This is a genomic window from Roseovarius sp. MMSF_3281 (assembly GCF_030733685.1).
In the GTDB taxonomy this organism is placed as follows: Bacteria; Pseudomonadota; Alphaproteobacteria; order Rhodobacterales; family Rhodobacteraceae; genus Roseovarius.
This window is the reverse complement of the sequence record NZ_JASHIM010000005.1, coordinates 115,344-173,014: the sequence shown is the minus strand read 5'-3', so window position 1 is coordinate 173,014 and position 57,671 is coordinate 115,344. Positions and strand designations below refer to the sequence as shown.

Here is a 57,671-nt window from a genome sequence, read left to right as displayed (position 1 = left end):
GCAAACATGGGGCGTGCCGTTCCAGCGGTCGACCATCGTGGCCTATTACAACAAGGATATGTTCCGCGAGGCGGGCCTTGACCCGGAAACCGCGCCGACCACCTGGGGCGAGTTGGTGGAGATGGGCAAAGCCCTGACCAATGACGACCATCACGGCCTGATGATCCCCTCGACCGGCTATCCCTACTGGATGTTCCAGGCCCTGGCGATCCAGAACGGGCAGGAGTTGATGTCGAATGACGGGCTGACCACCTATTTCGACGATCCGGACACCGTCGAGGCGCTTGAATACTGGAAGTCGCTGTCCACCGAGCATGGCATCATGCCCGAGGGCACCGTGGAGTGGGGCACCCTGCGCCAAGCCTTCCTTGAGGGTGAGACCGCGATGATGTGGCATTCCACTGGCAATCTGACGGCGGTCAAGAACAATGCCGAGTTCGATTTCGGCGTTGCCATGCTGCCCGGCAAGGAACGGTTGGGCTCGCCCACCGGGGGCGGCAATTTCTACCTATTCAAGGACTCCACCGAAGAGGAGAAGCAGGCCGCGCTTGAACTCATCAAGTTCATGACCGCGCCCGAGCAAGCAGCGAAGTGGTCTATCGAGACGGGCTACATGGGTGTCTCGCCCGCCGCTTATGAGACCGACGCGCTCAAGGCCTACACGGCTGAATTCCCGCCTGCCCTCGTGGCGCGTGATCAGCTTGAGCACGCGGTTGCCGAATTCTCGACCTTCGAGACAGCGCGCGTGCGTGACGGCCTGAATGCCGCGATCCAATCGGCGCTGACCGGCGACAAGAGCCCGGCTGACGCACTGGCCGAGGCGCAGGCCGCCGCCGAGCGTCAACTGCGTGCCTACAAGTAAGCGCCTGCCATGACCCTGTTCCGGGCCGGTTGTTTCAACCGGCCCGGCCACGGAGACCCGCATGACCGACTCCTTCACATTGGAACGCCGCCGCCGCGCCCTTCACGGTTGGCTATTGTTGTCGCCCGCGCTCATAATGCTGACGGTGTTTGCCTTTTACCCGTCGCTGGCCACTATGGTGACCTCGCTCTGGTCGCGCGGCACTCGGCGCAATCCTGCGGAATTCGTGGGGCTGGAAAACTACAGCTACCTGTTTGACGACCCGACCTTCTGGCAGGTGGCCGGCAACAACCTCCTCTATGCGCTTGTCACTATCCCGGTCTCCATGGCGCTGGCGCTGATCATGGCGCTCTGGGCCAACTCGAAACTGCCAGCGCGCAGTTTTATCCGCACCGCTTATTTCACCCCGACCGTGCTGCCGATGATCGCGGCGGCGAACCTGTGGCTGTTTTTCTACACACCCAGTTTCGGCATCCTCAATCAAATCGGCGCGCTCTTCGGTACGGAATCGGTCAACTGGTTGGGTGAGCCCGAAACCTCGCTTTGGGCGATCTGTGTAGTGACGATCTGGAAAGAGGCCGGGTTCTTCATGATCTTCTACCTCGCCGCGCTGCAAACCATCCCGCCCGACCTGAAAGAAGCTGCCGAGATCGAGGGGGCAAGCCGCTGGACCTATACCCGCCGGATCGTGCTGCCGCTCCTGATGCCGACCACGCTCTTCATCCTCGTCAATGCGATGATCAATTCAGTCAAGCTGATCGACCACCTGTTCATCCTGACCAAGGGCGGGCCGTCGGACAGTTCCAAGCTGATCCTCTACTACATCTGGGAAAACGCCTTTGCCTATTTCGACAGACCCTCCGCCGCGGCAATGACCGTGCTGGTGCTGGCCCTGATGGGGGCACTGGCGGCCTTCCAGTTCCTCGTCCTTGACCGGCGGGTGCATTACCGATGATCCGCTACATCGAACCCGCTGCCGCGATCCTGCTGGCCCTCCTGTGGATCTCGCCGCTGCTGTTCGCGTTCTGGGCGGCGTTTCACGATGTCAGCGACGCGGTGAATTTCCGGCTGACCGCGCCCCTGACGCTTGAGAATTTCCGCACCGCCTGGACCGGCACGCCGTGGCTTGGGTATTTCCTCAACACCTTCATGCTGGTCTCGCTGATCCTTGCGGGGCAGTTCCTGCTGTGCACACTGGCCGGATTTGCCTTTGCCCAGACCGAATTTCGCGGGCGCGATGCGCTGTTCATCCTCGTGCTGATGCAGCTTTTCATCCTGCCCGAGGTGTTGATCGTTGAAAATTACCGGGTCGCGGCCTCCTTGGGATTGCTTGACAGCATCATGGGTGTCGGCGCGCCCTACATGGCGTCTGCCTTTGGCATCTTCCTGATGCGGCAGGCGTTCAAATCCGTCCCCAAGGATCTTGACGACGCTGCCCGCGTCGAAGGTTGCGGCACATTGGGCGTTCTGTGGCGGGTCTATGTACCCGCCGCGCGGCCCACCTATCTGGCCTATGCCCTTGTCTCGGTGGCGACGCACTGGAACAATTTCCTCTGGCCGCTGATCGTGACCAACTCGCCCTCCACCCGGCCGCTCACCGTGGGCCTGTCGCTTTTCGGCGCGCCCGAGAACGGCGTCGATATCTCGGTCATCTCGGCGGCGACGATCATCGTGATCGCACCGCTTTTGATCAGCTTCCTGATATTCCAACGGCAATTCGTGCAGGCCTTCCTGACTGCCGGCGTAAAATGAGGACACCATGACCCGCATCCTGCAAATCTCCGATCTGCACATCATGCCCGAGGGGCAGCTTCTTAACGGCACCATCGACACCGCTGCGGCGCTGCGACAAATGCTGGCCGGGCTGACGGGCCTGTTGCCCGTCATCGGCCCGGTGGAGCGGCTGGTGATTTCGGGCGACCTGACGGAGACGGGATGCAAAGGCGCCTATGACCACCTTTGCCACATCATGGCCGATGCGCCGCTGCCATGGCGCGCCATCCCCGGCAATCATGATAGCCGCGAGGCGATGCGCACCTTCGCGGCTCAGGACGACTGGATGCCCGATGATGGGCCGATCAACTGGCGCGAGGATCTGGAGGATGTCACCATCCTTGGCCTTGATACGCTGGTTGAAGGGTCAGCCCACGGGGCTCTGACCGACGCGACGCTGGATTGGCTAAGCGCGACGCTGCGCGATCTGCGGCACCGTCCCGTACTGATCTTCATGCATCATCCGCCCGTTGAGACGGGCATATCCGGAATGGACACCATCGGCCTCACCCCCAATCCTCGATTCAAAGCCCTGTTGCGTGACCACGACGGCGCGGTGCAGATCGCCTGCGGGCATGTGCACCGCATGATCACGGGGCAGTTTGCCGGACGCCCGGTCACGATTGCGCCGGGCACCTCACATGCTGTTGGCCTTGATCTTCGCATGGATGCCGGGATCACGTTTATACCGGGTCACTCCGGCGCTGTAATGCACGATATCGGGACCGAGTGCCGAACACTGCTGATTTCAAGTGACGATTTCTGTTGATGGACAATGCAGCATCTGAACGCTTCCCAGCCGCGTCCGCGATGTTGCATGATGCCTCGTGACGCGAGGAATGTTCATCACGGGTTTGTAGCGGTCACACGGCGCTGCCGTGAATTCCTCTGATGCTGACACGATCTCAATGTCCGCTCCCAGCACCCAAGCTGGATCAGCCCGCAGCTGCGTCAAATGATCGCTTGCCACCTTTCTTTCAGTTGCGCTCTTAGTGGCGGCGAAGACCGAGAAAGCGTGGTGAACGGCAGGAAAGTCTGCACAGCAGGCTTTGATACGCCACGCAGACGATTGTCTGGTGTCCGCCGCGCCTATCGAACCATCGCGAATTGCCCATTGCGGCCCTCGATGCAATTTGAGGTAAACGTCTGGTAAGGGTACAGCTGCGACCTTCATCGATATTCGCGCTTTGAGCATGATCGCGCAAAGCAGTTCTACTGCTGGGGTTACAATCTCGCATCAGGTGATTGAAAGAAAAGTCGCATCCGGCATCGCCCAGCACCTTGGCGAAAGTTAGCTTAACTAAGCGTATTTGAAAGCGGCATTTCGCATGATTCTCCGTGTTTCCTGCATATGGGCTGTGACGGTGAATATTTAAGCGCGAAATTTATTGTGCTTTTACAGGCCTTTGGGTGACGGGTTGCGTGATTTCATGAAAATTTCGCACACAAAGGTTGAATATTCTTCAGTTGAAAAGTTACGCAATGGGATATTAACGGTCGGCGAAAACTTCTATAGACGAAATTCTCCGGCCGGGCGGTGAGGCGCAAAACGACCCGACCGCCATTGATCACAGGGATCTGCCCACGCAACGACGTGCGGACTGAACAACGACAACCCTGACGGCACCGCCTCTGTATTCCGCGCCGCGGAATCCGGATGCCCGGTTACGGACAAGTGCGGGCTGCCGTCATCAGATAACGGAGAGAGACATGACCAGCGATGTCGCCGGCAACGCCGAACTGACCATGACCCAGCAGGCTTACAGCAAGGATCCGTTGGCAGACCGCGAGACGGGGCATTATCGCAAGGAATACGTCACCAGCTTCGTTGACAAATGGGACGAGCTGATCGACTGGAGCGGCCGCGCCCAGAGCGAAGGGCAGTTTTTCATCGACATCCTGAAGGCGCGCGGCAAGGAACGCGTGCTGGACGTGGCCTGCGGCACCGGCTTTCACTCGGTGCGCCTGACCGAGGCGGGCTTTGACGTGACCGCGGCCGACGGTAACGCGGCAATGGTCGCCAAGGCCTTCGAGAACGGCCAGAGCCGCGGCCTGATCCTCAAGACGGCTCAGGCGGACTGGCGTTGGCTGAACCGGGACATTCACGGCAAGTACGATGCGATCATCTGCCTTGGCAATTCGTTCACCCACCTGCATGAAGAGCAGGACCGTCGCCGCGCCCTGGCCGAGTTCTATGCCGCGCTCAAGCATGACGGCGTGCTGATCCTCGACCAGCGGAACTATGACGCCATGCTCGACCACGGCTTTTCGAGCAAGCACAAGTTCTATTATTGCGGCGACGATGTCACCGCCGAGCCGGACCATATCGACGACGGGCTTTGCCGGATGCGCTACAGCTTCCCCGACGGGGCGTCCTACACGCTGAACATGGCCCCGATCCGCAAGGATTACATGCGCCGCCTGTTCCGCGAGGCCGGGTTCGAGCGCGTGCGCACCTATGGCGACTTTCAGGATACCTATGCCGAGGAAGATCCCGACTTCTTCATTCACGTCGCCGAGAAATCGGCCGAGCACGTGGCCCGCTGGGGCGGCAACGGGGCCGATGGCCAGCAGGATATCCGCGATGTCGCGGAAACCTATTATGACAGCGACGACGCCGACACGTTCTATTCCACCATCTGGGGCGGCGAGGACCTGCATATCGGGCGCTATACGACCACCAAGAACATCCGCGAAGCCAGCGACCTGACGATCGAAAGCATGATCGACGCGCTGCCCGGCCTGAAAGCCGGATCGCGGGTTCTGGACCTTGGTGCGGGCTATGGCGGGGCGATGCGCACCGTCGTGAAGAAGACCGGCTGCGAGGCTGTGTGTCTGAACATTTCCGAAACCCAGAACGAGTATAACCTTGGCAAGGTCCGGGCTGCACGGCTGGCCGACAAGATCAGCATCCGCCACGGCGTGTTCGAGGACGTGCCAGAGGCCGACGAGAGTGTCGACGTGGTCTGGAGCCAGGATGCCTTCCTGCATTCCGATCAGCGCGATCAGGTCTTCGCCGAGGCGTTCCGCGTGCTGAAACCGGGCGGTCACCTGATATTCACCGACCCGATGCAGGCCGATGACGTGCCCGAAGGCGTGCTGCAGCCCGTCTATGACCGGCTGCAACTCAACAGCCTGGGCTCGCCCGGCTTCTACCGCCAGACGGCCGAGGCGCTTGGCTTCGAGACGGTACAGCAGGAAGATGCGGTCAGCGACCTGCGGACGCACTATGCCCGGGTCCGCGAAGAGCTTCTGGCGCATTACGACGAGCTGCGCGAAAAGGGCTGCTCGGCCGAGTATCTCGACAAGATGGCGGTTGGCCTGCAGAACTGGGTGAAGGCCGCGGATGACGGCCACCTCGCCTGGGGCATCCAGCATTTCCGCAAGCCCGTAAAACACTGAACCCCGCGACGGGGGTGCCGTGGCGCGCCCCCGCCTTTTCCCTCCCGATCACCGAGATGGAGACACGCACATGACAGGTACGTCCGATACGCCGTCAATTTCGTTCGAGCTTTTTCCGCCCAAGACGGAGGCCGGTGTGACCCGACTGCGCGATACCGTGGCGCAACTGCGTGCGGCCGACCCGGAGTATTTCTCGGTCACCTACGGCGCCGGGGGCACGACCCGTGACACCACGGCGCGCGTGGTCGATCAGGTCGCCGGCCAAACCGGCCTTCCCGTGGCGCATCACTTCACCTGCGTCGGCGCCAGCCGGGTCGAGATCGACCGGCAGGCCGAAGGGTTCTGGGAAAACGGCATCCACAAGATCGTCGCGCTGCGCGGTGATCTGCCAGAGGGCCAAAGCCTGCCCGAGGATGGATATAACGATGCGGCGGAACTGGTCGCGGCGCTACGGCGCAAGGGCGATTTCGACATTTCGGTCGCGGCCTATCCAGAGGTGCACCCGGAGGCCCGCGATGCTGCCGCCGACATGGACCACCTCAAGCGCAAGATCGACAACGGCGCGGCGCGGGCGATCACGCAATATGCCTTCGACACCGACACCGTGCTGCGGTTCGTCGATCGCGCGCGGGCTGCGGGCATCGACGCGCCGATCGTGGCCGGGATAATGCCGGTCGCCAATTTCGAGGGGCTGAAGCGGTTTTCCGCGGGCTGTGGCGCCTCGGTGCCCGACTGGATGGGCCAGATGTTCGACGGGCTGGACGAGGCGCCCGAAACCCGCGCGATGGTCGCGACGGGCGTTGCCGCCGAGCAATGCCGCCGCCTGATGGAGGCCGGGATCACCGACTTTCACTTCTATACGCTCAACCAGCCGAAAGTGACGCTGGCTGTTTGCAGGACATTGGGGCTGACCCCCAGTATTGTGGCCGAGAACGCCGCTTGAAGGATTGAAGAACGCATGACCAAGACACACGACATAGCCGCAGCCAACGCCGACCGCATTCTGGTGCTGGACGGGGCGATGGGCACGATGATCCAGCAGGAAAAGCCAGACGAGGCCGCCTACCGCGGCGAGCGGTTCAAGGATCATCCCAGCGACGTGGGCGGCAACAACGAGCTGCTGACCCTGACCCAGCCCGACATGATCCGCAAGATCCACGAGGATTTCCTGCATGCGGGCGCCGACATCCTGTGCACCAACACCTTCGGCGCCAACACTATCAGCCAAGCCGATTACGACATGACGGACCTGGTGGTCGAGATGAACACCGAATCCGTCCGCCTTGCGCGGGAGGCCGCCGATGCGGTCGCCACGCCCGACCGGCCGCGCTGGGTTGCGGGGGGCATCGGCCCGACCAACCAGACCGCCAGCATCAGCCCGGACGTGAACGACCCCGGCTTCAGGGCGGTGACGTTCGACGATCTGGCCCGCGCCTACGGCGAGGCGGCGCGCGCGCTGATCGAGGCGGGCGCTGACCTGCTGCTGATCGAGACGATCTTTGACACGCTGAATGCCAAGGCCGCGCTTTTCGCCATCGACAGCCTGTCGGACGAGGGGCTGACCGTTCCGCCGCTGATGATTTCCGGCACCATCACCGACCGTTCGGGGCGCACCCTGACCGGCCAGACGCCCGAGGCGTTCTGGGTCTCGATGAGCCACGCGCGGCCGTTTTCCATCGGTCTCAACTGCGCGCTGGGCGCCGAGGAAATGCGCAAGCATGTGCGCACCCTGTCCGATGTCGCCGACACCCGCATCAGCGCCTATCCCAACGCCGGCCTGCCGAACGAGATGGGCGGCTACGACGAAACGCCCGAGGAAACCGCCGAGCACCTCGCCGAGTGGGCCCAGTCCGGGCTGGTCAACATCGTCGGCGGCTGCTGCGGCACCACGCCCGAACATATCCGCGCCATCGCGGAGGCGGTCGAAGGCAAGTCGCCCCGGAAAATCCGCGAGAAGGTGCGCCGGATGCGCCTGAGCGGTCTGGAGATGTTCGAAGCCCAGGGCACGGACGCGAAGGAGGACGCGGCATGAGCACAGGCGTTTCCAACTTTATCAATATCGGCGAGCGGACCAACGTCACCGGGTCCGCCAAGTTCAAGAAGCTGATCATGGACGGCGACTATGCCACCGCGCTCGACGTGGCGCGCCAGCAGGTCGAAAACGGCGCCCAGATCATCGACGTGAACATGGACGAGGGGCTGCTCGACTCGGAAGAGGCGATGAAGACCTTCCTCAACCTCATCGCCTCGGAGCCCGATATCAGCCGCGTGCCGGTGATGATCGACAGCTCGAAATTCGAGGTGATCGAAGCGGGCCTGAAATGCGTGCAGGGGCGCGCCGTGGTCAACTCCATCTCGCTGAAAGAGGGCGAGGAGGCGTTTCTGGAGCAGGCCCGCACCGTGCGCCGCTATGGCGCCGCCGTGGTGGTCATGGCCTTCGACGAGAACGGCCAGGCCGAAACCGCGCAGCACAAGTTCGAGATCTGCAAGCGTTCGCATGACCTGCTGGTGGAAAAGGCCGGGTTCGAGCCGTGGGACATCATCTTCGATCCCAACATCTTTGCCGTGGCGACGGGGATCGAGGAACACAACGACTATGCCAACGCCTTTTTCGAAGCGACGCGCATGATCAAGGAGGCGATGCCGCATTGCCATGTCTCGGGGGGCCTCTCGAACGTGTCGTTCAGCTTCCGCGGCAATAACGCCGTGCGCGAGGCGATGCACTCGGCCTTCCTGTACCACGCGATCCCGCTGGGTATGAACATGGGGATCGTCAATGCCGGGCAGATCACCGTCTATGACGACATCCCCGACGAGCTGCGCGAGCATGTCGAGGATGTGCTTCTGAACCGGCGCGACGACGCGACAGAGCGGCTGTTGGATATCGCCGACAAGTACAAGGGCTCGGGCGAGGCGTCGAAGAAGGAAGACCCGAAATGGCGCGAGCAGGAAGTCGAAAAGCGGCTTGAACATGCGCTGGTGCATGGCATCACCGACTACGTGATCGACGATACCGAGGAGTGCCGCCAGCGCGCGGAAAAGCCGCTCGACGTGATCGAGGGGCCGCTGATGGATGGCATGAACGTCGTCGGCGACCTCTTTGGCGACGGCAAGATGTTCCTGCCGCAGGTGGTGAAATCCGCCCGCGTGATGAAGGCCGCCGTGGCGCATCTGCTGCCCTACATGGAAGAGGAAAAGCGCCTCTCGGGCGACACCTCGGCGAAGGGCAAGATCATCATGGCCACCGTGAAGGGCGACGTGCACGATATCGGCAAGAACATCGTTGGCGTCGTGCTGCAGTGCAACAACTATGACGTGGTCGACCTTGGCGTGATGGTCCCGGCCGAGGACATTCTCGAGGCGGCGAAAAAGGAGAAAGCCGACATCATCGGGCTGTCCGGTCTGATCACCCCGTCGCTTGACCGGATGGTCGACGTGGCCGCCGAGATGAAACGGCAGGATTTCGACCTGCCGCTACTGATTGGTGGGGCGACCACCTCGAAAAAGCATACCGCGCTGAAGATCGCGCCGGAGTATGAGCATGGCGTGATCCATGTCGATGACGCGTCCAAGGCTGTCGGCGTGGTGTCGCGGCTGCTGTCCAAGACCGCGCGGCCGGACTTTCTGGCCGATGTCGCCACCGAGCAGGACAAGCTGCGCGACGGGATGAAGAGCACGGGCGAGCGCCCCACCGCCGCGCTGACCGAGGCGCGCAAATCGAAGTTCGACGGCGGCTGGGACAGCTACACGCCGCCCGCGCCGCAGACGCCGGGCCTGACGGTGATCGACGACATGGACATCGCCAAGCTGCGGGAGTTCATCGACTGGACGCCGTTTTTCAACACCTGGGAGATGAAGGGCAAGTTTCCCGGCATCCTCGACGATCCCGACAAGGGACCGGCGGCGCGCGAGCTTTACGACAACGCGCAGAAAATGCTGGACCGGATCGAGAAAGAGGACTGGTTCAGTCCGCGCGGCGTGGTTGGCCTCTGGCCCGCCAATGCGCAGGGCGACGATATCGTCGTCTGGGCGGACGAGACCCGCAAGAACGCAGCCGCCCGCATGCCGCAACTGCGCCAGCAGCGCAGCAAGTCGAACGGCAAGCCGCAGATGTGCCTTGCCGATTTCGTGGCGCCCGAAGGCACTGAGGACTGGGTTGGCGGCTTTACTGTCACCGCCGGGCGAGAGGTGCACGACATCGCCGACCGTCTGAAGGCCGAAGGCAACGATTATGACGCCATCATGATGCAGGCGCTGGGCGATCGGATCGCCGAGGCCTTCGCCGAGGCATTGCACGCCCGTGTGCGGCGCAACCTTTGGGGCTATGCCGCGGACGAGACACAGGATAACGAGGCTCTGATCCGCGAGCAGTATCGCGGCATCCGTCCTGCCCCGGGCTATCCGGCCAACCCCGACCACACCGAGAAGCGCACGTTGTTCGACCTTCTGGATGCGCCCGAGCATACCGGTGTCACACTGACCGAAAGCTGCGCGATGTGGCCCGCCTCGGCGGTGTCGGGCCTCTATTTTGCCCATCCTGACTCGGCCTATTTCGGCATTGGCCGGATCGGCCCCGACCAGGTGGCCGACTATGCCGAGCGCAAGGGTATGAAGATTGCCGAGGTGGAGGCGTGGCTGCAACCCAGCCTGTCTTACACACCCGACAAGTCATCGGCCGATCGAAAGATCGCCTGACCCCCGCAAAAATTCGATTTTTGCCAAAAGCGACCCAACCCCACGACAGTGGAGAAAGGACCAATTATGAGCGACAAGTCATGGCTATTCACCAGTGAATCGGTGTCCGAGGGGCACCCCGACAAGGTCTGCGACCGGATTTCGGACGCGGTACTGGATGCCTATCTCGCCGCTGACCCGCAATCGCGCGTGGCCTGCGAGACACTGGCCACCACCGACCACGTCACCATCGCTGGCGAGGTGCGCGGGCCGGAGAGCGTGCTGAAGGATGTCGAGCAGATCGCCCGCGACGCGATCCGCGATATCGGCTATGAGCAGCAAGGCTTTTCCTGGAAGGATGCCGAGATCATCTGCCGCCTGCACGCGCAATCGGCGGATATCGCCATGGGTGTCGACGAGGGCGAAAAAGGCGAGGAAGGTGCCGGCGATCAGGGCATCATGTTCGGCTATGCCTGCAACGAGACCGAAGAGCTGATGCCGGCCCCGATCCAGTTCGCGCACAATATCCTGCGCACGATGGCCGAGGACCGCAAATCGGGAAAGCAGCCGAAATTCGGCCCCGACGCCAAGAGCCAGGTCACGCTGAAATACCAGAACGGCAAACCGGTCGGCCTCGACACAGTGGTCGTCTCGACCCAGCATGCCGAAGGACTGAGCCAGGACGACGTGCGCGCGCTGGTCGAGCCCTACATCACTGACTGCTTCAAGGAAGAGGGCTGGGCCCTGCCGTCGCAGGACAAGATCATCGTCAACCCGACCGGCAATTTCGTCATTGGCGGCCCGGACGGTGACGCGGGCCTTACCGGCCGCAAGATCATCGTCGATACTTATGGTGGCGCGGCCCCGCATGGCGGTGGCGCGTTTTCCGGCAAGGACCCGACCAAGGTGGACCGCTCGGCGGCCTATATCTCGCGCTACATGGCCAAGAACGTCGTCGCTGCCGGACTGGCCGACAAGTGCCAGATCCAGTTGGCCTATGCCATTGGCGTGCCCGAGCCGGTCGCCATCTATGTCGACACGCTGGGCACGGGCCGGGTCGACGAATCCAAGCTGGCCAGCACCCTGCGCGAAATGGTGCGCCTAACCCCGCGCGGCATCCGCGAGCACCTGGGCCTGTTGAAGCCGGTCTATGCCCGCACCGCCGCTTATGGCCACTTCGGGCGCGTCCCGGACGATGAGGGCGGATTCAGCTGGGAACGCACGGATCTGGCCAATGAACTGGCCCGCACCTTCGGCGTATCCGCCGCAGCAGAATGATCCGAAACACCAGAACCAAGAAAGGAAACGCGACATGAACAAGCCAGAGAGTGTCAGTCCCGCGGACAGCGCGATCCGTGACATCGCTCTTGCCGGTTTCGGCCGCAAGGAGCTGGACATCGCCGAGACCGAGATGCCGGGCCTTATGGCCCTGCGCGAGGAATACGGGCAAGACAAGCCGCTCAAGGGCGCGCGCATCGCGGGGTCGTTGCACATGACGATCCAGACCGCCTGCCTGATCGAAACGCTGGTGGCGCTGGGCGCGGAGGTCCGCTGGGCCTCGTGCAACATCTTTTCCACCCAGGACCACGCCGCGGCCGTGATCGCCGAGGGCGGCACGCCGGTCTTCGCGGTCAAGGGCGAGACGCTGGAAGAATACTGGGATTATTGCGACCGCATTTTCCAGTTCGAAGACGGCGGCGCCAACATGATCCTGGACGATGGCGGCGACGCCACGCTCTATATCCTGATCGGCGCACGGGTCGAGGCCGGTGAAACCGGGCTGATCGAGACGCCGACCTCTGAGGAGGAGGAGTGCCTGTTCGCGCAGATCAAGAAGCGCATGGCCGAAAGCCCCGGCTGGTTCACCAAGCAGCGCGACATGATCAAGGGCGTCAGCGAGGAAACGACGACCGGCGTGCATCGCCTTTACAAGATGATGCAGGAAGGGCAACTGCCGTTCCCCGCGATCAACGTGAATGACAGCGTCACCAAGTCGAAGTTCGACAACAAGTACGGCTGCAAGGAAAGCCTTGTCGATGGCATCCGCCGCGCCACCGATACCATGATGGCCGGCAAGGTTGCCGTGGTCATGGGCTATGGCGACGTGGGCAAAGGCTCGGCCGCCTCGCTCAAGGGTGCAGGCGCCCGGGTCTTGGTCACGGAAGTCGATCCGATCTGTGCGCTTCAAGCGGCCATGGATGGCTTTGAGGTGACGACCCTGGAAGACGTGGTCAGCACCGCCGACATCTTCGTGACCACCACCGGCAACAAGGACGTGATCCGCATCGAGCATATGCGCGAGATGAAGGATATGGCGATCGTCGGCAATATCGGCCACTTCGACAATGAAATTCAGGTGGCCAGCCTGAAGAACCACAAGTGGACCAACATCAAGGAACAGGTCGACATGATCGAACTGCCCTCGGGCAACCGGATCATCCTGTTGTCGGAGGGGCGCCTTTTGAACCTTGGTAACGCCACCGGGCACCCGTCCTTCGTGATGTCGGCCAGCTTTACCAACCAGGTTCTGGCGCAGATCGAGCTGTGGCAGCGCGGTGAGCAGTACAAGAACGAGGTTTATATCCTGCCCAAGCACCTGGATGAAAAGGTGGCCCGGCTGCACCTTGACCGGATCGGCGTGAAATTGACCCCGCTTGACCCTGAACAGGCGGCCTATATCGGCGTGCAGCCCGAGGGGCCGTACAAGCCGGAACACTACCGTTATTGAGGAGCGAGACATGACCGAACGAACACCGCATATCGTGGGTTTGGGCAACGCGCTGGTCGATGTCGTCGCCGCGGTCGAGCCCGATGTCGTCACGCGGCACGGGCTGACCCCGGGAGGCATGCACCTGGTGGATGCCGACGCGGCCCACGCCCTTTTCGAGGATGTCGGCCCCGGTATCCGCCAGTCCGGCGGATCGGTGGCCAACTCCATCGCGCATCTGGCCGACACGCCTGTCCGGGGCACCTACCTGGGCAAGGTGGCCAATGATGATCTCGGCGATGCCTTCTGCGAGGAAATGTCGGGCATGGGGCTGGCGGCACCGGTTGCCGTGGCACAGAACGACGATCACGGCACGGGCCGCTGCGTCGTGCTGGTCACGCCGGACGGCGAGCGCACCATGAGCACCTACCTGGGAGCGGCGACCACGCTGATGCCCCCGGAGGCGCTCGCGGCCTTGCCCGAAGAGTTCGATATCCTGTTTATCGAAGGCTATATATGGGACGCCCCGCATGGCGCGGCGGTGATCGAACGCTTGGCCGTAGCGGCGCAGGCCGCCGGGGCGAAGGTGGCGCTGACACCGTCGGATGCTGGCTGCGTCGAGCGCAACATAGACGTCATGCGCAACTTCGTCTCGCGCCATGTCGACATCCTTGTCGGCAATCAGGCCGAGGTGGCCGCGCTGGCGGGGTGCGACGGCGCGGACGCGGCACTTGGCTGGGCAATGACGCGGGTCTCGGTCGCTGCAGTGACCGAGCACGACAAGGGCTCCATTGTCGCCGATGCCGACGGTCGCCACCACATCCCGGCGGCTGACGTGCCTCGCGTCGTAGACAGCACCGGCGCCGGGGATGCCTATGCCAGCGGTTTCCTGTCGGCATTGGCCCGCGGCTTGCCGGTTCAAGAGGCTGGCAAGCTCGGTGCGGAACACGCAGCCCGGGTGTTGGTCCACTACGGTGCGCGCGACGGTGACGCAGCCAAGGCGATCGCCTTGCCGGCGGCCTGAGTAGAACTGCCAGCAGCAGGTCACAGGTCTTGGGTGCCATGAACGTTCATGGCGCCACCGGCCAACGTTGACGCAGAAAATCGCGGTATCGGCCAGACGAATTGGCTGGCCGATACCAAGCGTGGCTTTTGCAGAGAACAACAAGATCGTGCCGCGCTTCTTGTAAAGCTTTCTGTTTCAGTATTCGCCGGAAAGGCCCAATTTCTTTTACCTGTTCAGGTCTTACTTAAAGTCCAGGCAGATATTTCCGCACTCGCGATCTTAACTTTTGTGCGATTAATCATTCTTGAGGCTGGCAATCGCCTCTTCGGGTCTGATTTTCCACGTTCCTCTTTTAAAGAAATTCTCTACGAACACGCTAAGCTGACGATCACCACTGTCTTAAAATCAAGGCCTGCTTGGTGAATCCGAAGGTCCGGAAATTCCGCAATCACGCCATAGGTTGGTCGCGCAGAGAAAGACCGCTTACCGCCGGATCTGCCGACGATGCACTACCCGCCGATGTCTTCAAGATTCAGCCAGTAACGCGTGTATCGGCGTTCGCCTGTGCGCGTCAGGGCTCCAATCTCGACAAGTTCTTTTAGATCCCTCGTAGCAGTCGCGCGGGCATTGCCAACTTGCTGCCGTATCTTGATACGTCTAGCGCTTTATCATGAGAATACCAGCTGAGATGCCGCGCCTAGCACGGCGGACGTCGAGGACCTGTTAGCTGAACGAGGTGTAACCGTCAGCCGGGAAACTGTGTGCAAATGGGTGAACCTATTTGGCCGGCATTTCGCCGATTGCATAAAGCGTGACCGTCCCACCGCTGCAGGCAGATGGCATCTAGACGAAGTCGTCGTCCCGATCAAATCAACACCATGTTCAGACCCCGACGCTACCGCCCCTCCACCGTCTCATACCGCTACGCAAGGTTCGATGCCTTCGACCTGTGGCACGATTATGCGCTTGAAATGACCGCCTGAGAAAATCACCCTTGGGGACCGTCACAGGGCATTGCCGTCAAGTCGGCAATGCCGTTCCAGCGCATCATGCGCTGGTTCCGCAAGGTCGACGGGCGCGTGGTGTTCGGCGGTCGCGGCACGCTGGGGGCCGTCGATTCCCCTGCCGCGTTCCGCTGGCTTGAGCATGCTATGAACAAGATTTTTCCCGATCTGGCAGACATACCCATTGCCTATCGCTGGTCCGGCCAGGTCTCGCTGACCTTCGATGGCCAGCCGCACGACCTAGGCCTGAATGCCCGTGAAGGTATCCCGAAGATACCTTTCTATCCGATGCGCGCCATCGCGGTACGCTCGATGACGTTCTGCTACGAAATGCTCCACACCGTAGGGCTTTAACAGGCGATCGCGCGGCGAGCGATCCACGCCCTCCGCCTGAGTTCCGGTCAGGAACCGGCAAGTCCGCCCACGTGAAACGCCTTGATCTCGAGATATTCTTCGACCCCTTCACGCGCCCCTTCGCGGCCGAGCCCCGATGCCTTGACGCCGCCGAATGGGCTTTCGGCATGGCTGACTACCCCGGTGTTCAGCGCCACGATACCGAATTCCAGCGCCTCGCCCACGCGGAACGCACGCGCCAAGTCGCGCGTGTAGAAATAGGCCGCAAGCCCAAAGGGCGTGCCGTTGGCAGATGCGATCGCCTCGTCCTCGGTGTCAAAGCGGAAGATCGGCGCGACGGGTCCGAAAGTTTCTTCGCTGGCAAGCTGCATGTCCGTCGTGGCGCCGGTCAGGACCATCGGATCGGCGTATTGCGTTTCCAGCTCGCGCACGGCGGTGCTGCGTCGCGCACCCTTGGACAGGGCATCCTCGACATGGGTAGTGATCTTGCCGATTGCGGCCTCGTTGATCATCGGCCCCACGTCGGTGCCGTCGGCATCGCCCGGTCCAACGTTGAGGGCGTCCACACGCTTGGACAGTGCCGCAACGAACGCATCATGTATACCTGCCTGCACGAGTATGCGGTTCGCGCAGACACAGGTCTGCCCGCCGTTGCGAAACTTCGAGAGCATTGCGCCCTCGACCGCCGCATCGAGATCGGCATCGTCGAAAATGATGAACGGGGCGTTCCCGCCCAGCTCCAGTGACAGCTTCTTGAGCGTCGGCGCGCATTGTTCGGCCAGAAGCGCGCCCACCCGGGTTGAGCCGGTAAAGGACAGCTTGCGCACTACGGGCGAGGCAGTCAGCGTCCGGCCGATCTCTTCCGGCCGCCCCGTGAGGACGTTCAGCACACCCTTGGGAATACCGGCGCGCTCGGCGAGGACCGCCACCGCAAGCGCGGAATATGGCGTGAAGTCAGACGGTTTGACCACCATGGTGCATCCCACGGCCAGACCGGGCGCCACCTTGCGGGTGATCATCGCGATGGGGAAATTCCAGGGCGTGATGATCGCGCAGACACCCACCGGTTCCTTCATCGCCAGGATCTTCTTGCCGGGCACCGGCGCAGGTATAATCGACCCGTCGATCCGCCGCGCTTCCTCCGCGAACCAGCGGATGAAAGACGCGCCATAGGCCACCTCGCCACGGGACTCGGCCAGCGGCTTGCCCTGTTCAGCGGTCAGGATACGCGCCAGATCCTCGGTATGTTCCAACACCAGATCGTGCCACCGCATCAAGAGGTCGGCCCGCGCGGCATGGGTTCGCGCGCGCCAGTCCTTCATCGCCGTCTCAGCCGCCAGAATGGCACGCTCGGTCTCCTCGGCGGTCGTGTCGGGCATGGTGCCCATAACCGCACCGGTGGCGGGGTTGGTCACCTGCATGTCATCGCGCACAATCCACTCGCCATCGATCAGCGCGGCCTGGCGGAAAAGATCGGGATCAGTCAGTTTCATCGTTCAACCTTTCATTGCGGCAATCACAGCCGTCGTAATCTCGTCCGTGCCATGGCTGCCGGGGCGGATGCCGATGCCCTGCCCCGTCGTGGCGGCAATCGCCTTCTCCACCCGGTCGGCAGCTGTTTCTTCGCCCAGATGACGCAGCATCATCGCGCCTGACCAAATGGCTGCTATGGGGTTGGCAATCCCCTTGCCCGCGATGTCCGGGGCCGAGCCGTGCACAGGCTCGAACATGGACGGTGCGGACCGGTCGGGGCAGATATTGGCCGAGGCGGCAAAGCCAAGCCCGCCCTGGATGGCCGCGCCCAGATCGGTCAGAATGTCGCCAAAAAGGTTGGACGCCACGATCACATCCAGGTCCTCGGGGTTCATCACCATCTTGGCGGCCATCGCGTCTATGTGTACATGGCTAACCTTGACGTCAGGATACTCGGCGGCAAGCGCACGCGTCATGTCATCCCAGAAGACCATGGAATATTGCTGCGCGTTCGACTTCGTGGCCGAGGTGAGATGACCGCGCCGCGTGCGCGCCTGCTCGAACCCGAAGCGCAAGATGCGCTCCACGCCTTGCCGCGTGAAAACAGATGTTTGTACAGCCACCTCATTCTCGCGTCCCTGATGCACGCGCCCGCCCGCACCGGAATATTCGCCTTCGGTGTTTTCACGGATGCACAGGATATCGAACGCGTCGGATTTCAACGGGCCTTCCACCCCCGGCAACAGGCGGTGCGGGCGGATATTGGCATATTGATCGAATGCCTTGCGTATGGGCAGCAGCAGGCCGTGTAGCGAGACCGCGTCCGGCACCGTCTCCGGCCAGCCGACCGCCCCCAGAAAGATCGCGTCGAAGCCGCGCAACGTCTCGATTCCGTCCTCGGGCATCATCGCGCCCGTCTCGTGGTAATAGGCGCAGGACCACGGGAACGTCCCGGTGTGCAGCGTGAAATTCTCCATCTCGGCGACGGCGTGCATCACCTTCATGGCGGCCTCCGTAACATCAACTCCGATCCCATCGCCGGGGATCAAAGCAATCTGGTGTTCGCTCATGAGAAGTCCTTCTTGTCCGTCATTCAGATCGCTGCCAGCACGGATTTCGTGCGGCGGTTGGCGGTATAGGCTTCGCGCCCGAGGTCCTTGCCCAGGCCGCTGGCCTTCCATCCGCCGGTGGGCAGGATGTGGTCGCGCGAACGGCCATAGCGGTTGATCCAGACAGTGCCCGCCTCGATCTGGCGCGACACACGCAGCGCACGGGCCAGATCGCGGGTGAAGATGCCGGAACACAGCCCATAGGTCGGGTGCGCAGCCATCGCGATAGCCTCCTCTTCGGTCTCGAAGGTCTGGAATGTGGCGACCGGACCAAATATTTCTTCGGTCACGGCAGGGTTGTCCGGCGTCGGGTTTGCCAAGATTGTAGGCTGGTAATAGCTGCCCTCGCGGTCAAACCGCGCGGCGCCGCACAGTGCCTCGGCACCTTGTTCGCATGCGGCGCGAACAAGGCTGTCGATCCGGCCAAGCTGCACCTCAGAGATAATCGGGCAAAAGCCGGATTGCGCATCCCAGGTGGCCGCGGGCTCATGCCGGTTGAAACGTTCCGTCAGGCGTTCGGCCAATGCGTCGGCAACGCCGCGCGCCACGATCATGCGCGAACCGGCGACGCAGAACTGCCCGGCATTGGGCAGGATACCACGCTCCAGACATTCGGCTGCAAGGTCCAGATCGGCATCCTCGAAAACGATCATCGGGCTCTTGCCGCCCAGTTCCAGCGTCATCGGCTTAATCCCGGTACGCGCGACGTTTTCCATGATCGCGGCACCGGCACGGGTCGATCCGGTAAAGGAAATCTTGTCGATGCCGGGATGCCCCGTGATCGCCGTGCCGGTGTCCGGCCCGTCGCCCAGAACCACGTTGATCAGCCCCGCGGGCAGACCCGCGCGCACCGAAAGCTCGGCCATGTAAAGCGCCGAGAAGGGCGTCATCTCGGACGGCTTCAGAACCACCGCGTTGCCCGCGGCCAAGGCGGGTCCCAGTTTCCACCCGGCCATCGAAATCGGGAAGTTCCATGGCGTGATGGCCCCCACCACGCCATGCGGCTCCGACGTGATCATGCCCAGGCTCCCCTCTGCCGTGGGCGCAAGCGCGTCGCATTCCTTGTCTGCGAACTCAGCGAAGAACCGGATTTGCTCGGCGGTCACAGGGATGTCTCCGGCCACCGTATCGGAAACGGGCCTCGACGAACAAACCGCTTCCAGGCGAGCCAGCGCAGGCGCTTCCTCTTCCAACAGGTCCGCCCACCGATGCAGCGCGCGCAAGCGATCCCGCGGCGCGGCGCGTCCCCAACCGGATGTTTGCAGAGCCGTGCGCGCGGCCTCGACCGCGCGGTCCACGACCGACGCATCGGCGCGAGGCACCGCGCCCAGCGTGACACCACTCGACGGGGCTGTCACGGCGATCTCTTCTCGGGCAGGCACATACTGTCCGCCGATGTGATGCCTAACCGGCAATGTCAGCTTCGCAGGATCGAAGGCAAGTGTCATGATAACCTCTCGTCAGTTGTCCACAGTCTGGCGCGACCTCGCTGACAGCATTTGCCGAAAGCGTTCGGGCAACGGCATTTTTCACCGCTTGCGGCGCCCGCGGACGCAGAAGATTGTGTCGTTCACTCGGGCTTGTCCGCAGCGGCAGCGATCACTCCAAGCGGCGCCGGACGCACCGGCGGCTGCGCGCGCAAACGGCCCACGGTGGCAGGGCCACACCCCACCTGCGCCGCCGTCACCTCGGCTCCCGCGATCTGGCAGTACCGCCCTTGGCAGCGCCCCATGCCGACACGGCTCAGGGATTTGGCGCGGTTCACCTCCGGCCCCGACAACGTCAGGGTCCGGCGCAGGTCGCCCGCGGTGATGCCTTCGCACCGGCAGAGGATCGCGTCTTCGGGCAAGGCCCGAACCATCTCGGCAGGCCAAGGAAACGCGGTCGCGATCCCCTTGGCGAAGCGACCCATGCGCCGCTTTCGGCCCAAGTCGCGGTTCTGCGCCGCCACATCTACGTGATGTCCAAGATCGGCAAGACAGGCGCGTGCTGCCAGCCGTCCGGCAATCTCGGCGCCGTCGGCACCCAGAATGCTCATCCCATCCCCGGCCAGATACACCCCGTCTTGGGCGCGGCCCGCCGCGTCGGTTCGGGGCAACCACTGGGCCCATATGTCCGACCACGCGAACTCGGCTCCCGCCAGATCAGCCAGCGCCGTCTCGGCGCGCAAATGCCACCCCAGCGCAACGGTATCGCAGGCCGTCCGATGCGCCCGGCCCCGCGTATCGCGCCAGGTGACTGCCGCAGGGCTGGTGCCGTCACCTTCAATACCCGTCAGCGTGACACCGGCGCGATAGCGCCTGCCCAGGCCGGCGCGCAGCCGTAGACCGCGCAGCGTGACCCCGGGGCGCGCCAACGCCATGTCAAAGCCACCACGGATCTGCGCACCCCACGGCGCCGTGTCCAGCACCGCGGCCACCGTCGCCCCGGCGGAGATCAGCTGTGATGCAACCAGTGTCAGAAGTGGTCCCGAGCCCGCCAGAACAATTTGCCGCCCAAGGGCGACGCCTTGGGACTTCAGCGCAATCTGCGCAGCCCCCAGCGAAAAGACACCCGCCATCTGCCAGCCCGGTACCGGCGCCAGCCGGTCGGTCGCGCCGGGCGCGAGGATCAGGCGATCGTAGGGGACCGCAAAAACGCCGTCCGGGCCGAGCACCTGCGCAACCCCGTCCTGCAGGCCCAGAACGCTGCACCGGGGGTGATAATCGACCTGCCCGTCGCATACGAAACCGTCGAAAGTCTCATGCAACTGCACGGCTTTCCCGGCCTCGGATCCATAGAGCGTGCGCGGGGGCCGCTTGAAGCCGTCGGTCGGACGGCGATAAATCTGCCCGCCCGCGCGGGCGCCCTCGTCCACAACCACCGGGCGTAGCCCGGCGGCGACAAGCACCTCTGCCGCGCGGATGCCCGCAGGCCCCGCCCCCACGATCAGAACACGCGTCATGGCGCGGGCCAGCTGTCGGGAGGGGCTGCGCGCAGCCGCATGCCCTCTTGAAGCAATGTGGAACAGGCGCGCAAGCGCGGCCCGTTCTCTTGCCAGAGCCAGCAATCCTGGCATGCTCCCATGAGGCAAAACCCCGCACGCCGTTCCGGCCCGAATTCCGCATTCCTCAGATGGGTAGCTGCCGCCAGGACGGCGGTTAGAACCGTATCCCCCTCCAGCCCCGCCATCGCGCGTCCCTCAAAAGTGAAGGCCAGCGTGGGGCGGTCGGTCTCGGCCAGCCGTTGCACGCGTCCCTCCTCAGGTGTGACGCTGTGGCTCATTCTGCAGCCTCTGCGGTGGCCTGTGGTTGCGGGATATCTGGAAACCGAGCGCAGGTCTCATCGAACGCGGCGCTGACTCCTTCGGCGCCCACGCGCCCCTCCATCCGGCGGAAAATTTCCGTCTTAACGAAAAAGCGCCACTGCACGGGCAACGCCGTCAGGATATCGGTCAGACGCGTATAAGCCGCTTCACTCCACTGCGCCTCGAACGTGTCGCGCTCGGGCCCGTAATGGAAATGCCCCTCATGCACCCGAGCCTCGGCCCGCAGCTTGGCCGTGGCCGCTTCGTCCACTTCCCCGGCCTTCAGCACCACGCCATATTCAGCCCGTGCCGCCTCTTCGGACACTTGCCCGCGCCGCACGTCGAGCGCCACCCGCCAGGCTTCGCGTTCCATCGGGTTGCCGCGCCCACCGCCGCCTGCCGACCGCAGCGAAAGCACGTCGCCGGGTTGCAATATGGCGGTGTCGGCGCTGCCCATTTGGCGGGCGTCGGGGGTGCCGGGATTGATCACCATCTCGGCCAGTCCCGCCGCGCGCCCGCCCAAAACACCCCAAGGGCGAAAGCGCGAGCGGTCACGGTTTCGCGCGGTGATGCGCGTGTCGGGGGCAAAGACGCGAAACGCCATTTCCGTGGCCAGCCCGCCGCGCCAGCGCCCGGCGCCGCCGGTGTCGCGGGCCAGACCGTATTTGACAAATTCCACCGGCACCTCGGTTTCGGTGATCTCGATCGGCGTGTTGCGCAGATAGGCCGCATCCGCGCCCGACCCGTTGGTGCCGTCGCGATCGGGCATGCCGCCGCCGCCGCCCACCACGGGGTTCACAGCCGCGATGATCTTCTGCCCGCTGCGCTCGTCATGGGTCATGACGTTGACGATGCAGTTGTTGCCTGCAGGTGCCGCCGGCATCCGCTCGGGCACTGCCTGGCTGAACGCGCCGAAGATGACCGAACGCAGCCGCGCGCAGGTCAGCGACCGCATTCCCACAGCCGCGGGCGCGACGGGGTTGAGGACCGTTCCCTCGGGCGCGATGCAGGTGAAGGGCCGCGTGATGCCAGTGTTCAGCAACAGCTGCGGATTGAGTGTGTAGAGCACGTAATAAACGCCCACCATCAGGATGGTGTGGCGCGGATCGCCCCCCGACGGCACGTTCAGCGACGAACCCAGCTGCGGGTCGGATCCGGTGAAATCCAACTCTGCACTGTCGCCGCGAATGCGCAGCGTCAGGTTCAGGCGGCAGGGGTTTGCGAAATCACTGTCCTCGTCTGCGTAATCGGCAAAGCTGTACTCCCCATCGGGGATCGCGCGCAGAATCTCGCGGGCCTGCGCTTCGGCCTGGTCCTTGAGCGCGGCGACGCCCGACAAAAACCCGTCCCGTCCAAAGCGCGCCAGCATCGCCTGAACCTTACGCTCGCCGGTGTTTAGCGCGCCCACCAGCGCCTTGATATCGCCGATATTAAGATTCGGCTTACGCACGTTGGTTTCCATGATCCGCAGAATCTGCGCGTCGAACACGCCTTCGTTCACCAACTTCATCGGTGGGAACCGCAGGCCTTCTTGGTGGATCTCTGTCAGCGAACGCGACAGCGATGCCGGCACGGCACCGCCCATGTCGGTGTTGTGGATATGCCCACCGGTCCAGGCGACGACCTCGCCTTCGTGAAAGACGGGCTTCCACAGATGCGTGTCGGGCGCGTGCGTGGCCACGTGGCCGGAATAGGGATCGTTGGTAAAGGCCACGTCACCGGGGCAGTAATCGTCGATCATCTCGATGGCCCGCCCATAGGTCAGGCCGGGATACCATGTCGCACCGAGTTCCATAGGGACGGCAAAGGTATCGCCCAGGCGGTCCATGACCATTACGGTGAAGTCCTGCGTTTCCTTGACGAAGGCGGAATGGGCCGTGCGGTGCAGCGTGTAAGCCATGTTCTCGGCCGCCGCACGGGCGTGATTGGCCAGAACCTGAAGGGTCATCTTGTCGGACAATGGATCACTCCGCGAATTCGAGATGGATGTTGAGATGCCGGTCCACATGCGCGGCGGCACCGTCGGGGACGGCCAGCGTGGTGTCCTCCTGACAGACCACAGCGGGGCCATGGAACGCCGCCCCCGGAACGAGGTTCGCACGCTCGAAGAGCGGGATGTCCCGCGTACCATTGAGATGCACCCGCACCTGCCGCGCGGGCACTGCGGGAGCCGCCTCTACGGCCGATTCCTGCGCCATATCGGGCTTGGGCGTGAGGCCGATGGCCGACAACCGCAGGTTCACGATCTCGATGGCACCGTTTTGATCCTCAAAATCATAGATCTGTCGATGGGTGCCGTGAAACGCCGCCGCCATGCGAGCGGGATCACTCAACCAATCAGGCTCCAGCGGCGTCTCGATCTCATAGCTCTGCCCGGCATAGCGCATATCGGCCGACAGCCGGATCTGCGCCGCACCGTCGTGACCTTGGGCGACCAGCCACGCCTGCCCTTCGCGCCGCAGCGCATCGAAGGCGGCGCGCAGTTGCGGCACGGCGCTGTCGTCCAGCCCGGCGAACACGGTTTGCAAGAAATCACCCCGCATATCCGCCACCAGGCCACCCAGCGCGGAGACCACGCCCGGCCTACGCGGCGCCAGCACTCGCGACATGCCCAACTCGCGCGCCAGAAACGCGCCCATCATCGGCCCGCCGCCGCCAAAGGGCATCAGCGTGAAGTCCCGCAGATCAACGCCTGCGCGCGAGCCCAGCTTCTCGACCTCTACGAACATTTCCGAAACCGCGATGTTCAGGATAGCCTCCGCTGTCTCTTCCACGCTGCGGCCCATCGGCTCGGCAAGGCTGGCCACCGCGGCACGGGCCAGATCCCGGTCGATCTGCAACTGGCCATAGGCCATTTCGGCCTGCCCCAACCATCCGCAGACAGCCATCGCATCGGTCACTGTGGGCTCCGTACCGCCGCGCCCATAGCACGCGGGCCCCGGTGTCGAGCCAGCCGACTCCGGGCCGACTCGCAGCACACCGTGGCCGTCAACACTGGCAATCGAGCCGCCGCCAATGGCGATGGAACTGACAGACACCGACGGGATGTACAGCGGGAAATCCCCAATACGTTCGTCGGCACCATATTGGACCTCACCATCGACGATCAGCGCGAAATCTGCAGAGGTGCCGCCGATATCCAGCGTCAGGACCTGTGACGCGCCCGCCTGCCGCGCCAGCCAAGCCGCGCCAATCACGCCTGAGGCGGTCCCCGACAAAAGCATCGAGACACAGTCGCGCCGCCCCTCGAAGGCGCTCATCAGCCCACCATTGGACTTGGTCAGCAAAGCCTTGGTCGGCACGCCCCGCCCTGCCAGCCGGTTTTCGAGCGCTTCGAGATAGCCTGCCACGCGCGGGTGAACATAGCCGTTCAGAATTGTTGTCGAACTGCGTTCGTATTCGCGGATGACCGGCCAGACCTCAGACGAGGTGAAGACGAAAAGATCCGGCGCCTCGGCTTCGATCATGGCTTTTACCGCCGTTTCCTGCGCGCCGTTACGCCAACTATGAAGGAACGACACCACGATCCCCTCGACACCGACACCGCGCGCTTGCACAACCGCTTCCCGCACCGCCTCGGGCGTGGGGGCCAGCGGTTCGCTACCGTCGGCCCGCAAACGCGCCGGCACGCCGAAGATACGATCGCGCGGCACCAGCGGCTCGGCCCGGTGACAGAACAGCGAGTACATGTCTGGCATGGCAAGCCGCGCCAGTTCGATCACGTCCTCGAAGCCTTCGTTGGTTACCAGCGCAAGCTTCGCGCCCTTGCGCTGAAGGATGGTGTTGATCCCCACCGTGGTCCCGTGCACGAACCGCGTCACGCAGGCGGGGTCGAGCCCCTCGCGCTCGGTCAGCAGGTCGAGCCCGGTCAACAATTCGGCCCCCGGATCATCGGGCGTGGTCAACACCTTGAGCGATGCGATGCGTCCGCTGGTCGTGTCCAGCGCGCAAAAATCCATGAAGGTTCCGCCAATATCGACGCCGACCTTCCAATCCGCCGGGGCGCAAATGCCATCCATCTTTTCTGGTCCTTTCGGTCATTCGCCGTAACAGGACCAGATAAGGCGGGCGCGGTCCAAGACGGATCGCGCGACGGAATATAAGGAAGACTTATGGCTCCGTCAGCGGAGTGGCGTGAAGCAGCTGACGCATCTCCTCTTCGGCACGCGAAAGGCTCCGGTCCCGCGCGACCAGCAGCGAAACCGGCAGGCTTGGTGTTTCGCTCAGCGGTCGCGTCAAAATGCCTGGAAACTGAACCCAGGGCAAAAGTGCATCGACCAACGCAACACCCAACCCGGCCCGAACGAACCCCGCCGCCGAAATAGAGCTGTCGATCTCGATCTGCGGCGAAAAGCTGCTCCCGCGCCTGCGCATGGCCATGTCCAGTTCGTCATGCGGCCGCGTCTGGCTGCGGTAGGAAATGATCGTCTCATCCTTCAGATCGGCGTAGTCGAGCGTCTCTTGGCGGGCCAGCACATGATGTTCGGGCAGAAGGCAGCAGAAATCCGTCGTCCCAATATGCTCGACCGTGATGTCGGGTGGCAGGTCATCGTCCAGCGCCAGCGCCATCGAGGCATCTCCTGTTCGCAGCAGTTCCACCATCGCCGCAAGCGGTGCCACATGTGTCCGCAGCACCACATCTGGATGATCCGCGCGAAACGCCTTCAGCGCCCGCGGCAGCAGGGACATCCCCGGCGGCGGCGAAGCGGCGATACGCACCAGCCCAGCTCGGCCCAGCCGCAGGTCAGATGCCTTGCGTCGCAATCCTTCAAGCCCGGCAAACAGGCGCTCGGCCTCGGGATAGATCTCGAATGCTTCGGGCGTCGGCCGCAAGCGGCCTTTCTCGCGGTCGAAAAGATCGAAGCCCAGCTGTGCTTCGGTATGGATCAGAATCTGACTCAGCGCGGGCTGCGAAATATTGAGTAGCCGCGCCGCACCGGTGACGGTTCCTGCCCGCATGACGGCGGTGAAGACTTCTAGCTGACGTGCGCGCATCGTTCGTATCCCATAGGTGCGACTTATAGCGTGCCACGTATCCGGTCTTTGACACAAGCGGCCTACCAGCGTTTGATTGCAGAAATTCCTTTGCGAAAGGACAATGCTGCATGGATGCAATCGTTCTCGGTGGCGGTCTGATGGGAACCGCGTCGGCCTACTTCCTAGCGAGCCGCGGAGTCCGCGTTACCCTGATCGAGCGCGCCCGGATCGGAGCCGGGGCGACCGTGGCCTCTTTCGGCAACATCCGGCGCAGTGGGCGTCACTTATCGCAACTGCCCTTGGCCGCCCGCTCGCTGGCTATCTGGAACGAGGCGGAAGTACTCCTTGGCCGTGACGTGGAATTTCGCCCTACCGGGCACCTGCGGCTGATCTTCGACGCCGACAGCCTGGAGGACATGCGCACCTACGTCCAGGCGGCCAACGCGCAAGGCCTGATTCTCGACGAATTGGACACGTCCGAATTGCACGCCCGGTTTCCCGGCATCGGGCCGGACGCAATCGCCGCCTCCTTCTCGCCGCGTGACGGATCCGCCAACCCCCGACTTATCGGCCCGGCCTTTGCGGACGCAGCGGTACGTGCAGGCGCATCGGTGGTCGAAGAGGCGCCGGTCTTGGACATTCGCACCACCGCTGCCGGATTCGAGTTGGAGACGGCAAAAGGCAACTTCCAGGCCGCCCTCCTACTGAACTGTGCAGGCGCATGGGGCCGCTCCATTGCCGCACACTTCGGCGAGGACGTACCGCTGGAAACCTGGGGGCCGCAGATGGCGGTGACCGAACCTCTGCCTCATCGCATCGCGCCCGTGGTTGGTGTCTGGTCCCAAGCGCACGGCGCCTATCTGCGCCAAGTCGAACGCGGCAACGTAATCTTTGGCGGTGCTGTCGACCGTGTACGCGTCGAGGCCGAGCCGGGGTATGCAAAACCCGACCCGGCCCGCCTGCCGGCCCAAGTGGCAGCGGTCATCAAGCTGGTTCCGGCGCTGGCGGACGTGGCCGTGATCCGTCAGTGGTCGGGCTGCGAAGGCTATGTCGCCGATGCGCTGCCCGTTATGGGGCCGTCGAGCACGACACCGGGGCTGTTTCATGCCTTCGGATTTTGCGGGCACGGGTTTCAGCTTGGGCCCGGCGTCGGCTCGGCGATGGCGGAACTGATTGCAACGGGACAGTGCGAGACGCCGCTCGATGAGTTCGCCATCACTCGGTTCGCGGCATGAAATCAGAACTCCGCCACTTTGCCCCACTGCCCTTTGTCGAATCTGGCAAGGCGATATTGCTGCGTCTCGGTGATCGGCGTGCGTCCCAGCACCATGTCGGCCACAAGATGTCCAACGCCGGGTCCGATGCCGAACCCATGCCCCGAGAGCCCCGCGGCCAGCACCAGCCCGGGCGTCCCGATATCGGCGTCAATCACCGGCACGCCGTCGGGCGTGCTGTCGATATACCCCGCCCATTGCGCCTGCACCGGCAGCCCGACGAGACCCGGCAGCAGCGCGCGGGCACGCTTCAGCGTCAGGTCGACCAGCGCCTTGCTGGGTTTGGGGTCAAGGATGCGAACGCGCTCCATCGGTGTTGTGTCGTCCAGGGCCCAGACCTTGCGCGTCTCGAACCCGGCACGCCATGCCTGTGCCCCACCGGGGCGCAAAACGCGCCAGCGTCTGGCGAACATGGGCAGGAAGTGACGCGCCCCGGCGATAGCCCCCGGCGTGGGGTCGAGATTGGCCAGCCCCGAGACTGCCAAAGTATAGGCGCCGTCCCGGCGCCGCGTGGCGGACACCTTGGCGGTATGCAGCGCATCCGGAATGCCCTTTGCGCCTGGCGCTACCGACAGAATCGAGCTGCGAGCCGAAGCCTGCGGAAGCCCTATGCCATGCCGGTGCATGAAGCTACCGGCCCACGATCCGCCGGCCATTACGGCCACGCGGGTGCGGATTGTCCCGCGTTCGGTGATCACAGCCGAGACTGCACCGGCCTCGGTCTCGAGTCCGCGCGCCGCGCAACCCTGCACGACCGTGCCGCCATGCTGCATGACCCCGGTCGCAATCAGCGGCGCGGCGCGCGACGGGTCGGCAACACCATCGCTTGGCGACCAGACGCCGCCCTGCCATTCCTTGCCCGTGGCCGCCCCCCGTTCGGTGGCCTCCTCCGGGCTCAGCATCCGCGTATCCACGCCCTCGCCTCGGGCAAACTTGCCCCAGCGCGCCCAGCCGTCGAGTTCGGCCGCATCATTGGACAGATACAGCAGCCCGCAACGCCGAAACCCCAGATCCGCTCCGATATCGGCGGCCATATCCTCCCACAGCGTCAGGCTCCGGGTCGACAAGGGCAGTTCGCGTGCGTCCCGGTTCTGCTGGCGGCACCAGCCCCAGTTGCGGCTGGATTGTTCGGCGCCGATCCGGCCTTTCTCCAGCAGGACAACGCTTTGTCCCGCGCGGGCCAGCCAGTAAGCGGCGCTAACGCCCACAATGCCGCCGCCGATGACCACGCAATCGGTGCTTTCGGGAATTTCGGTGTGCGTATCGATTTCAAGCAAAGGTGCAGGCATGATTATTCCATGTGTTTCTCGAAACCTAGCTGTAGAGTTCCGGTGCTTTATGCCGCATATGGGAAGGTGACCGGCAGATCGTTGCGTATTTGCCGGCGCTCGAGGGCGGACGAACCACGGCATGGCCTGCCGTGCCGTTTCATGCAAGGACAAGACTGATGAGCAATTCGCAAAAGCTGGACCGCATCGACGTCAGGATCTTGGCCGAGTTGCAGCGCAACGGCCGGATCACGAACGTTGAACTGGCTGATCTGGTTCATCTCTCGCCCTCGCCCTGCCTGACACGCGTCAAGAAGTTGCAAAAATCGGGCTACATCACCGGCTATTCGGCGCTGATCAATGTCGCCAAACTGGGCGAGACGCTGACCGTTTTCACCGAATTCACTTTGAAGAACCATAGGCAGATAGATTTCGCTCGCTTCCAGGAAGCGCTTGAAAAGATTGATAGTTGTGTCGAATGTCACTTGATTTCGGGAGGCTACGACTACCTGGCGAAGTTCGTTACGTCAGGTATCAGCGACTACCAGGAGATCATCGAAGACCTCATTGACCGCAGCGATGTCATCGACCGCTATTTCAGCTTCGTCGTGATGAAGACTCCGTTCATCAAGCGGCAGCTGCCTCTGACCCGACTTTTTGCCGACACGGAGTGACAAAGACCCCGACCCGCTATCGGCCTGAAAAGGCTGCCAGCAATTCCGGATCCTGCTCCAGCCCCTCCAGCCATCCGGTATCCAGCTGCGGCACCGAAGATACCAGCAGACGCGAATAGGCATGGGTGGCCTCGTCGGACATACGCGCCGCCGGCAGTGCCTCTACGACCTCGCCCTTGTACATCACAAGCACGTCATCGCAGATCGCCTCAACCGTCGACAAATCATGGCTGATGAACATGTAACTGAGACCAAGCTCCTGTTGCAGCTCCTTCAGCAGGTCCAGGATGGCGGCGGCCACGACCGTATCTAGCGCCGAGGTGATCTCGTCGCAGAGGATCAGTTCAGGCTCGGCCGCCAACGCACGGGCAAGGTTCACACGCTGTTTCTGGCCGCCCGACAGTTCCGACGGCAGGCGGTGCCGCAGAGCGGGCGGCAGGTGGACCATGTTCAACAGTTCGATCACGCGCTTCTCGCAGGCCGCGCCGCGCAGTCCTTTGTAGAACTTCAACGGCCGGGCGATGATCGCGCCCACCGAATGCGCCGGGTTGAGCGCGGTATCGGCCAGCTGAAAGACAATCTGCGCGCGTTGCAATTCCTGCTTGCTGCGCTGCGATAGCGACGGAGAGAGAGTCTTGCCGTCCAACAGCACCTCGCCGCGATAGGCCGGCAGGATCCCCGCGACCGCTCGCGCCAGCGTCGACTTGCCTGACCCGGACTCGCCTATCACGCCCAGGTTCCGGCCGCGATAAAGCTCAAAATTCACGTCGCGCATCACCTTGATCAGAGGCTCGCCATCCTTCATCGGGCCATAGCCCGCACAAAGGTTACGAACCTCCAGGATCGGCGTCTCCTTTTCGGGTTCGACCTGCCCGACGGGCTCGTGCGGCACCGGATCGAAGGCCGCGATCAATTCCTTGGTATAGGCGTGTTCCGGCGCGTGCAGGATCTGCTCGGTGGTGCCCTGCTCCTGGATTTCGCCGTTCTTTAGTACCACGATCCGATCCGCGATCTGCGCCACCACGGCCAGGTCGTGGCTCACATAGACCCCGGCCATGCCGCCGTCCTCCATCACCCGTTTGAAGGCGCGCAAGACCTCAATCTGCGTGGTGACATCCAGCGCCGTCGTCGGTTCGTCAAAAATGACCAGCTGCGGGTCGCCGATCAGTGCCATGGCCGCCGACAGGCGCTGAAGCTGCCCGCCCGATACCTGGTGCGGATAGCGCTCGCCGATCGTGTCGGGATCGGGCAGCGCCAGTGCGCGAAAGAGGTCCCGCGCATGGTCCCGCGCCTTTTCCAACGGCATCAGGTCGTGGATGCGCGTGGCTTCCACCACCTGGTCCATGATCCGCTTGGACGGATTGAACGCCGCCGCGGCGGATTGCGGAACGTAAGAGACGTCAGAGCCGCGCAGCCGCGCCCGTTTACGTTCGCTCATCCCTGTGATGTCATGATCGCCCACGCGGATCGTGCCGCCCTTGATGCCACAGCCGCGGCGCGTATGGCCCATGAGCGACAGCGCGATCGTCGTCTTGCCCGACCCGGATTCACCGATCAGGGCCAGCATCTCGCCCGGCGCGATGTCGAAGTCCACGCCACGGATGATCTCGACGTTACGACCCGAGTCCGTGACCGCGCCGATGCGCAGGTCGCGGACGGAAACAAGTGGTGTATCTGTCATCAGTCTGCCCTGTCTCTGATCTTGGTAGGAAGGTTGTCGATGAACATGTTCACCGAGATGGTCAGCGACGCGATGGCGATGCAGGGAAAGATGACCGCCGGCGCGCCAAGGCTCAGCCCCTCGATGTTCTCGCGCACCAGCGCACCCCAGTCGGCATAGGGCGGTTGCACGCCCAGCCCAAGGAACGAAAGGCCCGACAGGACCAGAACGATAAAGACGAACCGCAAGCCCAAATCCGCCAACACCGGCCCCAGAATGTTGGGAAATATCTCGCGCGCGATCATGTAGGGCGTGCCTTCGCCACGGGCGCGCGCCACGGTGACGAAGTCCATGGTGTTGATATTGACCGCCAGCGCCCGCGCAAACCGGTAGGAGCCGGGCATGTAGATCGCCGCCAGCGTCAGGATCAGCACCGGGATCGAAGAGCCGACGGCGGCCACGACCACAAGACCGAAAAGCAACGAGGGGATGCCGTTGAACGCATCCAGCAGGCGCGACAGAAGCGTGTCGAACCAGCCGCCGATAACCGCCGCGATCATCCCCAGGATCACCCCGATCGAACAGGCCAAGGTGACAGAGGCCAGCGCGATCCCCACGGTGTAGCGCGCCCCCATCAGCACGCGCGAGAAGATGTCGCGACCTAGGTAATCGGTGCCCATCCAATGTGCAGCGCTGACGCCGCTGAAGTAGTCCCAGTCGACGATCTCGCCCACCGGATAGGGAGTAATCCAGTTTCCGATCAGGGCGACCACCGCCCAGAAAACGATGATCGCGGCGCCGATCCTGCCCACCCAGGAAAAGCTGTAGCCCATGTTGCCGGGCGTCGGCAGGCGAAACTTGCGAGAAGAGCCGTTGGTTGTCGTCATCACTGGCGTAGCCTTGGGTTCGAGAGAATTGCGACCATGTCCGCGAGCGTGATCAGCGACAGGTAGCTGACGCAGAAGACCATCGCGCAGGATTGGATCAGTGGCAGGTCCCGGGTCGCGACCGCATCGACCATCAGCTTGGCGACCCCGGGATAGTTAAAGACGGTTTCGACGATGATCACCCCGCCCACGAGATAAGACAGCGATAGTGCCACCGCGTTGGCGATGGGACCCAGCGCATTCGGCAGGGCGTGAACAAGCACCATGCGTTGCCGCGAGGCGCCTTTCAGCAGCGCCATCTCGACATAGGGCGTCTCGATCGTCTCGATCACGGCGGCGCGGGTCATGCGGATCATCTGCGCCGACACGACGAAGCTCAGGGTGATCACCGGCATCGCGTAGGCCCGCAACATCGCGCCGATACTGTCGACATTGACGCCATAACTCAGTGCCGGCAGCCAGTCGAGCCAGACGGCAAAGACCAGAACGGCCAGCGTCGCGACCATGAATTCCGGCACCGAGATCACCGAGATCGTGGCGACCGAGACTGCCCGATCCAGCCAGGAGCCGCGATACATCGCGGCGACGATCCCCAGTGTCAACGCCACCGGCACGCAGATTGCGGTCACGATCCCGGCCAACCGCAGCGAGTTCTGCAGGCGTCCGCCCAAGAGCTCGACCACGTCGATGCCGTTCACGTAAGAGCGCCCCATGTCGCCGGTGGCAAGCCCCGCCAACCAGCCCAGGAACCGCTGCAAGGCCGGCTCGTCCAGCCCCATCGCCTCGCGCAGGCCGGCCACGGCCTCGGGCGTCGCCGCCTGCCCCAGCAGGATCTGCGCCACGTCGCCCGGTAGCATTTCGGTGGCAAAGAACACCGCGAAGGACACGATGATCAGCGTCAGGAACGCGATAGCCAGTCGTTTGCCGACAAGGATCCATGTTGTACTAGAGCGGAGCATAAGGCGCCTCGCGTGTCAGGAATGAAAGTGGCCCGCGCATGGTACCACGCGCGGGCGTTCGGTGTCGCCGGGGCCTCAGGCGTCCAGCCAGACGTATTCGGCAAAGGCATAGCCCATCTGCCCGCCCAGCGGGTTTGGACGCATACCCTTCAGCTTTGTGGTCATGCCGTCGACATTCGAGATGTAGGTCGGGATGATCGTGCCGGCCTCGTTGGCCACCATCTCCTGCATCTCCCAGTACATGTCGGTCCGCTTGGTCTCGTCCAAAAGGCCGCGCGCCTCGACCAGCATGCTGTCGAACTTCTCGGAATTATACTGGCTCTCGTTCCACGGCGCCTCGGAGTGATACAGAAGCGAGAACAGGATGTCCGGCGTCGGCCGCGGGTTGATGTTGCCGAAATGGACAGGCGACTTCAGCCAGTAATTGGACCAGTAGCCGTCCGACGGCACTCGCTGCACGTCAAATGTCATGCCAATTTCGGCACCGGCCTGCTGCACGACGGTCGCCATGTCGATCGATGCGTTGGCTGCGTCCGAGGCGACAATCGGAATGGTCTGGCCGAGTACGCCAGCCTTCTCAAAAAGCGCTTTTGCCTTTTCAGGGTCATAGGCCTTGGGCTGCAACTCGCCGTTGTGATAGCGGTTCGCGGGCGACACGGGCTGGTCGTTGCCGATCTCAGCCATGCCGCGCAGGATCGATTTCTGGATCTGCTCGCGGCGGACAAGATGCTTCATGCCTTCGATGAACCCGGCCTTGGCGCCCGGGTCCAGATCCAGCCGGATGTTAAGGTTGGTGTAGTTGCCGGAGGTACTGATCATCGTCTCGACGCCCGGCTGGCCTTCCATCATCTTGAGCGAGCGAGCGTTGACAGCCGCGGCCAGCTGGATGTCGCCGGACAACAGCGCGTTGACGCGGGCATTGTTGTCGGGAATAGCGAAATACTCGAAGCTATCGAGATACGGCCCGGTTTCCTTGAAATAGTCCGGATTGCGCACCAGGGTCGACCGAACGCCCGGATCGAATTCCTCGACCTTGAAAGCCCCAGTGCCGTTCCCCTTCGAAAAATCGGTGGTGCCGTCTGCCACGATCATGAAGTGGTGCAGCGCCAGGATGGTGGGCAGGTCGGCGTTTGGCTCTTGCAGAACGATCTTCACGTTCAGATCGTCGACCGCCTCGATCTCGGTCATCTGCGACGCGATCGAGTTCACCTTCGAGCCGACATCGGGGTCCAGATGGCGTTTCAGGGTGAACACCACGTCCGCCGCGCCCAACGTCTTACCGTCATGGAAGGTCACGCCAGGTCTCAGCTTGATGTTCCAGGTCTTGGCGTCGTCCGAGTCGATCGATTCGGCCAGCTCCATCTCGACCTCGCCCGCCTCGTTGAGGAAGGTCAAACGGTTGTAAATTGCGCAGCAGCGGGTGTAGTCGGTCGACAGCGATGCCTTCGCCGGATCGAGCGTATCGGCGGTCGAGGCGGACCAACCCGCGGCCTTGAGATGCCCGCCGGTCTTGGGCGTTTCGGCCACGGCGCGGCTTGCGCTCATCAAAAGGCTGCTCCCGGCGCCAAGGGCGACACCGGAGCCCATGAGCATTTTCAGCAGATCGCGGCGCGACGCACCTCGGCGAATGGCGTTCTCAACCATGGCGTCATCGCGCGCGGTCCAGTTGTCAGGTTTTTTGTAGGTCATGTCTTGTCTTCCCTGTTGCTGATTTTGGTTTCTGGTTCAGGTCTTGGCCCCGTCCGGCTCTGGCGTCCGGTTTGGGGCGGGATGCCGGGCTCAGGTCCCGGCAGCGCGGTCGGCAGCATCGGCCAGCTCCGCAAGCGATTTGAAATGAAAATCCGGTTCGGTATGGCTCTCCGGCACGACGGTTCCGCCATAGCCCGCCCGGCCATGGCGCCGCTCGATCCAGACGTTCGTCATGCCAAGGCGGCGCGAAATACCGATATCGTGGTGCTGGCTTTGAGCCGCGTGCAAGATCTGATCCGTCGCGCCACCCTTTGCCTCGACATGGGCAAAGACCGTGTGAAAGAATGCCGGATCCGGCTTTTCGGTGCCGGTGTCATCGGTGGTGAAGCCAGCCCAGAAGGGATGTCCCAGCTTGGCCTCGTAGCGTTCGAATGCCCAGCGGCGGGCGTTGGTCATAGCAATCAGGCGATAGCGCCGTCCAAGCCGCGCCAGCGCTTCGGCGCTGTCGGGGAAAGGATCGGCGTCGCCCACCGCCTCGACGATGCGCGTGCGCAGCTCCGGCGTATCGGGCAGCCCGAATTCGGCGGCGATACGGCCATAGCACCGCGCCATATCGTCGGGATAAAGACCGGCTTCGGGCTCTCGTCGCAGTGCGCCGTAAAACGCCAGCACCTTCTCGCGATCAATTTCGACACCCGCTTCGGCGGCAACGCTGTCGATCGCACCGGTGATTGCGGATTCGAAATCGATCAGCGTACCGACCACGTCGAAACTCACGTAGCTGAAGGCGGTCAACGGCTTTGTCGCTGTCGTCTGGGTCATATGAACCTTTCCCTCTGTCTGCCATTGCGTTACTCGCGTGTTTGGCAGCTTCCTTGCTTTGATACTCGCCGCGTTTACCGGCGGCGTGGGGCTGAAATCTGCTTGGCGAGCGGCAGAATCTTTCGTTTTACCCGGTCGCGCAGTGCGAAATGCCGGAACATTCCCATGCCTCAATACCCCTTCTTTCGATGAACCAGCCCGGGCAGATCGCCGCCCTCTCGGCTGGCGCGAATGACGTCCAGGGCGTGGCGGGCCCCTTCTTCCGAGTCCGTCTGCCCACCGATATGCGGCGTGATGACAACCCTTGGATCTTGCCAGGCCCAGTGGTCCTTCGGCAGGGGTTCTGGTTCTGTCACGTCAAGCATCGCGGCCTTCAGAGTTCCCTCGTCCAGTGCCGCGCGCATCGCCTCCATATCCAGCTGCGCGCCGCGTCCGGCATGGACCAGCACCGCCCCCGGGGGCAGCATTCCGAAGACAGGCGTCGACAACAGCCCTTTCGTCTCATCCGTCAGCGGAAGCAGGCAGATCAGCACATCGGTCCGGGCTAGGAAGGGTTCCAGTTGGTCCTGCCGGTAGACCCCGATGCCGGGCACTGGCGTGCCCGACCGGCTCCAGCCCGCGACCTCAAAGCCGAGATCCGTCATGGTCGCCGCCGTCAGACGCCCAATCCGGCCCAGGCCCATGATCCCAACGCGGCCCGCGCTGGCCCTTTGCGGCGGATGGGCACGCCAGTCGCCCTCGGCGGCCTGCGCAAGATAGCACGGCATGTCGCGGTAAAGCATCAGGCTCGCCATCAGAACCCAGTCGCGCACCATCTCATCGACACTGGGGGCCAGCGTCCGTACGAGGGCGACGCCCTCCGGCATCTCCGGCATCTGGTCGACCCCGGCGCCGGTGCTGATGACGGTCTTCAGGTTGGGATAGCACCGCAATTCCTCGGGCGGGTTCCAGCAGGCAATGTGCTCGATGGCCGTCGGGTCCTCGACCGCGTCCTCGCCGAACACCATGGGCGCCCCGGCTTCTTCAAAGACCTGGCTCCAGACACGTCCACGCTCGGAGGGTCCGATCAGCAACAAGGTCATGCGCGCGTCACCTCGCGGATCGCGGGGTCTTCCAAGGTCAGGTCCAATACCCTGCGCGTGCGCTCGACGATCTGGTCGATCTCGGCATCGGTGCAACACAGCGGTGGCGCAAAGCCCAGGATCCCCTGCCCAAATGCCCTCAGGATCAACCCATTCTCATAGGCGCGGTCGAACAGCCGCGTACCGCCCTCCAGCGCCGCCGCGGGCAGCGGGGTCTTCTTTTCCTTGTCGGTAACAAGCTCTACCGCCGCCAGCATTCCGCGCCCACGCACGTCGCCCACCAGCGGATGGTCCGACAGCCCGGCCAGCCCCGCCTGCAGGCGCGCGCCCTGGCGGCGGCCATTGTCCAGCAAGCCGCCTTCATAGAGCTTCAGCACTTCCAGCCCTACCGCCGCCGAGACCGGGTGCCCCGAGTAGGTAAACCCGTGACCGATCAGCTTCTTGCCCGCTCCTTCGGCAATCTTCTGGTAGACGTGATCGCGCATAAAGACGGCCCCCATGGGCGCATAGCCCGAGGTCAGACCCTTGGCGACCGTCATCAGGTCGGGCACGATTCCTTCCTCTTCGCTGGCGAAGAGCGGCCCGGTCCGGCCGAACCCGGTAATCACCTCGTCGGCCACGAAAAGAATTCCAAGCTCGGTGCATACGTCGCGCATCGCCTTTATCCAACCCTTGGGCGGCACCAGAACGCCGCCCGATCCCTGGATCGGCTCTACGAAAAAGGCGGCGACACGCTCGGGCCCCAGTTCCTCGGCCTTGGCGCGAAGGGCCGCGGTCGAGGCGGCGATGATCTCCGACTCATCAGACCCCACGGGATTGCGGTAGGCATAATGCGACGGAATCTTGTGCTGCCAATCATAAGGCACACCAAACCCCTCGTGAAAGACTGGCAGCGCCGTCAGCCCCGCCCCCGCCGAGGTCGAGCCGTGAAACCCCTGAGCGACCGAGATGAACTGATCCCGTTCGGGTTTGCCCTTCGCGTGCCAGAAATAACGGATGAACCGAACGGCGCTGTCCACTGCATCGGACCCACCGAGGCTGAAATAGACGTGATCCAGATCACCCGGCGCGCGTTCGGCCAGTTCCGCGGCCAGCCGGATCGGCGCTTCGGCGCCCAGGTCGAAATACCCCGTGGCATAGGGAAGTTCGCGCATCTGCGCAGCTGCGGCCTCGACCACACTTTCCTGGCCATAGCCTGCGTTGACGCACCAAAGTCCGGCGAAGCCGTCGATCAGCTCGTGGCCCTCGCTGTCGGTCACGCGCGCGCCCTGCGCGGACCGCATGACGCGCACGCCACGGGCCTCGTGGCCGTGAAACGACGATAAAGGATGCACAAGGTGCCGACGATCGAGTTCGACAAGGGAATTTGCAAGCATGGTCTTCTCCGATTATCCAAGTGCCTGAGATACGAGGGCGTATGTCTTGTAGTCTCCGGTGTCTGCCGGCGCGGGTGCAAGGGCCATCGCGGTGCCGCCTCCTGCGTGGTCCAGCCCCAGCGCCGTCACGAACTCCGACAGGCCGGCTGCCTCGGGCAGATCTATGCGCAGGAAACCACCCGCGGTGCGGCGCGCGGCTTCGGTAATCAGCGCCCGCGCGGTGGCTGCGTCCTTGGCCACCACGGGTCCGACCACGTGACCGCGCCCGAACTCCCGCAAGAGCGCAAAACCATTCTCGGCCAGCAACACCTGACCCTCGGCCGCAATAAGCTCCAGCAGGCCCCGCCGCTCCAGACCGCTCGCCTGGCGGTCCATCTCGGCAAGTTGGCCGATATCCGCGACAGTACCGGCAACGATCGAAAGCTCCGGCTCGGTACTGCGCGCGATGCCTTGATGCTGCCGAATCTCATGCGTGGCGACGAAGCCGAGCTTTTCGTATAGCGGCAGGCCCTCGCGCGTCGCCACAAGGCGCATCTCGCCGCCCGCGACAAGCGCCATCACCGCCTGCATCAACTGGCGGCCCAGGCCCCGTCCACGCATCGCTTCGTCAACGATGATCATGTTGAGCAGCGAGACGGCCCCAAATCGGCTGCAACAGGCGGTGCCCGTCACCTTGTCTCCCTCGGTCGCGACGACACCTTCCGAAACGGCCAGGGCGAGGCCCCAGTCCTCTTTCCGGTGCGGCCAGCCGACCTGGCGCGACAGGGCCAGCGCCCCGGCGACGTGTTCGGGGCCAAGCGGACGAATTTCCAGTGCCTCGTGGGGCGGGGTCTGTGCAGATGCCTCGGACATGAATTCACTCTTGATGATTTTCTTGCACCCTAGGCCGCACGGATCGGCATGTTTCGCCTGATGCGAAATCGGTCCGGCAGTTTTCTATCGCCCTCAACGGGCCGCGCCGCAGGAAATGCCGCCCTCTAGCCAGCGCAGCGGCGGCCCAATTCCAGAATCATCTCATGGCAGGCGCGCAACTCGGGCAGCGTCAGGTATTCCTCGGGCCGGTGCGCTCGCGCGATGTCGCCGGGCCCGCAGATGATCGCGGGAACGCCCGCCTGCTGGAACAGCCCCGCCTCGGTCCCGAAGCTGACAGCGGGAAGCGGTGCGTGGCCCGACAGTTCCGCGACCAGTACGGAGAGCGGCTCGGTCGCACCCAGCGCCAGCGGTGGATAGCTCGACAGCCAGTCCGTCTCGACCCCTGCCGCCTCAGCCGCCTCAATTACCGGTGCCAGCAACTCTTGCGGCGCGGCGCCGGCGATGGCGCGCACCTCGATCTCTGCCTCCGCCCGCTCGGGAATGATGTTGAGCGCCTGACCGCCCGCCACCGTGCCGATCTGAAGACTGGACCACGGCGGCGCAAAGCGGTCGTCGCGCGGGCCTTCCAATTCGAGCGCGCGCGCCTGCGCGCGGGCTGCAACCAACACGGGTAACAATGCATGGATCGCGTTAGCCCCAAGATCGGGCCGCGAACTGTGACCGGCCACGCCTGTCGCCTGCAAACGCAGCGCGGCCTTGCCCTTGTGCGCCAGAACGGGCACCAGCCCGGTAGGTTCGCCCACGATGCAACCAAGCGGCGGCGCGCAAAGATCAGGCATCGCCGCAATCATGTGTGGCACCCCCTTGCACCCGGCCTCCTCGTCATAGGACAGCGCGATGTGGATCGGAACGGCAGGTGCCATGTCCGCCAGATCGGGCACCGCCGCCAGAACCGCGGCCACGAAGCCTTTCATGTCGCACGCGCCCCGCCCGATCAGCCGGTCGCCCTGAATGCGCAAGGTGAACGGATCGGCCTGCCATTCCGGCTCGCCCGCCGGCACGACATCCACATGTCCCGACAAAACATACCCCGACTGCGCCGCATCTCCGATAGTGGCAAACAGATTGGCGCGATTGCCTTCAGGTCCCACAAGGATGCGGCAGGATATACCGTGACCCTCCAGCCAATCCGCCACGGCGTCGATCAGCGATAGGTTCGGACATCCGACAACCGTTTCATAGGCCACGAGTGTAGCCAGCATCTCTTCGGGTCTGCGCGAGAATGGCATGATGTCTTGAGTCCTCTTTTTCGAACACGGCGCGTTGCAAGGCACATCCTGGCACAGAGTGCCCGGCGCGGGGCATCGCATCGCCCCGATACCGCAGCACCTTTTGCCGCATCCAGCCCGATCAACGCGATATCCTGCGGTCGGCGCGGAAAACCCGGCAATCCATTCCGTCTGGATCCAGCGAGAATAAGGGCAACTCGAACCCTTTGGAGACTCCCATGCCCTTCACTCCCAAATTCATCACTTTCGACTGCCACGGTACCATGATCTTGTTCGACATGGGCCAGGCCGCGCGCGACCATTACGGAAAGGTGCTGTCTTCCGACGCGATGGAAGTCTTCATTCGCGATTTCTCCGCCTACCGTCTGGACGAGGTGCTGGGCGCCTGGAAACCCTATGCCGAGGTCGTGCACAACGCGCTCGAACGCACCTGCAGGCGCAACGGCGTGGCGTTCGATCCCGCCGTCGCCGCGGAAATCTACGAGCGCGTGCCTACTTGGGGCCCGCATCCCGACGTCACCGCCGGCCTTTCCAAGATCGCGGGCAAGATCCCCCTGGTCGCACTCACCAACGCAATGAACAGCCAGATCTCGCACAACATCGCCAATCTCGGCGTGCCCATCACCCATGTCTTCACCGCCGAGGACGCACAGGCCTACAAACCGCAGATGCGGGCCTTCGAATACATGTTCGACCAGCTGGGCTGTGGCCCAGAGGATGTGCTGCACGTCTCGTCCAGCTTCCGCTATGACCTTATGACGGCACATGATCTCGGCATCACCCATAAGGCCTGGGTCAATCGCGGCCACGAGCCCGCCAATCCTTATTATGGATATACCGAGATTCCGGACATCTCTGGATTGCCCACGCTGGTCGGGCTTTGATGCACACGGAGGCGGACATGAAATACACGTCCTACTGGCTCGACACCGTCCCGCCATTCGAGGGCGGGCAGGAAGCCCCCGTCGAGGGACGGTTCGACGTCGCCATCATCGGCGGCGGCTTCACCGGGCTCAGCGCTGCGCTGCGGCTTGCGCGCGCGGGCGTCTCGGTGGCCTTGCTCGAGGCGCAGCATGTCGGAGCCGGCGGCTCGGGTCGCAACGGCGGACATCTCAACAACGGGCTCGCGCATGGCTATGCCGCGGCCAAGGCGCATTTGGGCGCGGAACGCGCCAATGCACTCTACAAGGCCTATGACCATTCGATCGACATGATCGAGGACATCATCGCCGAGGAAGGCATCGCCTGCGATTTCCGCCGCTCGGGCAAACTCAAGCTCGCCTCGAAACCCGGTCATGTCGCCGGCCTGCGCGCCAATTGCGAACTCATTGCGCGCGAGGTCGATCCCGAGGCGCGCTGGCTCGAACCTTCGGAGCTGCCCGACGAAATCGGGTCGCGCGCCTTTCACGGCGCCACGCTTCAGCCCAAGTCCGCGATGATGCACATGGGCCGCTACGTCACCGGCCTGGCCCGTGCAGCCTCCGGCCACGGCGCACGCATATGGGAAGGTGCGCCGGTGATGGCCCGACACCGGCAGAACGACGGATGGCGGGTCGAAACCCCGCGCGGCTCCCTCCGGGCGGAGCGTGTCATCGCCGCGACGGGTGCCTACTCGGGCGTCCACGGCTCCGCACCACTTAAACCCTTTCGCAAACGGATCATCGCGGTCGGCTCCTTCATCGTGGGCACGCGCCCGCTAGACGACGCCGAAGTCGCGGCGACCCTGCTCGGCAACCGCACTTGCGTGACCTCCATGAACATCGGAAACTATTTCCGCCTGTCGCCCGACAACCGTCTGATCTTCGGTGGGCGGGCACGGTTCTCGGCCACCTCCGACCAGCGCTCCGACGCCAAGTCGGGGGCCATCCTTCGCGCCGGCATGGCCCAAATCTTTCCGCATCTTGCTGATGTGCAGATCGATTATTGCTGGGGCGGGCTGGTCGGCATGACCAAGGACAGGCTGCCCCGCGCCGGAGAAATGGACGGTATGATATACGGCATGGGCTATTCCGGCCACGGCGCGCAAATGTCGACGCTGGTGGGTGCGTCGCTCGCCGACATCGCCCTGGGACGCCAGGACACAAACCCGCTGGCCGACCTCGATTGGCCGGTCGTACCCGGCTATTCGGGCCGCCCTTGGTTCCTGCCATTAGTCGGCATGTGGTTCTCGCTCAAGGACCGCCTGACCTAATCCCTGTCGCGCTCAGCCCAGCGAGTGGGCAGCCAGTCCGAAAATGTGCGGGCCGTCCAGCGGACGACGCTGGTGGCCCAAGTACATTTCGGTGACAGTGTCGTAAACGCCCATACCGATGGCTGACAGAAACACGTTGAACTTCTCGCTTTTCACCGGCGTATCAAGACGCACGAATTCGCCTTCGCTGAGATTGATCAGCGGGGCGGTCAGCATCATCGCGATGTCATCGGTCTCTGCAACCACAGGCCCGACGACCCAGCCGCGCCCGAAGCGGCGGCGCAGCGCAAAGCCACAGATCGTGCCGTCCCGCTCGACGACCATGCCGTCAGACAAGCGCAGCATCTCGGTCAGGGTCCTGTCCCGTGCGGCCCCATACGCATACGTATCCAGAGCCGTGACTGCGGCGGTATCCTCCGGCTGCATCACGCGCGCCGTTACGCCCGGTACCGCATCGGGCAATTGGACCCGCCGCGTCGTGCCCTGATGCTGCCAGATCGTCGTCAGCGGCACAAAGCCCGCTTCCTTGTAAAGCCGGTATCCCTGCCGTGTCGCGCTAAGCCGCATATCCATGTTGGGGAGTTCATCCATCACCCGGCGCAAAAGCCAGCGCCCCGTGCCCATCGTCTGAAGCCGCGGCGCTGTGACCATCATGCCCAGCATGGCGAAATCGGGCTCCGCGCGAAAACACATGGCCGACCCCATGGCGCGGCCGATCTCGTCCACCGCCAGGTACCCTTCGCCCAACGAGATAAAGGCATCCAGATCGCGCCAGCGATGCGGCCAGAAAACCCCGACGGTCAGCTCGTGCAAGAGTGTCCGGTCGGCCGGGCTGATCCGGTGCGCGGTCGCCATGAATTTGTCCACGCGAAAACTGTCTTCCGTAGGCGTGCCTGCTTCGGACAAAGCGTCATTTCCGGACTCGCCAACCTGTTTCACCATGCTTACGCACATCCCTGTTCTTCCGTTGCGCAGGCACGTCGGGCCGTGCCGCGCGGGGTCGGATACCACTTCCTACACAGTATCGACCAATCGTCACGGCTTTTTCTGCGGTTTCCGGCCCGGATACCACAGCATATGCGCTTTGTTATTTGCAAATCTGCCCGTGAACTCCGCGCACCCGGGATTGCACCGGCACGCGCTAGAAGAAAACCACCACCAACGAGGATAAGCCGACCCATGCGCGACGACCCATTGATGCAGCCCTTCCAGATCGGGCCACTGAGCAGGCCCATAGCGCATTTGACTTCGACTGTAACCCGAAAGCCAATCCGTTCTACCGTGGGCGCCCCTGATTTATCCCGTTAGTATTCTTGATCTACGCGCGCCACGATAGGAAGGTAATGAAGCGCGGCTGAGAGTCGTAAGCATGTCACCTTCGTGAATATGCCTCCATCGCGAGCCGTCCACAATTAACATCTCCGACAGTAGAAACTGAACGAGACAGTTTTCTAGGAAACTAAGGGCACCTCACGCTAAGCCAATCTGAAGCGAGAATTTATCTCTCACGTGTTTCACTTCCGCGTCCATTTCTGCGATCAGCCAGTCGCGAATTTCAGTGACGACCGCTGGGATCGGGCGCGCGGCAGGGGCGACAAGGCTGTGGACGCGCCCGGTCGTGAAGCAGTGGGTCGACGCCGGAACCAACCTTTCGTCCAGAAGGGCACCTGACAGCACGCTCAACCAACCCAGCGCAATTCCCTTGCCGGCCAAGGCAGCCTGCAGAACTACGCTGTAATCAGAGAACACATGCCAAGTGTTGCGATCCTCCGTCCCCGCGGACAGGTGAATGCCGCGCCAATCATCCTCGTCGTGGTCAGAGAGATGCAAAAGGACATGTCCGCCTGCATCGCAAATGGGACCGTGCTGCTCCAGGTATTGAGGGCTGCAGACGGGTAGGATGACTTCGGGTGCAAACGCCCACGTGACATATCTATCTTCGTCCGGTTCGACCACGCGGGTCGCTAAGTCCACGGAGTTGGGAATGTCTCCCAGTTTTCCGCTGACAAGCTCAAACCGCAGATCGACATCCGGAAAGCGCTCATTGAATTCGCTGAACCGGGGGACTAACCAATGCGCTACGAAGGAGCTCGACAGCGACAGCGTCACCAGCGGTTTTTCACGAAGGCGTTCCCGACGTTGTCGGATGATCTGAAGAGCAGTCTCTATTCCGCCAAAGCCTATGCTGACGCTATCATAAAGCATGCGCCCTTCGGGGGTTAGCTTGATACCCCGCGCGCGGCGCAGGAAAAGCGGAAATCCGAGGATTTCTTCTAACTGCCCGATTGTGCGACTGATGGAGGGCTGAGATACATTGAATTCGGAAGCCGCTGCCGTGAAGCTGCCGCAGCGCGCGGCAGCTTCAAAGATAAACAGTGCCTTGGAGGATGAAAGTTCTCGGTAGAGCTTAGCCATACGCTCACTTTATGAATGGCATGTTTTTTTTCAAGCTACTCCGTGCGGTTTACCACTGCTACGCTGAGAAAATATGGTCAGCCAGCACATTGCGGAGATCTCCCTCACCCTGTCGACGTCGACGGTGCCAGTGCCGTATTGGCCAAGATTGCAATGATATGCTTTCGGGAGTCGAAGAATGAGTGCGCATTTCGAGACAGGCGAGAAAAAGCACAGCAGCACTCTCTCGAAGGATCCGCTGCTTCAGCCCTTCCAGATCAAGGGCGTCAACTTCAAAAATCGCATCATCAGCACCAGTCATGCCTCGATGCTGGATGACAGCGGTGTGCCGGGTGAACGTTATATTCGCTACCACGAGGAAAAGGCGAGGGGTGGGCTGGCGATGACCATGATTGGTGGTTCCGCGATGAGTTCGGTCGATTCCAGTTGGGGTGGAGGGCAAATCGACCTCGCTGGAGATTCAGTCATTCCCCATCTGCAGCATTTGTCTCAACGCATACATGCCCACGGCGCGAAGGTGATGTCGCAAGTGTCGCACCTGGGCCGTCGAGCGACATCTTTTGCCGCAGGCCACCTGCCTGCTCTGGCCCCGTCCCGCGTACGGGAGACGCGCACTCGGAATTTCCCCCGCGAGATGGATGAGGCAGACATTGCACGCGTAATATCGGACTACGCTGAGGCTGCTCTGCGCTGCAAAGAGGGTGGCCTCGATGGGATCGAAACGGTTACGGGCGGGCATCTTCTGGGGCAGTTCATGTCGCCCGTGACCAATCTGCGCAATGACCGCTTCGGTGGGTCGCTGCAGAATCGTGCCCGGTTCGTGTTGATGGTGCACGAGGCGATCCGGAAGGCTGTAGGCGACGAGATGCTGGTTGGCATCCGCTTCGTGATCGACGAAGCCTCGCCCGAGGGACTGTCGACCTCCGATTGCTTCGAACTCGCGCGTATCCTTGAGGCAGAGGGGCATCTCGATTTCTTCAACGCGATATTCGGGCGTATGGACAGTGATCTCGTTCTGTCTGAACACAACATGCCGGGCATGTTTCAGCGTAGCGCTCCTTTCCTGACAGAGGTCGCAGCATTTCGGCGCGAAACGCAGCTGCCGCTGATGCACGCGGCGGCTGTCCGTGATGTCGCCACCGCGCGCCATGTGATTAGTTCGGGCATCGTTGACCTGGTGGGAATGACGCGCGCCCACATCGCGGACCCGCAAATCGTCCAGAAGCTAATGCAGGGACAAGAGGAGCGGATCCGTCCTTGCGTGGGAGCGTCCTATTGTCTCTACAAGAAGGTCAACTGCGTTCATAATCCGTCGACAGGCCGCGAGACGGTGCTGCCACATGGCGTGCTGCCCGCTTCCGTGCCAAAAACTGCAGTCGTGGTGGGCGGGGGCGCAGCGGGGCTAGAGGCTGCGCGGGTACTTGCCGAACGCGGTCACCGCGTCGTGCTGTTCGAGGCGGGTGCCCGGCTCGGCGGACAGATTCTGGTAGCTGCCGCCGCCGAAGAGCGGCGCGACCTAATCGGCATCGTGGACTGGCGCGTGGCCGAACTGGACCGACTTGGCGTAGACCAACGGTTGAACGCCTTTGTCGATGAAGCAGACGTCCTCGCCGAGCGTCCGGACATCGTCATTATGGCCACCGGGGGCCTGCCCGACCTCGATTGGCTAGAAGGGGCGGAGTATTGCGATACCACTTGGGATATTTTGACCAATGCAGTTCCAAGGCAGCAGGACGTCCTGATCTACGATGCGACGGGCAGGCAGGCGGCGGCATCCTGCGCTCTGAAATTTGGCGAGGCGGGCGCATCCGTCCGGTTTGTGACTCCGGATGATGCTGTGGCGCTGGACATGCCCTATACCGACAAATCGGGCTACCGGCAGCGTTTCGCGCGTTTGAACATCCCGCGCTTGGTGGAACAGAAACTGGTGCGTGTGGAAAAGTCCGGCAATGTCCTACGTGCTACGCTGCGGCATGAGCTGAGCAATGTTGAGAGCCAGCACGTGGCAGAGCAAATCGTGATTGAACACGGTTCGGTCCCTTTCGACGAGGCATATGCCGCTCTGCGGGCAAATTCACGCAACGACGGCAAAACGGACCTGGAGTGGTTGCTCGACCGCAGGGAAACACCGACCAAAATTCGTTCCGAAGGATACGAGCTTCACCAGATCGGCGACGCGGTGTCGAGCCGTGACATCTATTCCGCGATTCAGGATGCCTTCAGGCTTTGCCGGAAGCTTTAGATCGGCGTTCCCGCCGTTCTCCCGTTCCAGAAAATATTAACCAATAGGAGAATCATTATTGATCAAAAAACCTAAAGACTTCGGCCAGCTTCCCTTGCTTGGACAGGGGAGCATGACCGGTGCTCGGCGGGTCAAAACAACCCACCATGACAAGATATAGAGCACGGTTTCCGGCCAACATTTCAAATCAATGGCCATAACCAATCCGCAAGCCAAAACAGCAACAGGGAACAAATCCATGACCAACAAGACACCCACTAACTGGACCCGGCGCGACGACGCCCTGATCGAAGACGCGATCCGCCGCGGCGCCACCCGCCGCGACCTTCTCAAGATGCTGATAAGCTCGGGCGTCGCGCTCGGCGCCGGTGGCAGCCTTCTCATGAAGGCCGGCCAGGCCGTCGCCGACACCCCCAAGACGGGCGGCCACATGAAGGCGGCCGGCTGGTCGTCATCCACCGCCGACACGCTCGACCCGGCCAAGGCGACGCTCTCCACCGATTACACGCGCTGCTGCGCGCTCTATAATCGCCTGACCTTCCTCAACGAGGCGGGCGAAGTCGACATGGAGCTGGCCGAGTCGATCGAATCGAGTGACGCCAAGACCTGGCAGGTCAAGCTGCGCTCGGGCATCTCGTTCCATGACGGCAAGCCCTTCACCTCCGCTGACGTGGTGTTCTCGCTCAAGCGCCATCTCGATCCGGATGTTGGCTCTGCCGTGAATTCAATCGCCAAGCAGATGAAGGAGATCGAAGCCGAAGACGACCTTTCGCTGCGCATCGTGCTGGTCGAACCCAATGCCGACCTGCCCACGATCCTGTCGTTGCACCACTTCCTGATCGTGGCCGACGGGACCACCGATTTCTCCAAGGGCAACGGCACCGGCGCCTTCATGCTCGAGGAATTCGAGCCCGGCGTACGCTCCATCGCGGTGCGTAATCCGAACTACTTCAAGAACGAGGGCCCCTATCTCGATAGCTTCGAATTCTTCGCTATTTCTGACAACAATGCACGCGTCAATGCACTTTTGTCTGGCGATGTTCATATTGCTGGGTCGGTCAACGCGCGCTCCCTGCGAATGATGGAAGGGCACGCGAATGTCGGTACCCTGATCAGCACTTCTGGTAATTACACTAACCTCAACATCCGCCTTCATGTAGAGCCGGGAGACAAGCCAGGTTTCATCGAGGGCATGAAACATTTGATCAACCGTGAACTGATTCAGCGCTCAGTTTTCCGGGGGCAGGCGGAGGTCGGCAATGACCAGCCCGTCTCCCCGGCGAATAGGTACCACAACACCGAACTCAAGCCGCGCGACTTCGATCCCGAACGCGCCCGCGCCTTGTTCGAGAAAGCCGGTCTGCTGGGCCAGACGATCCCGGTCGTCGCATCCGATGCCGCCAACGCTTCAATTGATATTGCTTCCATTATGCAACAGGCCGGAGCCGAGATCGGCATGAACTTCGACGTGCAGCGCGTGCCTTCGGATGGCTACTGGGCGAACTACTGGCGGAAAGCCCCAATTCATTTTGCGAATATCAATCCGCGCCCGACGCCGGACATCCTGTTCTCGCTGCTCTACAGCTCGGAGGCACCCTGGAACGAAAGCCAGTATCAATCGAAGAAATTCGACAACATGTTGGTCGAAGCGCGCGGGTTGCTCGACGAGAGCAAGCGCACTGACATATACTGGGAGATGCAAGAGATGGTCGCCAACGATGCAGGCACCATCATCCCGACTTATATCTCGAATATCGACGGATTGGCTACCAACCTCAAGGGCATGCGTTCCAATCCGCTTGGTCCCATGATGGGGTTTGCCTTTCCGGAATACGTCTGGCTGGATGCGTGATTACATGGTCCAGTATCGCTAGCGCATGGATGTGAACCGCCCCGGGTTTTCCGGAAGCTCCAAATCGAGGAAGGATTGGAGCCATGGAAAAAGACAACAGAGCGAACCGCTATTCACCTGAGACACGCGCGCGAACCATGCGGTTGGTGTTCGATAACCAGGGTAACTACGAGAGTCAGTCGGCAGCGATCAAGGCGATTGCGCCGAAGATCGGCTGCGGCCGCGACACATTGCGGGACAATTCGGACTTCCGGTGAACGGCTGCTATGCTCCGATCCAGAGGGTTATTAGAGCCGCTTTGGGCGCGTGATCACCGCCCACAAGGTGCCGGATCCTTGACCAAACGTGCTCGGCTATTTGAACGTTCTGATCTGAGCCTTCCGCACCGAAGGGTATGACACGATGCACTGAGATCGAACCCAGCCAGAAAAGGTGCTTGGCGTGATCCTTCGAGAAGGTCACCAATACACACCGATGGGGCAGCGCGTTCAGGGGAGCGAGCACGCTGTGATAAACTCCAACTTTGCTGCCGATAGAGAACATGCCACAGCCTCCCAAACCTGGTGAGTCTCATCAGGCGCACTGATCAGCAGCAATCCGACAGACCTTAGATGGCCGTCAATCCTTCGGACGGTCGCGGTTGCAATGTCGAGCGTTTCGGGTGCGCAAGCGACAAGGCGCGCGCACCCCTGCCCGGTGCCTGGTGCCAATATGCCAGAGCCTTATCCATGATCTAAAGCGTTTCGCGAAAAACCTGAATGATAGATTTTCGCGAAACGCAGTGCTCCGCTCAATCGTTGCACGCGTTCCGCCTTTCGCCGATGTCTCGGGTTAAAGGCGGAACGCTTTAAATGATTGCTCCCATGGATTGAGCGATTTCCAACCCTGTCGGCAGTGCCTTGCGAGCTTCGTTAACGATGGCGTCGCGATTGATGCCATAGTGGCGGTAGAGATCGCCAATCGTTCCCGTTTGCCCAAAATGCTCCACTCCAAGCGGGATGGTTCGATGCCCGGCAACAGAGCCCAGCCATGAAAGCGTGGCCGGATGTCCATCCAGGACGGTTAGTACCTTGCAGTGCTTGGGCAAGCCGAGCATCATTTTCTCGATATGACAGGTCGCCTTGCGGTCGCCACGTGCCCGGCTGCGCTGTGCTGCCGTCCAGCCAGCGTTCAGCCGATCAGCAGAGGTGACAGCGAGCACGCCTATATCCCGATGCGTCTCGGCCAATCGGCCGGCTGCCTCGATTGCATCGTTGGCGACAGCACCCTGATAGGCAATGACGATCTCACAGTTCGGCCCAGGCTTTCGGAGCCAATATGCACCATCAATGGCACCTTGCCGGAAATCATCATCGACGCGCTGTCCTGGTTGCTCCAATGGCTTTGTGGTCAGGCGTAGATAAACTGAGCCACCTGTTTCATCCCGCAACCATGTGCGCTCATCCAGATCGCTTTCGCCGTCACGCTGTATGTAGTCGAAGGCCCATTCCATGATGACAGCGAGTTCATCCGCGAAGGCTGGCTCAAAACTGGCAAGCCCGTCCTGAGCCATGCCCGTGAGTGGTGTGCCTACGGATTGGTGCGCCCCTCCTTCTGGGGCAAGTGTGACACCGGACGGTGTGCCCACGATCATGAAGCGTGCATCCTGGTAACAGGCGTAGTTGAGCGCATCCAGCCCGCGATGAACAAAGGGGTCGTAGACAGTGCCAATGGGGATGACCCGCTTGCCCCAAAGACTGTGCGATAGCCCGGCAGCGCCAAGCAGCAGAAACAGATTCATTTCTGCAATGCCCAATTCAAGGTGCTGGCCTTCGGGCGCGAAATTCCATTTGGCCGTTGATGGAATGCGATGCTCGATAAACGCATCCTTCTGCGCTTCACGCGCAAAGAGCTTGCGCCGGTTGACGAAAGCTCCGAGCCCCGTAGTGCCCGTCACATCCGGCGAGGTGGTCATGATCCGCGCCGCAAGATCGCTGTCCCCTTTGGACAGCTCATCAAGGATCTTGCCGAACGCGGCCTGCGTCGATGTCTCGCGATCCGTCGCAAATTCGATCTTGGGCACGGTGAGTTTCGCGTCGGCAAAGCGCCGCAGGCCTTTCGCGAAAAACGGAACGTCGGACAAGAAGGCTTTCAGCCCAGCCTCATCATCCACCGCAGCAAACGGCTCCCATTCCTGTCCTTCAAGCACGCCCATGTATTTCTGCCACTCTGCCATCTGCGCCTTGGTCATCAGGCCACCGTGGTTGTCCTTGTGCCCTGCAATCGGCGTGCCCCAGCCTTTGACGGTGTAGGCAAGAAAACAGGTCGGGCGGTCATGGTCGATGGCGGCAAAGGTATCTGCCATGGTTTGCACGCAGTTACCGCCGAGATTTTCCATCAGATCCGCAAGTTCGGCATCGCTGCGCTTCCCAAGCAGAGCCGTCACGTCTCCCTGATCGCCCAAATCGTCCATCAGGCGCTTTCGCCAGACCTCGCCGCCCATATAGGTCAGCGCGGAGTATTCAGCGTTCGGACAAGCGTCGATCCAGGCGCGCAGCTTGTCGCCCCCCGGTTCTTCAAATGCGGCACGCTGCAATTCACCGTATTTGACCTTGATCACATCCCAGCCAAACGCATCGAAGATCTTTTCTATCCGCTCAAAGAGACCTTCGCGCACGACCCCATCGAGCGATTGGCGATTGTAGTCGATGATCCACCAGGTGTTGCGCAGGTCGTTCTTCCACCCCTCTTGCAACACCTCATAGATATTGCCCTCATCCATTTCCGCATCACCGACCAGGGCCACCATGCGGCCCACCTCGGTATCTGCGCCCCATTCCTTTGCTTTGATGAAGTCTTGTACCATCGAAGCGAGCACGGTAATTCCGACGCCCAAACCTACTGACCCGGTAGAGAAATCTACGTCATCCACATCTTTGGTACGACTTGGATAGCTTTGCACCCCACCAAAGCCGCGAAAGTTCTCCATCTTCTCGCGGCTCTGGTTGCCCATCAGATATTGCATCGCGTGAAACACCGGCGATGCATGGGGTTTGACCGCAACCCGGTCCTCTGGCCGAAGCGTCGAGAAATAAAGCGCCGTCATGATGGAGACCATGGAAGCGGAGGACGCCTGATGCCCGCCAATCTTGATCCCATCCGTTTTAGAACGGATGTGATTGGCATTGTGGATCATCCAATGCGACAGCCAAAGCAGCCGTTGTTCAATGGTTTTCAGATGCGCATTGGACATGAGGAGACCTCTCTCAGGTTGGGCTTAGATTTGGTTGGTGGTAAGCGAGCGATCAGCCGTCCTTGTAGTAGTAGCTATAGCCGTTCAACGCCGGAGCACCGCCAAGGTGGGCGTAGAGAACCTTGGAACCCTTCGGGAAGAATCCTTTCTTGGCGAGGTCGATCATGCCTTGCATGGATTTTCCCTCATAAACCGGGTCCGTCATCATGGCTTCGGTCTTTGCTGCCAACCGGATTGCCTCATTGGTTTCCTCGGAGGGAACACCGTAGGCGGGATAGGCATAGTCCGGATTGATGTGAATTTCATCGTCGCGAACCTTGCGGCCAAGACCGACCAACTCAGCAGTGTTGTCGACGATCTCGCGGACCTGTGCCTTGGTCTGATCCAACGTTCCTGACGCGTCGATGCCGATCACACGATCTGCACGATCCTGCGCAGCGAAACCGACGATCATCCCGCCTTGAGTTGAGCCTGTCACGACACAGACCACGATATAGTCAAATTTGAAGCCCAGTTCTGCCTCTTGCTCGGCCACCTCTTCGGCAAAGCCGATATAGCCAAGTGCGCCGTACTTGTGCACCGATGCTCCCGCCGGAATCGGATAGGGTTTGCCGCCTGTATCTTCGACAGATTTGATCGCATCTTCCCAACTTTTGCGAATGCCGATGTCAAAGCCGTCATCCACAAGGCGTGAATCCGCGCCCATAAGGCGGGTCAACATGATGTTTCCAACGCGATCGTAAACCGCGTCGTAATGTGGCACCCACTTTTCCTGGATAACCACGCAATTCATGCCGATTTTGGCAGCTGTCGCAGCTACCATACGCGTGTGATTGGATTGCACACCGCCGATGGAAACGAGCGTATCTGCACCGCTCGCGATGGCGTCGGGCACGATGTATTCCAGCTTGCGCAACTTGTTGCCGCCAAAGGCTAGGCCGGAATTGCAGTCTTCCCGCTTGGCGTAAAATTCGACATCCGCGCCGACGGCTTCGGTCAATCGTGGCAAATGCTCGATGGCGGTTTTTCCAAAGGTCAGCGGGTAGTGTTCGAATTTGTCGAGTAGCGACATGGGCGATCTCCTGTTTTGCTTGCCTAAACGGTAGCAGAGAGATGGCGGAAGGTGCTTCCCAATTGCGGGTGCAGTTTTTTCTTTTCTTCCTCACTTTGACATATAGATATTTAAAATTGTAATCTGCAGGATAAAAAACGGAAGAATCTTTCATGAGCAGCCTAGATCGAATCGACAAGAGTATTCTTCGAAATCTTCAATCTGACGGTCGGCTCACGAACGCCGAGCTTGCAAAAGCCGTGAATGTCAGTCCCGCGACGTGCCACAGACGCACCCAGGCCCTCTTTGATGAAGGGCATGTCTCGCGCGTTGTTGCCCAGGTAAACCCATCGTCGGTCAGTCTGGGAACTTTGGTGATGGTCGGTGTCGTTCTGGACCGCTCCACACCTGAGAGTTTTGCGGCCTTTGAAAATGCGGTGTCCGACATGAATGAACTACTGGACTGCCATCTGGTAGCAGGAGATTTTGACTACCTGCTGAAAATCCGAGTCAGCGACATGAATGACTTCAACACCATGCACAACAAGATGCTGATCGCTTTGCCGGGTGTCCGCCAAATTCGGACGTTCTTCGTGCTGAAGGAAATCAAGGAGAATGCTCCGCTGGCTTTTTGAGCGCAGTCATTCGCTGCGCTCTGACGAATGAGCAACTTGGGCTCAGCGCCGACATTTTTCGCGTTGCGGCGCAAATAAAGACGCCGAAAGACAGCAACGCGGGTGCGGATTCAACGGACCCCCGCAACACACTGGGCAAACTTCTCTGCCGGGGTTTCGTATTGCAAGGTCTTCCTCGGGCGTTCGTTGAGCTGTCTGGCAACCGCACTGAGTTTCGCTTGACTGTAGGTCAACATATCGAGGCCGCGCGGGAAGTACTGGCGTAGAAGCCGGTTGGTGTTTTAGGATCTGCTCTGCGCGCCCGTAATAGACGTCAGCGGGCGTCAGGTTCCCAAGGCTCTCATGGTAGCGTTGGTTGTTGTAGTATTCGACGAAGGCCCCGATCTGGCGCTCGAGATCACCGGGCAGAAAGTAATGCTTAAGCAGGATATGGTTCTTCATGGTCTGGTGCCACCGTTCGATCTTGCCTTAGGTCTGTGGGTGGTAGGGTGCGCCGCGGACATGATTCATGCCCTTTTCATCGGGGTAATCCGCCAAGTCCCCCGCGATGTAAGAGGCACCGTTATCGCTGAGAAGTCTTGGCTTGGCGACCACGGTTGCGCAGTCACATCCCGAGGCCTCCAGTGCCAGGTCGAGCGTAGCGGTCACGTTCTCAGCCTTCATCGTCATGCAAAGCTGCCAGGCGATGATGTAGCGGCTGTAATCATCGAGGATAGCCGACAGGTAGAACCAACCCCAGCCCAAAACCTTCAGATAGGTGAAGTCAACTTGCCACAGCTCGTTGAGGCGCGTGATTTCATCCCGGAACTCATTGGCCGCCTTCATCACGATTTGCGCCGGTGCCGTCACCAGGTCTTCCGCCTTCAGGATGCGGTAAATCGATGATTCCGACACAAAATACTGCGTTTCGTCTGTGTACTTCACCGCCAGCTCACGAGGTGTCAGACCTTCGTGCTCGAGCGCGAACTCGATAATGTCCGCCCAGGTCTCATCCGGGGGGGCGGTTCCACACAGACCCCGGATGGGACCGCCTGTCCTCAAGCGCGTCAAGCCCACCCTCGGACCAGCGGTCATATCCCATCGCCTGACGGGCGGGCATATGCGAGGCTTCGACGGTGCGGATGATCTCCAGCTTTTCCGATGCAGGATACCTTATACCTCGTACTCCCCATCCCCGATCATGCTTGTTTGAGCAGACGGTTTTCCAAGATCAGGTCGGCAACGACTTCCCTAAGCGTGGCCGATTCCGAGCGCAGCTCCTTGACCTCAGGAGAGGTCACCTGGCGGGCAGTATCTCCGGCCAAGCGTTGCTTGCCCGCCTCGCGAAATTCCTTTGGCCAGCTTGTCGGCCGCGTCCTTCGATATTTCGGATTTCTGGTTCATCTTCGCCACTTGATAGCCACGATGAACCAGAAATCCTCGGTTACGAAAACCTCAAATCTGTCCCATAGGCGCTGATGCCAGACAGCCGAGGTCAATGGCTTAAAGATAGATAGGGACCGGTACGTCTTATTCTCTCATCTGCGCACCAAGATTATACAGAGATACTTCAGGGATCACCCGTTTCGGAGGTTCTCGCTGATCGGGACCACGCGGTATTCAAACGCACCTCGGAATGCAGCAGGCTTCGAAATACCCGCTCTGTTCAATAACATCAGTGCTCCGCGCAAGGTTGACCGTTGAGCGGAACTTTCGCTGTCAACAGAAACCCAGCCTGATGGCGTAGGAGGCCATGATCAGGCGCTGGTTTCACCTTTTCGGGTGATTGCGCCGCAAACGCTTCACCAGCACGATACCCGCACACATTGTGGTCAGTTCGCCCTACGCGACATGGGACCGGGCACCATGGGCATTGAGTGATCAAATCGAGGAAGATGGGAAAATGAGAAATTTAGTGGTTTCTGCATTCATCGGAATGATGTGCATGGTTTCGCTGCCTGCAACGGCCGCGGACTGTGGGAAGGAATTCAATGGGCAATGGGTCCTTGCTGAGCGTTACCATAGCAACCAGTTTGGGTACTACACTTTTTCATACGCATACAATTCCCACGTTGGAAAGGCAGTCATGATCGAGTGGGACTCCCAAACCACAAGGGGAGGTTTTCCGCTCGGTAGCGGTATGCCCGGTCGTAAAGGGGTTAGAATTCTGCAGATGGTCAATAGTTTGAGTGACGGCAACCTAGAAGTCCGTTCTTTAGGGCGGGGCAAATGCGATCTCCTTTTCACAGGACCACCCAGGGTTCCGGTGGACAAATACGGCGCTGCCTCGCGCAATATTTCTCGGAAGGCTCGCCTGACCCACAATGGGAGGACAATGACGTGGTGTTGGGTCGAGTCCGGCCATATGGCGGGAGATTGCAAAACGTACGAGTTACAAAGGTAGACTAAGCGTCGACGGAAATTGGCCTGCTGCTATCTCTAGCGACGCCTTTCGCGTCAAATATGCGTTGAATCAATCAGTAACGAAGGGCGAAAGGCAATTGTGCCAAGCCGTAACCACCTAGTTGAAGATCGGCGGCCCCTAGGCCACAAAGCAGCCATTCAATTGTGTGCAGCGAGCGGTAGCAAAGTCCAAGGTCCGCTATTCGTCATCAACCATGAAGTTCGATGCGATGGAGATGAGCGGCGCACCCATCATCGGAGGGCGTCATAGTAATCCAACCGTAAGAGTGAGCCGAACAGCGGTGCATCACTGAGCTGTGCGTCCGACAACCCGATGCGAGCGCTCGTGACGAACAGGGTTCGGCCATCGCCGCCGAAGGCGCAGCTTGTCGGGCGTGGCACGGGCAAGGGGATCAATCGTTCGACCGACCCGTCCGGCACAATCCGGGCGATTGCTGTACTATCGAACAATACGCTGAGGAGGTGCCCTTCAGCATCCCTCGTCAGCCCGTCCGGCTTGCCCTCCGACGGGTCCATGCTGCAGAACACCCGTCGGTTTTGGATCGTCCCCGAAACGGCGTTGAAATCGTAGGCATAGATCTCACCCTTATGCGAGTCCGTAAAATAGAAGGTTCGACCATCGCGGCTCCACTCCAGACCGTTGGGCAGGTCGAAGCCGGTATCGGCAACATGCCACGTGCCGTCGGGATCAAACCGGTAAAGAATGCCGCCGCCCTTCTTCCCGTCCCTATTCATGAACCCGGTCCACAGCCGACCATATGTATCGAATTTTCCGTCGTTGAAGCGGAAGGTCGGATCGGCGTGCGGTGCCCCGGCGAAGCGCTCGATCTCACCGTCAGCACCCAGGCGAGCAAGCCCATCCTCAAGGCCGAGGACAATGTCTCCTGACGGGTTTTGCGCAAGAAGTCCGATGCTGGAAGGTGTTGCCACGACCTCGCTGGTCCCATCTTCGGGATTGTAGATGTGCAGTTGTTTCCCCGTAATATCGATCCACAGCAGGCGGGCGTGCCGCGCACTCCATATCGGGCTTTCTCCGATCATCGCGTCGGCTTTGGTGGCAACGGCGATATCCGTACTCTCACGCCTCATCATCTTGCCTCCGGTGCGAGGCATGCGATCCTGTCCCACACGGCAGCGACCGCGCCGGGGCTGTCGGCAGCAACCGCGCGCAGGTCGCGAGGGTAGTCTACCCCCCCTGCCTCTACCGCGCGCGCTGCATGGAACTGGCCG

The 57,671-nt window shown here is 61.9% G+C and carries 45 protein-coding genes and 4 pseudogenes (2 of these 49 cut by a window edge); 22 read left to right on the top strand and 27 right to left on the bottom strand.

Translation table 11 applies throughout. The annotated features are described in order from the left end of the window. The 12 genes from RBB32_RS08060 to RBB32_RS08010 all read left to right on the top strand — a co-directional run. A protein-coding gene (locus RBB32_RS08060; RefSeq protein WP_306152188.1) for an ABC transporter substrate-binding protein crosses the window boundary here: on the top strand, positions 1–862 show its 3' portion. It extends 401 nt beyond the left edge of the window; the window shows 862 of its 1,263 coding nt (coding positions 402–1,263); its start codon lies off the left edge, out of view; its stop codon occupies positions 860–862. A gap of 61 nt (positions 863–923) precedes the next feature. Beyond that, a complete protein-coding gene (locus RBB32_RS08055) occupies positions 924–1,817 on the top strand; it encodes a carbohydrate ABC transporter permease (RefSeq protein WP_306152187.1) in 894 nt (297 codons plus the stop codon). Next, positions 1,814–2,614, top strand: a complete 801-nt coding sequence (locus RBB32_RS08050) for a carbohydrate ABC transporter permease (RefSeq protein WP_306152186.1) — start codon at positions 1,814–1,816, stop codon at positions 2,612–2,614. The genes RBB32_RS08055 and RBB32_RS08050 overlap by 4 nt, the downstream gene beginning before the upstream one ends. 7 nt (positions 2,615–2,621) lie before the next feature. Further along, positions 2,622–3,404, top strand: coding sequence for a phosphodiesterase (locus RBB32_RS08045; protein ID WP_306152185.1), 783 nt, complete (start codon positions 2,622–2,624; stop codon positions 3,402–3,404). 941 nt (positions 3,405–4,345) lie between these two features. After that, complete coding sequence (locus RBB32_RS08040) at positions 4,346–6,037, top strand: methyltransferase domain-containing protein (protein WP_306152184.1); 1,692 nt, start codon at positions 4,346–4,348, stop codon at positions 6,035–6,037. Between the two features lie 70 nt (positions 6,038–6,107). Further along, on the top strand, positions 6,108–6,980 hold the full coding sequence (gene metF / locus RBB32_RS08035; protein WP_306152183.1) for a methylenetetrahydrofolate reductase [NAD(P)H]: 873 nt from the start codon (positions 6,108–6,110) through the stop codon (positions 6,978–6,980). Between the two features lie 15 nt (positions 6,981–6,995). Then, complete coding sequence (locus tag RBB32_RS21340; protein WP_371931035.1) at positions 6,996–8,069, top strand: homocysteine S-methyltransferase family protein; 1,074 nt, start codon at positions 6,996–6,998, stop codon at positions 8,067–8,069. Next, positions 8,066–10,732 carry a methionine synthase gene (metH, locus tag RBB32_RS08030; protein WP_371931034.1) on the top strand — a complete coding sequence of 889 codons (2,667 nt, stop codon included), beginning with the start codon at positions 8,066–8,068 and terminating at the stop codon, positions 10,730–10,732. The genes RBB32_RS21340 and metH overlap by 4 nt, the downstream gene beginning before the upstream one ends. A gap of 66 nt (positions 10,733–10,798) precedes the next feature. Beyond that, positions 10,799–11,989, top strand: coding sequence for a methionine adenosyltransferase (gene metK / locus RBB32_RS08025; protein WP_306152182.1), 1,191 nt, complete (start codon positions 10,799–10,801; stop codon positions 11,987–11,989). 34 nt (positions 11,990–12,023) lie between these two features. After that, complete coding sequence (ahcY, locus tag RBB32_RS08020) at positions 12,024–13,439, top strand: adenosylhomocysteinase (RefSeq protein ID WP_306152181.1); 1,416 nt, start codon at positions 12,024–12,026, stop codon at positions 13,437–13,439. A gap of 10 nt (positions 13,440–13,449) precedes the next feature. Beyond that, on the top strand, positions 13,450–14,442 hold the full coding sequence (locus RBB32_RS08015) for an adenosine kinase (RefSeq protein ID WP_306152180.1): 993 nt from the start codon (positions 13,450–13,452) through the stop codon (positions 14,440–14,442). A 48-nt stretch (positions 14,443–14,490) separates the two neighbouring features. Further along, positions 14,491–14,847, top strand: coding sequence for a hypothetical protein (locus RBB32_RS08010; RefSeq protein WP_306152179.1), 357 nt, complete (start codon positions 14,491–14,493; stop codon positions 14,845–14,847). A gap of 86 nt (positions 14,848–14,933) precedes the next feature. Here RBB32_RS08010 and RBB32_RS08005 read toward each other — a convergent pair. Continuing rightward, positions 14,934–15,056, bottom strand: a pseudogene (locus tag RBB32_RS08005) (DUF4172 domain-containing protein); the annotation flags it as partial. Positions 15,057–15,117: 61 nt separating this feature from the next. Here RBB32_RS08005 and RBB32_RS08000 point away from each other — a divergent pair. Both RBB32_RS08000 and RBB32_RS07995 read left to right on the top strand, forming a co-directional pair. Beyond that, positions 15,118–15,407 (top strand): annotated as a pseudogene (locus RBB32_RS08000) (hypothetical protein); the annotation flags it as partial. A 48-nt stretch (positions 15,408–15,455) separates the two neighbouring features. After that, entirely contained in the window at positions 15,456–15,782 is a 327-nt protein-coding gene (locus RBB32_RS07995) for a hypothetical protein (RefSeq protein ID WP_306152178.1), read from the top strand. A 47-nt stretch (positions 15,783–15,829) separates the two neighbouring features. On the opposite strand, the gene RBB32_RS07990 is transcribed toward RBB32_RS07995, so the two are convergent. From RBB32_RS07990 to RBB32_RS07955, 8 genes are all read right to left on the bottom strand, one after another. Beyond that, the gene (locus tag RBB32_RS07990) at positions 15,830–17,275 is read right to left on the bottom strand and encodes an NAD-dependent succinate-semialdehyde dehydrogenase (RefSeq protein WP_306152177.1); all 1,446 of its coding nucleotides are present in this window, start codon (positions 17,273–17,275) and stop codon (positions 15,830–15,832) included. Positions 17,276–17,278: 3 nt separating this feature from the next. Further along, entirely contained in the window at positions 17,279–18,325 is a 1,047-nt protein-coding gene (locus tag RBB32_RS07985) for a tartrate dehydrogenase (protein WP_306152176.1), read from the bottom strand. A gap of 23 nt (positions 18,326–18,348) precedes the next feature. Next, a complete protein-coding gene (locus RBB32_RS07980; RefSeq protein WP_306152175.1) occupies positions 18,349–19,812 on the bottom strand; it encodes an aldehyde dehydrogenase in 1,464 nt (487 codons plus the stop codon). A gap of 122 nt (positions 19,813–19,934) precedes the next feature. After that, entirely contained in the window at positions 19,935–21,308 is a 1,374-nt protein-coding gene (locus RBB32_RS07975) for an NAD(P)/FAD-dependent oxidoreductase (protein ID WP_306152174.1), read from the bottom strand. After that, entirely contained in the window at positions 21,305–21,628 is a 324-nt protein-coding gene (locus RBB32_RS07970; protein WP_306152173.1) for a (2Fe-2S)-binding protein, read from the bottom strand. Before RBB32_RS07970 ends, RBB32_RS07975 begins: the two co-directional genes overlap by 4 nt. Further along, complete coding sequence (locus RBB32_RS07965) at positions 21,625–23,610, bottom strand: hydantoinase B/oxoprolinase family protein (protein ID WP_306152172.1); 1,986 nt, start codon at positions 23,608–23,610, stop codon at positions 21,625–21,627. The genes RBB32_RS07970 and RBB32_RS07965 overlap by 4 nt, the downstream gene beginning before the upstream one ends. Before the next feature lie 4 nt (positions 23,611–23,614). Then, the gene (locus tag RBB32_RS07960) at positions 23,615–25,669 is read right to left on the bottom strand and encodes a hydantoinase/oxoprolinase family protein (RefSeq protein WP_306152171.1); all 2,055 of its coding nucleotides are present in this window, start codon (positions 25,667–25,669) and stop codon (positions 23,615–23,617) included. Positions 25,670–25,760: 91 nt separating this feature from the next. Next, on the bottom strand, positions 25,761–26,645 hold the full coding sequence (locus RBB32_RS07955) for a LysR family transcriptional regulator (protein ID WP_306152170.1): 885 nt from the start codon (positions 26,643–26,645) through the stop codon (positions 25,761–25,763). A 110-nt stretch (positions 26,646–26,755) separates the two neighbouring features. Here RBB32_RS07955 and RBB32_RS07950 point away from each other — a divergent pair, with 110 nt between their 5' ends. Further along, a complete protein-coding gene (locus RBB32_RS07950; RefSeq protein WP_306152169.1) occupies positions 26,756–27,862 on the top strand; it encodes an FAD-binding oxidoreductase in 1,107 nt (368 codons plus the stop codon). Positions 27,863–27,864: 2 nt separating this feature from the next. Here RBB32_RS07950 and RBB32_RS07945 read toward each other — a convergent pair whose 3' ends face one another. Further along, positions 27,865–29,190 carry an FAD-binding oxidoreductase gene (locus RBB32_RS07945; RefSeq protein ID WP_306152168.1) on the bottom strand — a complete coding sequence of 442 codons (1,326 nt, stop codon included), beginning with the start codon at positions 29,188–29,190 and terminating at the stop codon, positions 27,865–27,867. Positions 29,191–29,348: 158 nt separating this feature from the next. Between RBB32_RS07945 and RBB32_RS07940 the strand changes: the two genes are divergently transcribed. Then, on the top strand, positions 29,349–29,843 hold the full coding sequence (locus RBB32_RS07940; protein WP_306152167.1) for an Lrp/AsnC family transcriptional regulator: 495 nt from the start codon (positions 29,349–29,351) through the stop codon (positions 29,841–29,843). 16 nt (positions 29,844–29,859) lie between these two features. On the opposite strand, the gene RBB32_RS07935 is transcribed toward RBB32_RS07940, so the two are convergent. The 9 genes from RBB32_RS07935 to argE all read right to left on the bottom strand — a co-directional run bounded on the left by RBB32_RS07935 (position 29,860) and on the right by argE (position 40,393). Next, positions 29,860–31,524, bottom strand: coding sequence for an ABC transporter ATP-binding protein (locus tag RBB32_RS07935; RefSeq protein ID WP_306152166.1), 1,665 nt, complete (start codon positions 31,522–31,524; stop codon positions 29,860–29,862). Further along, positions 31,524–32,390, bottom strand: coding sequence for an ABC transporter permease (locus RBB32_RS07930; RefSeq protein WP_306152165.1), 867 nt, complete (start codon positions 32,388–32,390; stop codon positions 31,524–31,526). Before RBB32_RS07930 ends, RBB32_RS07935 begins: the two co-directional genes overlap by 1 nt. Beyond that, entirely contained in the window at positions 32,390–33,349 is a 960-nt protein-coding gene (locus RBB32_RS07925) for an ABC transporter permease (RefSeq protein WP_306152164.1), read from the bottom strand. The genes RBB32_RS07930 and RBB32_RS07925 overlap by 1 nt, the downstream gene beginning before the upstream one ends. Before the next feature lie 75 nt (positions 33,350–33,424). Next, positions 33,425–35,038, bottom strand: a complete 1,614-nt coding sequence (locus RBB32_RS07920; RefSeq protein WP_306152163.1) for an ABC transporter substrate-binding protein — start codon at positions 35,036–35,038, stop codon at positions 33,425–33,427. Between the two features lie 90 nt (positions 35,039–35,128). Continuing rightward, positions 35,129–35,860: an HAD-IA family hydrolase gene (locus tag RBB32_RS07915; RefSeq protein WP_306152162.1), complete on the bottom strand. Its 732-nt coding sequence runs from the start codon at positions 35,858–35,860 to the stop codon at positions 35,129–35,131. A 170-nt stretch (positions 35,861–36,030) separates the two neighbouring features. Then, on the bottom strand, positions 36,031–36,942 hold the full coding sequence (locus RBB32_RS07910) for a glyoxylate/hydroxypyruvate reductase A (RefSeq protein ID WP_306152161.1): 912 nt from the start codon (positions 36,940–36,942) through the stop codon (positions 36,031–36,033). After that, a complete protein-coding gene (locus tag RBB32_RS07905; RefSeq protein WP_306152160.1) occupies positions 36,939–38,318 on the bottom strand; it encodes an aspartate aminotransferase family protein in 1,380 nt (459 codons plus the stop codon). Before RBB32_RS07905 ends, RBB32_RS07910 begins: the two co-directional genes overlap by 4 nt. Positions 38,319–38,330: 12 nt before the next feature. Next, complete coding sequence (locus RBB32_RS07900) at positions 38,331–39,170, bottom strand: GNAT family N-acetyltransferase (protein WP_306152159.1); 840 nt, start codon at positions 39,168–39,170, stop codon at positions 38,331–38,333. A gap of 125 nt (positions 39,171–39,295) precedes the next feature. Next, complete coding sequence (gene argE / locus RBB32_RS07895) at positions 39,296–40,393, bottom strand: acetylornithine deacetylase (RefSeq protein ID WP_306152158.1); 1,098 nt, start codon at positions 40,391–40,393, stop codon at positions 39,296–39,298. 245 nt (positions 40,394–40,638) lie between these two features. Here argE and RBB32_RS07890 point away from each other — a divergent pair, with 245 nt between their 5' ends. Beyond that, a complete protein-coding gene (locus tag RBB32_RS07890) occupies positions 40,639–41,304 on the top strand; it encodes a haloacid dehalogenase type II (protein ID WP_306152157.1) in 666 nt (221 codons plus the stop codon). Between the two features lie 17 nt (positions 41,305–41,321). Next, positions 41,322–42,611, top strand: coding sequence for an FAD-binding oxidoreductase (locus RBB32_RS07885; protein WP_306152156.1), 1,290 nt, complete (start codon positions 41,322–41,324; stop codon positions 42,609–42,611). A gap of 12 nt (positions 42,612–42,623) precedes the next feature. Here RBB32_RS07885 and RBB32_RS07880 read toward each other — a convergent pair whose 3' ends face one another. After that, positions 42,624–43,553 (bottom strand): GNAT family N-acetyltransferase, encoded by a 930-nt coding sequence (locus tag RBB32_RS07880; RefSeq protein ID WP_306152155.1) that lies wholly within the window; start codon positions 43,551–43,553, stop codon positions 42,624–42,626. 528 nt (positions 43,554–44,081) lie between these two features. Further along, positions 44,082–45,026, bottom strand: a complete 945-nt coding sequence (locus RBB32_RS07875; RefSeq protein ID WP_306152154.1) for a LysR family transcriptional regulator — start codon at positions 45,024–45,026, stop codon at positions 44,082–44,084. 178 nt (positions 45,027–45,204) lie between these two features. On the opposite strand from RBB32_RS07875, the gene RBB32_RS07870 reads away from it, so the two are divergent. The 3 genes from RBB32_RS07870 (at position 45,205) to RBB32_RS07860 (ending at position 49,377) form a co-directional block, all read left to right on the top strand. Beyond that, the gene (locus RBB32_RS07870; protein WP_306152153.1) at positions 45,205–47,268 is read left to right on the top strand and encodes an NADH:flavin oxidoreductase; all 2,064 of its coding nucleotides are present in this window, start codon (positions 45,205–45,207) and stop codon (positions 47,266–47,268) included. A gap of 238 nt (positions 47,269–47,506) precedes the next feature. Further along, positions 47,507–49,120, top strand: coding sequence for an ABC transporter substrate-binding protein (locus tag RBB32_RS07865; RefSeq protein ID WP_306152152.1), 1,614 nt, complete (start codon positions 47,507–47,509; stop codon positions 49,118–49,120). An 83-nt stretch (positions 49,121–49,203) separates the two neighbouring features. Beyond that, positions 49,204–49,377: a hypothetical protein gene (locus RBB32_RS07860; protein WP_371931033.1), complete on the top strand. Its 174-nt coding sequence runs from the start codon at positions 49,204–49,206 to the stop codon at positions 49,375–49,377. Between the two features lie 590 nt (positions 49,378–49,967). Here the strand turns inward: RBB32_RS07860 and RBB32_RS07855 are convergent. Both RBB32_RS07855 and RBB32_RS07850 read right to left on the bottom strand, forming a co-directional pair. Beyond that, positions 49,968–52,352: a 1-deoxy-D-xylulose-5-phosphate synthase N-terminal domain-containing protein gene (locus RBB32_RS07855; RefSeq protein ID WP_306152151.1), complete on the bottom strand. Its 2,385-nt coding sequence runs from the start codon at positions 52,350–52,352 to the stop codon at positions 49,968–49,970. 52 nt (positions 52,353–52,404) lie between these two features. Further along, the gene (locus RBB32_RS07850) at positions 52,405–53,424 is read right to left on the bottom strand and encodes a 1-aminocyclopropane-1-carboxylate deaminase (protein WP_306152150.1); all 1,020 of its coding nucleotides are present in this window, start codon (positions 53,422–53,424) and stop codon (positions 52,405–52,407) included. Between the two features lie 152 nt (positions 53,425–53,576). Here RBB32_RS07850 and RBB32_RS07845 point away from each other — a divergent pair, with 152 nt between their 5' ends. Further along, positions 53,577–54,038 carry an Lrp/AsnC family transcriptional regulator gene (locus RBB32_RS07845; protein WP_306152149.1) on the top strand — a complete coding sequence of 154 codons (462 nt, stop codon included), beginning with the start codon at positions 53,577–53,579 and terminating at the stop codon, positions 54,036–54,038. 110 nt (positions 54,039–54,148) lie between these two features. Here RBB32_RS07845 and RBB32_RS07840 read toward each other — a convergent pair. From RBB32_RS07840 to RBB32_RS07825, 4 genes and pseudogenes are all read right to left on the bottom strand, one after another. Beyond that, positions 54,149–54,319, bottom strand: a pseudogene (locus RBB32_RS07840) (IS30 family transposase); the annotation flags it as partial. Next, positions 54,312–55,378 (bottom strand): annotated as a pseudogene (locus tag RBB32_RS07835) (IS3 family transposase); the annotation flags it as partial. The pseudogenes RBB32_RS07840 and RBB32_RS07835, both read right to left, overlap by 8 nt. A 1,294-nt stretch (positions 55,379–56,672) precedes the next feature. Then, a complete protein-coding gene (locus tag RBB32_RS07830) occupies positions 56,673–57,533 on the bottom strand; it encodes an SMP-30/gluconolactonase/LRE family protein (protein ID WP_306152147.1) in 861 nt (286 codons plus the stop codon). After that, positions 57,530–57,671 carry the final stretch of an SDR family NAD(P)-dependent oxidoreductase gene (locus tag RBB32_RS07825; RefSeq protein ID WP_306152146.1) on the bottom strand. It continues 761 nt past the right edge of the window, so 142 of the gene's 903 nt are visible here — the last part of the coding sequence; its start codon lies off the right edge, out of view — the gene reads right to left on this strand; the stop codon is at positions 57,530–57,532. The genes RBB32_RS07830 and RBB32_RS07825 overlap by 4 nt, the downstream gene beginning before the upstream one ends.

Coding starts and splice junctions, on each gene's coding strand:
- RBB32_RS07890 (WP_306152157.1), top strand. CDS start 40,639: ATGCCCTTCACTCCCAAATTCATCACTTTCGACTGCCACGGTACCATG.
- RBB32_RS07855 (WP_306152151.1), bottom strand. CDS start 52,352: ATGTCCAATGCGCATCTGAAAACCATTGAACAACGGCTGCTTTGGCTG.
- RBB32_RS07900 (WP_306152159.1), bottom strand. CDS start 39,170: ATGTCCGAGGCATCTGCACAGACCCCGCCCCACGAGGCACTGGAAATT.
- RBB32_RS07975 (WP_306152174.1), bottom strand. CDS start 21,308: ATGACGCGTGTTCTGATCGTGGGGGCGGGGCCTGCGGGCATCCGCGCG.
- RBB32_RS07930 (WP_306152165.1), bottom strand. CDS start 32,390: ATGACGACAACCAACGGCTCTTCTCGCAAGTTTCGCCTGCCGACGCCC.
- RBB32_RS07860 (WP_371931033.1), top strand. CDS start 49,204: ATGGAAAAAGACAACAGAGCGAACCGCTATTCACCTGAGACACGCGCG.
- RBB32_RS07910 (WP_306152161.1), bottom strand. CDS start 36,942: ATGACCTTGTTGCTGATCGGACCCTCCGAGCGTGGACGTGTCTGGAGC.
- ahcY (WP_306152181.1), top strand. CDS start 12,024: ATGAACAAGCCAGAGAGTGTCAGTCCCGCGGACAGCGCGATCCGTGAC.
- RBB32_RS21340 (WP_371931035.1), top strand. CDS start 6,996: ATGACCAAGACACACGACATAGCCGCAGCCAACGCCGACCGCATTCTG.
- metK (WP_306152182.1), top strand. CDS start 10,799: ATGAGCGACAAGTCATGGCTATTCACCAGTGAATCGGTGTCCGAGGGG.
- RBB32_RS08040 (WP_306152184.1), top strand. CDS start 4,346: ATGACCAGCGATGTCGCCGGCAACGCCGAACTGACCATGACCCAGCAG.
- RBB32_RS07945 (WP_306152168.1), bottom strand. CDS start 29,190: ATGCCTGCACCTTTGCTTGAAATCGATACGCACACCGAAATTCCCGAA.
- RBB32_RS08010 (WP_306152179.1), top strand. CDS start 14,491: ATGGCGCCACCGGCCAACGTTGACGCAGAAAATCGCGGTATCGGCCAG.
- RBB32_RS07850 (WP_306152150.1), bottom strand. CDS start 53,424: ATGTCGCTACTCGACAAATTCGAACACTACCCGCTGACCTTTGGAAAA.
- metH (WP_371931034.1), top strand. CDS start 8,066: ATGAGCACAGGCGTTTCCAACTTTATCAATATCGGCGAGCGGACCAAC.
- RBB32_RS08050 (WP_306152186.1), top strand. CDS start 1,814: ATGATCCGCTACATCGAACCCGCTGCCGCGATCCTGCTGGCCCTCCTG.
- RBB32_RS07870 (WP_306152153.1), top strand. CDS start 45,205: ATGAGTGCGCATTTCGAGACAGGCGAGAAAAAGCACAGCAGCACTCTC.
- argE (WP_306152158.1), bottom strand. CDS start 40,393: ATGCTGGCTACACTCGTGGCCTATGAAACGGTTGTCGGATGTCCGAAC.
- RBB32_RS07960 (WP_306152171.1), bottom strand. CDS start 25,669: ATGGATGGCATTTGCGCCCCGGCGGATTGGAAGGTCGGCGTCGATATT.
- RBB32_RS07985 (WP_306152176.1), bottom strand. CDS start 18,325: ATGAGCGAACACCAGATTGCTTTGATCCCCGGCGATGGGATCGGAGTT.
- RBB32_RS07970 (WP_306152173.1), bottom strand. CDS start 21,628: ATGAGCCACAGCGTCACACCTGAGGAGGGACGCGTGCAACGGCTGGCC.
- RBB32_RS07990 (WP_306152177.1), bottom strand. CDS start 17,275: ATGAAACTGACTGATCCCGATCTTTTCCGCCAGGCCGCGCTGATCGAT.
- RBB32_RS07920 (WP_306152163.1), bottom strand. CDS start 35,038: ATGACCTACAAAAAACCTGACAACTGGACCGCGCGCGATGACGCCATG.
- RBB32_RS07880 (WP_306152155.1), bottom strand. CDS start 43,553: ATGGTGAAACAGGTTGGCGAGTCCGGAAATGACGCTTTGTCCGAAGCA.
- RBB32_RS07935 (WP_306152166.1), bottom strand. CDS start 31,524: ATGACAGATACACCACTTGTTTCCGTCCGCGACCTGCGCATCGGCGCG.
- RBB32_RS07865 (WP_306152152.1), top strand. CDS start 47,507: ATGACCAACAAGACACCCACTAACTGGACCCGGCGCGACGACGCCCTG.
- RBB32_RS07845 (WP_306152149.1), top strand. CDS start 53,577: ATGAGCAGCCTAGATCGAATCGACAAGAGTATTCTTCGAAATCTTCAA.
- RBB32_RS07885 (WP_306152156.1), top strand. CDS start 41,322: ATGAAATACACGTCCTACTGGCTCGACACCGTCCCGCCATTCGAGGGC.
- RBB32_RS07915 (WP_306152162.1), bottom strand. CDS start 35,860: ATGACCCAGACGACAGCGACAAAGCCGTTGACCGCCTTCAGCTACGTG.
- RBB32_RS08045 (WP_306152185.1), top strand. CDS start 2,622: ATGACCCGCATCCTGCAAATCTCCGATCTGCACATCATGCCCGAGGGG.
- RBB32_RS07995 (WP_306152178.1), top strand. CDS start 15,456: ATGCCGTTCCAGCGCATCATGCGCTGGTTCCGCAAGGTCGACGGGCGC.
- RBB32_RS08015 (WP_306152180.1), top strand. CDS start 13,450: ATGACCGAACGAACACCGCATATCGTGGGTTTGGGCAACGCGCTGGTC.
- RBB32_RS07980 (WP_306152175.1), bottom strand. CDS start 19,812: ATGACACTTGCCTTCGATCCTGCGAAGCTGACATTGCCGGTTAGGCAT.
- RBB32_RS07940 (WP_306152167.1), top strand. CDS start 29,349: ATGAGCAATTCGCAAAAGCTGGACCGCATCGACGTCAGGATCTTGGCC.
- RBB32_RS07905 (WP_306152160.1), bottom strand. CDS start 38,318: ATGCTTGCAAATTCCCTTGTCGAACTCGATCGTCGGCACCTTGTGCAT.
- metF (WP_306152183.1), top strand. CDS start 6,108: ATGACAGGTACGTCCGATACGCCGTCAATTTCGTTCGAGCTTTTTCCG.
- RBB32_RS07875 (WP_306152154.1), bottom strand. CDS start 45,026: ATGGCTAAGCTCTACCGAGAACTTTCATCCTCCAAGGCACTGTTTATC.
- RBB32_RS07950 (WP_306152169.1), top strand. CDS start 26,756: ATGGATGCAATCGTTCTCGGTGGCGGTCTGATGGGAACCGCGTCGGCC.
- RBB32_RS07925 (WP_306152164.1), bottom strand. CDS start 33,349: ATGCTCCGCTCTAGTACAACATGGATCCTTGTCGGCAAACGACTGGCT.
- RBB32_RS07830 (WP_306152147.1), bottom strand. CDS start 57,533: ATGATGAGGCGTGAGAGTACGGATATCGCCGTTGCCACCAAAGCCGAC.
- RBB32_RS07955 (WP_306152170.1), bottom strand. CDS start 26,645: ATGCGCGCACGTCAGCTAGAAGTCTTCACCGCCGTCATGCGGGCAGGA.
- RBB32_RS08055 (WP_306152187.1), top strand. CDS start 924: ATGACCGACTCCTTCACATTGGAACGCCGCCGCCGCGCCCTTCACGGT.